Consider the following 57,671-nt stretch of genomic DNA (forward strand, 5'->3'; position numbering starts at 1 on the left):
GATGACGCGGGTCGCGAGTCCCCTCGCTCGGAACACCTCCGCTCGCGCGGAGAGGACTTCGAACCGGTACCTGTACGACGCCTAGAAGACTACTGAGAGTCTCAGAGGGAGAGCTGTCAGGTGCTGACTCGCGCTGCGCTGTGCTGGGCATTCTCACGAGGCGTTCGTTCTAATCACGGCATGCGGCCGGCCCCGACTACGATGACTGGCCGGGCGGAGTGAGGGCGCGAGCTGTGCTCTGGCCTCCCACTGTCCGGTGATCTTCATGTCGAAACCCGACGCCCCAGCTCCGGAGGTTTCCCGGTGACGTCAGCTCCGCGGCCGTCCGCGCCCCGTCCCGGCCCACCGACGCGGCGTGAGCGCTGGTTCCAGCCGCGCAAGTCCAGCTACGAGTGGGAGCAGGAAGGGCTGGACCATGTGCGGCGGCTGCTGCCGGACGCCGAGCCGTACCGAGCGTGGGCGACTTTTCAGTTCACCGCTGCCTCCGGACGGGTCAACGAATGCGACCTGCTCATCGCGGCGCCGGGCGGCGTCTACCTGGTGGAGCTGAAGGGGCATCCGGGGCGGATCGTCAATCACGGGGACACCTGGCAGTTTCACGCGGACCGGGTGCGGACCCTGAAGAACCCCCTGCATCTGACCGACATGAAGGCCAAGGAACTCAAGGGGCAGCTGGAACGTGCCGCTCGGGCACGGAAGATCGACCCTCGGCGTATTCCCTTCATCAGACCGGCCGTCTTCCTCCACGATGCCAATCTCGTCAGCGAACTGGACGAAGTGCAGCGCACCGGCGTCTACGGCCGCAACGATGGCGCAAGTGGTCTGCCAAAGGTCTGGGACGACCTCCTCGGGCTGCCGCCGGAGCGGGAAAGCTGGCGCGTTACCCCGAACACGGCTCAGTTGTTCGAAGAGCTGATGAAGCACATCGGCATCAGCCACTCGACCGCACATCTGCGGTTCGGCGACGGCTGGAAGCTCGAACCGCGTCTTCTGGACGCGGGCCCCGGCTGGGAGGACCGGCTGGCGGTACGAGTCGATGGGCTGGTGCAGGAGAACGGCCGGGTCCGTATCTACCTGGCTGGGCAAGCCGCCTCGGAGCAGCAGCGCGAGAAGGTGGACCGTGCGGCCCGCCGCGAGTACCAGGTGCTGCAGGGCATCAATCACCGGGGCATTGTGCAGGCGACGCAGATCCGGGAGCACCAGGGCGGGCCGGCCATCCTCTTCCGGCACCGGGAGACGGACCTGCGGCTCGACGCGTACCTGGACGCGTACGGGGGGCGTCTGACTCCCGTGGTCAGGTTGGACCTCGTGCGTCAGCTGGCAGAGGCCGTGCGATACGCCCACAACCGTTCTCTCTACCACCGGGCATTGTCTGCCCGCTCCGTGTACGTGTCGGCACGTGAGGACGGCACCGATCCCGTCTTGCACATTGCGGATTGGCAGACCGCCGCCCGCGACTTCGAGACCACGATGCACCGGTCACTCGGTGATACCCCGTTGGACTCGGGTCTGATCGCGGACGTTGCCCAGGTGTACCTGGCTCCCGAGACCGATCAGGAATTCGCCGATCCGGTCGATCTTGACGTCTTCGGCGTAGGCAGTCTGGCCTATCTTCTGCTGACCGGACGCCCTCCTGCCGATCGCCGTAGTGCGCTGGTGGACCGGCTGACGACTGACGGCGGTCTCCATCCGTACGCCGTGGCCGACGGCCTCTCCACCGCACTGGACTCGATGGTGTTCCGGGCGACCGCCGCCGACGTGCAGCACCGGTTGGCGTCCGTGGACGTTTTCCTGAGCCTGCTCGACGCCGCGGAGGCCGAGGCCACCCCGCTGGACCGTCCGGGGACCGTTGTCACCGATCCGCTCTCGGTACAGCCGGGCCAGCCGCTGGACGACACCTGGACCGTGACACGTGTCCTCGGCACCGGAGCCACCGCCCGTGCAGTGTTGGTCCGCCGTACGGTGACCGCCGAGGCCCCTGCGGGTGATCAGGACTCCCCCCGGGTTTTCAAGATCGCTCTGGATCAGGAGAAGGACGCACGCCTGTACGCCGAGGCCAAGGCGCTCCAGGAGGTGGGTGGCGGGCGCATCGTGAAGTTGCTCGCCCCGCCGCGGGAGATCGGCCCGCGGACCGTGCTGGAGATCGAGTTCGCGGGCGGGTTCCGCGCCGCTGCGGACCGGGAAGCGGTGAGTCTGGGGTCACGGCTGCGGGGCGAGGGGCGGCTGAGTTACTACCAGTTGGAGCGGTTCGGCAACGACCTCTTCGACGCCCTCGACAGTCTGGCCGCGCGCGGGGTCCGTCATCGCGATATCAAACCGGACAACCTCGGTCTATTCAAGCGCAACGACGGCTCGTGGCAGTTGATGCTGTTCGACTTCTCGCTGGCCGACGCCCCCGATCAGGATTTGCACGCCGGTACCCGCGGCTACCTCGATCCGTTCCTCGGTGGCGGCAGCCGGGCCAGGTACGACGATCACGCCGAGTGGTACGCCGCTGCCGTAACCCTGCACGAGATGGCCTCGGGAGTGCGTCCGACCTGGGGGGACGGGCAGAGCTCTCCGCTGACCGTGCCCACCGCCGATCTCTACGTCGCCCGTGAGCTGTTCGAACCAGCCCTCAGCGAGGGCCTCACCCGGTTCTTCGAACGGGCTCTGCACCGTGATGTGGAGCAGCGGTTCGACAGCCTGCGCGATGTGCAGGAGGGCTGGCGTCAGGTCTTCCGCCAGGCGGACTCGACGCCGCCTGCGACCACGCCCGCCACCCTTGGCGCCCAGGGCGAGGATGTCGAGGACATCCGCGAACAGGCCGCGGCTGCGGCCACCTTGAAGACCCCCCTGGACGCGGCGGGTCTCTCGCCACGCGCGGTGTCCGTGGCAGCCTCACTCGGTGCCGCCACCGTGGGCTCTCTGCTCGATATCGCGCCGCACACCATTTCCCGTGCGCGTGGGGCGGGCAATGTGATCCGCAAGGAACTCAACCGACGCCACCGGCAGTGGACCCAGGACTTGCGGAGGCGACCGACGACCACGGCACCCGTGCCGTTGCCCCCGGACTCCCCAGAGGAGACCCTGGAGTCCGTTGACACTCTGGCGTCCCGTCTGACCCCTCAGGAAACCGGCCGTCGGGCGAAGAAACCCCGCCCCGACGTCGTGTCGGCCACCCTCCAGTTGCCCGGGTCCGTGCAACTGGAGATCTGGCCCGCGCAGTCCGCCGTCGCCAAGGCCCTGGGGATCAGCCAGCCGACCGTTTCCCAGCACCTGGTCGCCGCGACCGACCAGTGGGCCGCCCAGCCGTGGGTGCGCCGAGTCCGCAACGAACTGGTGGCCCTCCTTCAGGAGCAGGGGCGGGTAGCGACTGCCGCTGAGCTCGCGGCCGAGCTGCGCGTCCGGCACGGTGCGGGTGCGGGTGCGAATCCCGCCGAGACGTTGGGCAAGGCTCTCGCCGTCGTACGCGCGGCGGCCGACACCGAGGCCCGGAAGCGCCCGGAGGCCACGCGCGACGCCGACAGCGACACGGAGCCCGCTGTCCGGCTCGCCGTTCTGCGGCGCGGTGGTCACGTCGTGCTCGCGCTGGAGGACCAGCCCGGAGCCGATGACCCCACCCCCGCCGAACTCGCGGATTACGCCGCCCGGCTCGGCGAGTTGGCGACCGATATCGCCGCACGGGACCCGCTGCCCGGCCGGGCCACGGTGCTGCGCGAGCTGCGATCCGTGCCGGCGCCCGAGGGCATGGTGCCGGTCGCTGATACCCGGCTCGTGGAGCTGGCCGCATCCATGGCGGTCCGGGTCGGGTCTTCTCCGCGCCTTGAGCTCTTCCCGCTGGACCTCGGTCTGTCGCGTGCTCTGTTGATCTCCCAGGCCCCGGCCGGGGTGCGGCCTGATGCGGGCATAAGCACCGACGAGTTGCTCGTCCGGGTACGGGCCCGTTTCCCCGGGCTAACCGCGCTCAACGGCATCACGTATATCGAGGTGTCCGAGGCCCTCGCCGAGGCCGACTTCCCACTTGAGTACGACCAAAACCGCAAGCGGTTCCTGCCGCGGGTACCCGAAGCGGGCAGTACGGGGCTCGCGCTCAGTGCCTCCGCGCTGACCAGCACGGGCAGTCTGATCGCCGCCGCCCAGCGCGATCTCGCCCAGGGCCTAGATCCGCGCGAGGTGCTCGCCGCCCGCCTGACGGCGGCGCGGCGCCGGGGCGGATTCGTCGCCCTCACGCTCAAGGGGTCCGAGTTGCCCGGCCTCGCCGCGAGTTTGGCCGGCCGCTTCGGCGTTATCCAGGTTTCGCTCGGCGACCTTTTCCTGGCCACGCTCCGCGACCTGGCCGAGGAACAGGGGGTGCAGTGGCAGGCACTGCTCAAGGCTGACGCGAAGTTCTCCGTTTCGGGCTCGCTCGGTGCTGGGCTCGCTTCCTATACCCGGCTCGCCGCAGAGCGTGTCACCGCGCAGGTCGTCGCCCTGGCCGAACAGGCGGGACCGCGCACGGTAGTCCTGGCACACGAGGGCGCGTTGATCGCCCGCTACTGGGAGGCCGGCGGACGGGAACTCCTGGTCACGTTGCAGGAGGCCGCGCGTCGTCCCGCCGACGTTCCGCACGGGCTGTGGCTCCTGGTTCCCATGGAGGACCCTCGGGCGACACCGGCGTTGGAGGGCCGGACGGTGGATGTGGTGGACCGGGTCAGTGAGTGGGTGGTCCTGGAAGGACTGTTCCTGAAAAAGCTGCAGACGGCGGGTCGGTGACGGAGTGCGGACGGGGGCAGGACTGCTGGGTTGTCCTGCCCTACGCTCCCTGGCCGACAAGCGCCTCCTATGATCCGCAGTGTGCCCGAGATGACGACCGAGGATCACTACGCCAGCGCCGCACGACGTCATTACGACGACGCCCGGTATCTCTGCAAACGCGAGCGCTGGCCGAACGCCGACCACCATCTCGGCTTCGCGGCGGAATGCGCTTTGAAGAGCCTGTTGCTGCGCTTCACCGAAGCGAGCATGGGGCCGAAACCGCCCAAGGGGAAGCAGTCGAACAAACCCTGGATACCCAAGTCGACGGGTGGAGTACAGGAGTACGGGCACCTCCCGTGGTCCGAGACAGAGTTAGCGGTTCTCGCCACCGGACCCCTGGGGCAGCACCTGCTGACCGCTCTCGGCGATCAGCTGTCCGCCTTCGCCGACTGGACGGAGCAGGACCGCTACCACCATTGCGACCACATCACCCTGGAGACCGTCACCGCGCTGCACGACGCCACCCAGTTCATCCTCGCCCTGCACGAGTCCGCCCGGATCACCGGAACTCTGGAAGTCTTCCATGACCGCCCCTGACGCCCCCGGCCGCGCCCCGGTCCGCTTCGACGAAGCTCGCCCCCGCGCCCTCGCATTGGCCCGCTCCACGGCCGACGAGGGATTCGATGTCCTGCTTGTCCGGGATGTCCTTGGCCGGTTCACCTTGATCGTCGACGACCGCCGACGGCCGGTGGACGACGAGACGCACGAGCGCTGGCACGCCGAGCTGACCGGCCGGCTGGGCGCATACGTCACCTCCCAGCCGCTCACCCTGGCCTCCACGATGTTCGCCGCCGACACCTTGCTGGCTTCGCCGCGTGCCGTTCCCGACGCGCTGCGTCCGCCTGGCGGCGAGGGGAGGGTCCGGCTCCTGGACAACACCGTGGTGGGCGAGGACTGGGCGAAGGTGTCCGCCCCGGACGGCGAGCCTTCCGGTTCCCGTCCCTATCGCACAGCCATGTATGGGTTTAAGGGCGGCGTGGGGCGTACCACGGCGACCGCGATGCTGGCCCGTCACCTGGCCGACCACGGTCTCGTGGTCCTCGTGGTGGACCTCGACCTGGAATCCCCGGGTGTGGGCCCCCTGCTTCTGGCCGACGACCAACTTCCGGTGTACGGGCTCGTGGATCACCTGGTGGAGTCGGCCGTCTCCGACCCGGGCGGCCTCGATCTGGTGGCCAACAGCAACTACAAGGCGCGGGACAATCTCGGTGAGCTGTGGGTGGCCCCGGCCCGTGGCCGGGGAACCGACGATGTCCCGTACAGCTATGTCGACAAACTGAATCGTGTGTACGCCGACATCCCGGGCGCGTCCTTCGCTGATCGGCTGCGACGTTCCGTGGAAGCCTGTGAAGAGGCGGTGGCCCGCGGTGATAGCGAGCGGCACCCGGATGTCGTCCTGCTCGACAGCCGGGCCGGCATCCACGACGTGGCCGCCGTCACCATCTCGCGGCTGTGCGATCTGGCGCTGCTCTTCGGCGCGGACAACTCCCAGACGTGGACGGGCTACCGGGATCTGTTCACTGCCTGGCAGTCCTCGGGACAGGCGGAGCGAATCCGCGAGCGGCTGAAGATGGTCGCCTCGATGGTGCCGGACTCCGCACACCACTCCATGGACGTCTACCTCCAGTCGTTCCGCGGTCACGCCTTCGAGCACTTCAGCGCGACGCTGTACGACGAGCGTCCTGCGGACGACACCGTCTCCTCCGATGTCTTCGCACCGTCGGAGAAGAACAAAACGGCTCCGCACTACGCAATCCCCATCCTCTTCGAACCTGGCCTGGTCAGCATGGACGCGCTCAAATCCCCCTCGTGGCAGGATCGCGCCTTCGTACAGGCCGCCTACCGCGACTTTCTGAGGGCCGCGACGCCCCTGGTCACGGACGGCCTCGTCGGCACCGCCGACTCCGAGGACGAGGGGGCCGCACCGTGACCGATGCGATCCGGGCGGGGGAGTACCGCGAACTGCTGTCCGAAGCGCTGGACGAGGCTGCGGACGCCGACACTCGCCTACCGAACTCGCACACCCTGTTCATGCCGGACTCGCACCGCACGGCTCTCTACGTCGACAACACCGTTGTGCTTGGTGGCCGTGGTGTGGGAAAGACCTTCTGGTACCGCTCGCTCCTCGACGACGGGCTGCGCGCGTACGCCGCCGAGGAATACCGGATCAACCGTCTGAACCGCCTGACCGTCTCACCAGGGCACGGTACGGACATGGATGTGGCCCGCTATCCCAGCCGGATGCTCCTGAGCCGACTGATCGACGACGGCACCGACCCGTACACGCTTTGGTACGCGGTCCTGCTCACCACTCTCGGCCAGCCGGAGGTGTGCGCACTGGCCGAATGGCGCGACCGGGCCGCCTGGGTGCACAGCCATCCCGGTCCCGCGCAACTCGCAGTGGAACAGGCCGACCGGGAGGCGCACGGGGAGAACACCGTCCGGCTGCTGCTGTTCGACGCCCTGGAACATCTGCATCAACTGCCCGCCGAACGGGACCGAATGGTCGGCGCGCTGCTGCGACTCGCCTTGGAAATGCGGCTCGGCACTCGGAGCATCCGGTTCAAGGTATTCCTACGGCTCGACATGTTCCGCAACGCGGCGGTGCATTTCCCCGACGCCTCAAAGCTGACCGGGACCGCCACCGACCTGCCCTGGACTCCGGTCAATTTGTACGGGCTTCTCTTCCACACCCTCGGCAACCAGGACACCGAGATCGCGCACCGCTTCCGCCGCCTCACCGGCGGCTGGCAGTCCGCCGCCGACGGCGTCCGGTACGCTCCACCGTCCGGCCTCAGGGGCGACAAGAAGGTACAGGCCGAGCACTTCACCCAGATCGCCGGGCCGTACATGGGCAGCAATTTCCGCAAGGGCACCACTTACAGCTGGCTGCCCAACCACCTCATGGACGGCAACGAGGTGATCAGCCCCCGCAGTTTCCTCAAGACCCTCGCTACCGCGGCCACCGTGACCCGCGACGAGTACGCCACTCACTCCTGGGCACTGCACCACGAGGCGATCCGACAGGGGGTCCAAAAGGCGTCGGAAGTGCGTGTGCGAGAGGCCGCCGAGGACATCCCCTGGGCCGGGAGGGCGGTGACCTTCCTCGAAGGACGGCAGGTGCCCATCGAGCGGGAACAGGTCCGCTACCACTGGAAGAGGGCTGGACTACCGGACCTGCTGCGCGAGGACATGGCCCGCTTCACCACCGCCGGTGACCAGCAAAAGCCGCGCACTGGCCCGCGCGATCCCGACGACCTCGACGGGCTCATCGACGACCTGGTCACCCTCGGCGTGATGACCAAGCGCAGCGACGATCGCCTCGACATCCCCGATATCTTCCGCATCCATCTGCGCATCGGCCGCCTGGGCGGGGTACGCAAAGCGTCTTGAGACGGCTCGGGCCGATGTCCGGTTCGCCTGCTGGCAGGATGGGGGAAGCCGACGCCGTGAGAGCGACACGGCAGACGTCTCCCGAACCGAAGGAACGAGGTCCCGCAGGTGTCGTCCGAGGATGTCCGCACGTCAGACACATCGCTGGATCACGAAGCGCTTCTCAAGGACCTACAGAAGCAGATCTCCCTCCTTCAGGACGACCTGCGCGAGCGCGCGTCAGCTGAGGCGGAGTTCGCAACGGCGTTGCGGGCCGAGTACGACGAAGCGGTCGAGTCCGAGCGGACGACGGGCGCCATGTACGAGACATGGCTGGAGGACCGGGTGGTCCAGGTCGCCGCGGCCTGGATTCTTTCCTGCGTCTTCGTCCGGTTTAGTGAGGACAACGGGCTGATCCCCGACGCCCTGCTCTCCGGCCCCGGAGACCGCCTCGCCGAGGCCCAGGACCACCACGACGCGTACTTCCGGACCAATCCCCAGCACAACGACCGCGACTGGTTGCTGCACGCCTTCACCACGCTCGCCGACGCCCACCCCACTGCGGCCGGTCTCTTTGCCCGGGCACACAATCCGCTGTGGGAGATCACCCCGTCCTACGGGGCCGCCACCCGCCTGCTCGCCTTCTGGCGCGAGCGCGGCGCCGACGGCACGATCCGCTACGACTTCAGCAGCGGCGATCTCGACACCCGGTTCCTCGGCGACCTGTACCAGCACCTGTCGGAGCACGCCCGCAAGACGTACGCGCTGCTGCAAACCCCCGAATTCGTCGAGGAGTTCATCCTCGACCTCACTCTGGAACCGGCTGTCGAAGAGTTCGGACTCGCCCCGGCGTGGAAGCACCGGCCGACTGGCTGGACCGGGGAACTGCACGGAGACGGCGCGGACGCAGAGGTACGGGGCCTGCGCTGCATCGACCCGGCCTGCGGGTCCGGACACTTCCTGCTCGGCCTCTTCCACCGGCTCCTCGCCAAGTGGCGGGACGAGGAGCCCGGCACCGAAGACATGCTGCTCATCCGGCGCTCCCTGGAGTCCGTCCACGGCGCGGACAAGAACCCGTTCGCCGCTTCCATCGCCCGCTTCCGGCTGCTCGCCGCCGCATTGCAGGAGTGCGGGGTACGGGGCCTGCGCGGGGCGCCGAAGCTGCCGATCCGGGTGGCGGTCGGCGACTCGCTGCTGCACGGGCGGGACGCCGGACAAGAGGCGGACGCGACGCTGGACGACGCGGAGCGGGGCGAGGTCTTCACCTACCGGACCGAGGACATCAAGGAGTACCAGGCCGAGGTCGATCTGCTCGGCCGGGGCTCGTACCACGTGGTCGTGGCGAATCCGCCGTACATCACGGTCAAGGACAAGCAGGAAAACCAGAACTATCGGAACGTGTACTGGGCCTGTTCCGGAAAGTACGCACTGTCCGTCCCGTTCGCGCAACGCATCTTCGAGCTGGCGCAGCGGGCCAGCGGCAGCGGGCGGGACGGCGGATTCACCGGACAGATCACGGCGAACTCCTTCATGAAGCGGGAATTCGGAAAGGTCTTGATCGAATCGTACTTCCATGGGGGTACGTACAAGGACCCGAAGACCAAGCACAAGCGGGACTTCCCGGGGGTCGAGCTCTCCCACATCATCGACACGTCCGGCGCGTACATCCCGGGACACGGGACGCCGACGGTCATCCTGGCCGGCCGGAACCAGTTCGCGCGGCAGGGAAAGTCGATTCGAGCGGTCCTCGGGGTGCGAGGGGAAGCGAGTATTCCGGAGGATGGGGCGCTGGGGCCGGTCTGGGTTTCCATTACGGAGCAGGTGGGGAAGCCGGGGAGCGAGTCGGAGTGGGTGAGTGTTGAGGATGCAAGGCGAGGGCGTTTCGCTCCGTTTCCCTGGTCGCTGAGCGGTGGTGGTGCGGGCGGCTTGCTGAAGCGCATCGAAGATGCAGCAACATCGAAACTCGACGATGAAGCAGAATCTCTTGGCATTACCTGTTTCACTCTTGAAGACGACCTCTTCCTACTGCCCGCAAGAGCGACGCGAACTGCGCATCTTCCCGCTGAACAAATCCGCCCGATGGTCACTGGTGACTTTTTGCGCGACTGGGCTGGGAACGGGTATGGCCACGCCGTTTTCCCATACAACTCTTCATTCGAACCAATTGACGTGGAAAACGTCATGCCACTACACAAATATATGTGGCCGAGCCGCACCTCAATCTCGAACAATATTCTCTTCGGCAGGAAGACCAAAGTTGAAGGTGGGCTCAAATGGTCAGAATATGGCCGCCTCACAAGGGGCAAGTTCAAGACTCCTCTGTCGATCACCTTCTCCTTCGTCGCCACCCACAACCACTTCGTCCTGGACCGAGGCGGGAAGGTATTCAATCGTTCCGCCCCCGTGATCAAGCTGCCCGAGGGGGCGAGTGAGGACCGGCATCTGGAATTGCTGGGGGTGCTGAATTCTTCGGCGGCTTGTTTCTGGCTGAAGCAGGTGAGCCATGACAAGGGAATCCGCGGCGAAGGCGGCGGATTCACCAGTGACGATTGGGAACGGTTCTACGAATTCACCGGCACCAAGCTCCAGGAATTCCCCCTCCCCGCCACCCTCCCCCTCGCCCACCCCCGCACCCTCGACACCCTCGCCCAACTGTTCGCCACCCACGAGCCCTCAGCCCTCGCCGCCATCAGCGGCACGCCCCCGACCCGCGCCGCCCTCGACGCCGCCAGTGCCGCCCAGGACGCCATCCGTGCCCGCATGATCTTGCTCCAGGAGGAGCTGGACTGGTTCGTGTACGGGTCCTACGGGTTGCTCTCGCCAGCCGAGGTTGCCCGCACCACGCTTCCCGGAGACCTGGCGGCCGAGTCGGCGAAGTTCGCCGATCTGACCGCCGCGCTTACCGACGCTCCCTGCGACCTCGCCCTTGGCCAGCGCGCCTTCGAGATCGCGCTCGCCCGCCGTGTCCGCGACGAGGGTGCCGAGACGGCGTGGTTCGATCGGCACGAGTCAGAGCCGGCGTACGAGGTCCCTGACGTCTGGCCGGAGACGTACAAGAAGATCGTCCAGGCGCGCCTCGATCTGATCGAGGCGAACAAGGACATCCGGCTCCTGGAGCGTCCGGAGTACAAGCGGCGCTGGTCCCTGGAGCAGTGGGCGAAGCGGGAGGCCACCGCCGTACGCTCCTGGCTGCTCGATGCCGCAGAGCGCGAGGAGCTGTGGTTCGAGGAGCGGAACGGATACGACGCGCCGCGTGCCCTCACTGTGAACCGACTCGCGGACGCCCTCCGTGGCGACGAGGACGTCCAGGCGGTCGCCGCGCTGTACGCCGCCGACCACCTCGGCGACCGCGATGCCTCGCTGGCCGCCGTCCTGAAGGCCGCCGTGGAGGCCGAGCACGTGCCCTACCTGGCCGCTCTGCGCTACAAGGATCCCGGTCTACGCAAGCGCGAACAGTGGGAACAGGTGTGGCGGCTCCAGCGGGAGGAGGACCGGACCGGGGAACACAAGGGCATCACGCCACCGCCGAAGTACAGTGGCGCGGACTTCCTCAAGCACTCTTACTGGTCGAACCGCGGCAAGCTCGACGTGCCCAAGGAGCGATTCGTCTCCTACCCAGGGGCGTCCACTGACACCGATCCCTCGCTGCTGCTCGGCTGGGCGGGCTGGAACCACCGCGAGCAGGCCGAGGCCCTGGTCAACCTGGTCCAGGACCGTGACAGCCAGGATGGCTGGCCGGTCGGGGACCCCCGCTATGTGCCGCTCCTGGCTGGCCTGCGGGAGCTCATGCCGTGGGTGGAACAGTGGTACGACGCGCACGACGAGGAGTGGGACGGCAATCCGGCCGAGGAATTCCGAACCGCCCTGGAGACCGGCCGCGCTAACCGCCACCTCTCAGATGCGGACCTGGCCGCGTGGAGGCCGGAGAAGAAGCGCAGGGCCCGTGGCGGGGCTACCGACAGCTGATCTCGTCACCCGCCCACACCCATCTCGCTGAGCTGGCAGGATAGAAGGGTTGTGACCGGCCCGGACGGCTGGTGGTGCACAGCGGGCGAAGGAGCGGGAGCGGCTGATGGCCAGGGGCAGTGAGACGCTGAGGGACGTCCTCGACATCAAGGAGGACGTCCTCGCCGGCGACTTCAAGGTCGAACTGTCGATGGGTTTCAGAGGTTCCGCCGCGGGTTCGGTCGAGGAGTACGTCGTCACCGAGCAGCTGCGGAAAGAGTTCGACACCGCGCTGCGCCTGGTCCGCAGCGCGGTGAAGAAGAACAAGTCGCACGCTGCCTATCTGCACGGATCGTTCGGCGCCGGTAAGAGCCACTTCCTCACCGTGCTGCACGCGGTGCTCAACGGGGAGCCCGCGGTGCGCGCCAAGCCGCGGCTGCGCGAGGCGGTCGCCGAGCATGATGACTGGCTGCCGGGCAAAAAGTTCCTCATGGTGCCGTACCACTTGGTCGGTGCCGTGAATTTGGACTCCGCGCTGCTCCACGGCTATGTGAAGATGGTGCAGGCCCTGCATCCCGATGCCCCGGTCCCGCCCGTGTACAAGGCGGACTTCCTGCTCGCCGACGCCCGCACCATACGGCAGATCCTCGGCGACGATGCCTTCGTACGCCTGCTGCCGTCCGCGGTCCCTGCCACCACGCCCCCCGTCGCCACGAACGACGAGGGGGAGGGCCTCTCGCCGATCGGTTTCGTCCCGGCCTCCGCCTGGACGGGCGAGCTGCTGGACGCCGCCTTCGCCGCGCCCCCCGGCGACAAACGCCGTGACACCCTGGTGGCGGCGCTGGTCAACGGGCCGCTGAAGTCGTACACGAGCAACGCGCAGGGCGTCGCCGCCTCCTTCGTATCGCTGGACGACGGGCTGAGCGCGATCAGCAAGCACGCGCGGGATCTCGGCTACGACGGTGTGGTGCTCTTCCTGGACGAGCTGATCCTGTGGCTCCAGGCGCGGATGCGGGAGCGGACCTTCGTCAACGACGAGATCCAAAAGCTGGTCAAACTGATCGAGTCCGCCAATCCCGACCGGCCGGTGCCGATCATCTCGTTCATTTCGCGTCAGCGCGATCTCTCGCAGCTGGTCGGCTCCGACATCCTCGGCTCTGACGTGAAGAACATGGAGCAGGCACTTGAGTACCTGAAGGAGCGCGTCAGCGTCGTCAACCTGGAGGACCGCAACCTCCCCGACATCATCAGGGAGCGGGTCCTCAAGCCCCGTTCGGGGCAGGAAGCCGTCCTGGACCGGGCATTTGCCGGTATCGACAAGTCCGGTCAGCTCGTCAAGGACGTCCTGCTGGACGGGAGCGGTGCCACCCAGGCGACCTGGGAAGACTTCCGGTCCGTCTACCCGCTCTCGCCCGCCCTCCTCAATGTCCTGGTCGCGCTGTCCGGCGCGCTACAGCGAGAACGCACCGGTTTGAAGCTGGTCCAGCAGCTCCTGGAGAAGAATGCTGGTGCCGCCGTCGGACAGCTGATTCCGCTCGGTGACCTGTGGGACGTCCTGGTGGACGGCACCGGGGCAGCCTTCACCGACAAGCTGAAGCACGAGGCGGAATCCGCCCGGCTCTTCCACGGCCGGGCACGCCACCACCTCCTGGAGAAGTACGGGTCGGCCGATCACCCGGACTTCCTGGCCGATGACCGGTTCGTCAAGACACTGCTGCTCGCCGCGCTCGCGCCCGACGTGCCCGCGCTGCGCCGGCTGACCGGGGGCCGTCTCGCCGCGCTGAACCACGGGTCGGTGCGTTCGCGGACCGTACCCGTCAAGGACAAGGTCATCGACCGGATGCGGGCGCTCCAGGCAGAGTTCCCCACCGAGTTGCGCTCCGAGGGCGAAGGCGATCCCGTTTTCTCCCTGCACCTGTCCGATCTGGATGTGGAACCACTACTCGAAGCGGCCGCCGGCGAGGACAAGGCCGGGGTGCGCCGGGTGTGGCTGCGCGACCGGCTCTGGGAAGTGCTCGGCGTCAAGGACGGCCGAATTCTCGCCGAGAAGGAGATCATCTGGCGAGGGACCAGGCGGACCGCTGAGTTTGTCTTCGGCAATGTCCGAGATCCCCGCGACGTGCCGGACGAGCAGTTCGCCCCGGCCACCGAGGGCAACATCCGGTTTGTCATCGACTACCCCTTCGACGAGGACACCTTCTTCCCCAGCTATGACTACCAGCGGGTGAAGGACCTCATCAAGGCCGGCCACGAGGCGCCGACCCTGGTGTGGCTGCCGGACTTCTTCTCCGAACAGCGCAAGGCCCAACTGGGCCGGCTGATGCGGATCTTGTTCCTCCTCGAACGCGACCGGCTGGCCGAGTACACCCGTAACTACCCGCCGGACGACCGGGCCAAGGCCCGCCGCCAGCTGGAGGTCGGCCGGGAAACCCTCACCCGTACGCTGACCGGCGCGCTCGCCGAGGTGTATGGCATCGCGACCGTCAAGGAGGGCACCCGCGGCGCTGAGGTCCCCGACGGGGAACATGTGCTGTCCCTTGAACCGAAGTTCCGGCACCCTCAACCCGAGGGTGGAAAGACCTTCGCTGACAATGTGCGGCATCTCGCCGACGGTTTGTTCGCCGCTCTCCACCCCCAGCACCCCGACTTCGGTAACGACCCACGGACGGGGCAGCCGAAAGCCGTCACCCCCGGCGAGATCAAGACCACGCTGGAGTGGATCACCAGGGCCATGGACGACGGCGGCCGGGTCGAGGTCGACGACCACCAGCTCAGGACCGTCAAGCGGATCGCCGAGCCGCTGGAGCTGGGCAGTGTCCACGACGGGCCGTTGGTCCTGCGCGCAGACTGGCGCACCCGTGTCAACCAGGCCGCCGGGCGCGACGAGGAGACCCGGGACACCTCGGTTCTCCCGGTAGAGGACATCCGCCGGTGGATCGTGAAGGATCTGGGCTACAGCGGCCTGGAGAAGCAGACCACCAACTTGATCATCGCCACGTACGCCCTGCTCGACGACCGGGCCTGGGAGTACCACTCTGGTCCCGCACAGGCAGCACCGGCGCTGGCCGAGATCGGACCCGGCTGGGCGCTGCGCTCGCAGCCGTTGCCGAGCGACGACGATTACGCGCAGGCCCGGGACCGTGCTGGGCGTTTGTTCGGAATTTCGTCCAAGCCTGCGAAGTACGCCCGCACCGTGAACAAGCTCGCCGAAGAGGTCAGGGAGAAGGCCGAGGTTTACGAGAAGGCCGTGGGCGGGGTGCGTGCCTCGCTCGACCGCCATGCCGACCTGCTGGGGCTGGGTGACGCACAGCCGCACCCGCGCACCGGCCTGCTGCGCGAGGCCAACAGCCTGCTGGCTAGGATCGGCCTGCACGGCAAGGACGCGACCGGTTTGGTGCGGGAACTCGCCGCCGCCTCGTACGACAGCACGGACCGGGATCTGTCCACCACGATGAACACCGCCGTCGATGTGCTTGCCGCACTGGACGGCACTGACTGGCGGCTGCTCGGCAGTGTCCGCGACCTGTCCGGCCGGGACGATTCGGTGGGTGACCGTGCCCGGCGACTCCTGGTCCAGATCGAGGAGGCGGCCCGCGCTTCGGAGTTCGAGCGCTCGCTGGTACCCGCTCTCTCCTCGGTCAGGGAGACCGCGCTGGCTATCGTGGATGCGGCCCTCAAGGTGGAGCGGGCCCCCGCTCCGGCCAACCCGACACCGCCCTCTTCCACCGCCGGGCAGATCTCCTTGGGAGAAGGCGGCAGCCCTCCGGTGCCGTCCACACACCCTGTGCGGCTGTCCGACGCGGACGCCTCACCCGCCTCCGGCGGCGGCGACCACGACGGGATGCAGGTGGACTCGGTCCGGATGCAGGCCGCCAGGAGACTCCTCTCTCCCGGACCGACTGCCCTGGAAGCCGCCCTTGGCAGTGAACTGGCCGCCGTGCGGCGGGAGATCGAGGCGTTCCGCAGCGCGCACCCCGAGGTGCCGGTTGAGATCGTTTGGCGTGCGGTGCACGATGGCGAAGAAGCGTTGAAGGATTCCGACTGATGGCGGCCCGGCCGGCCGTCGGGCGGCGTGCCATCGAGGTCCTCCTTGAGTCGGAGCTCCCGGCCGCCGATGGAAGGCGCCTGGTCCTGGTCGACGCCGTGTTCGAGGGAGGCGAGCAGGACAGCGAGTTCACGCTCCGCGTCGCCGGCGCGAACAGGCGCATCCGGGTCACCGGCCAGGACTCCCCTTTGGGAATTGCCGACGCCTGGCAGCGCCATCTCGCTAGCGGGAGCGGAGCAGACCTGGGCGACGGCGAAGACTCGGCCCGGGACGGCGACAGCGTGCTGGTCGTTACCAGCGGAGTTCCAGCCGACCAGCTCGGCTGGGATGTCCGTGCCCATGCCGTGCGCCGTCGGCCTCTCACTGTCAACCGGGCGGACATCGTCAAGCAGCTCTTCGGGGCCACCGACCTCGACACCCGTATGGTCGGCGAGGCCTGGCTGCTCGATGCCCTCCTTGAGGCTGAACCGGTCGACGGCTGGCCGCACAGCGGTGCCGTACTGACGCGGGACCGGGCGATCCAGGCGCTGATCGCCGCCCGGCTTAAGCTGGGCGACATCCAGGCCAACACCCTTGATCTCGACGCGGACACCTTGTTCGCATGGACCCGCGGACCGGCCGGACCGGCGCTGTTCGCGGCTCTCCCCCCCACCGAACGAGCGGGGCTCGGAACCTGGCTCGGGAAGACCGTGGGCTCTGCGGCTCCCACTTTGCTCGCGCTGGCCGGTGATGGCCGTGGACGCGACGCGCTTCCCCTGGGAGTCCTCGCGTCGGCCGCGCTCACCTCCAGTTCCGCGGAGGCCGCGGGTTTCGCACTCGGCACCTTGTTCGGCAGTGCGCTGTCCTCGTTCGCCGCGCTCAGGCCGTTCGCCGACGCGGCGACCGGCGTTGTCACCCGTTGGATCGCGCAGGCCGAGGGCACCGGAACGCACCGTCGCGAGGCCCGCGACCGTGTTCTGGCCGTCCTCGAACGCGCCGACCATCTTGCCGCGGATTCCCGCCTGGTCGAGCTGATCGGCGCGGATCGCTTTCTGCCCTCCGGATACCGCGCCCGGCTACAGTCCCTCACCACCGCTCTGCACGGGCGCGCGCCAGACGCCGAGGCCGCCCTCCGTGATTTGACCGACCACTATCTCGCCGCTCTGAACGCCGAATCCACCGACCGTGCGCGCACCGCGGTCCGGTTGGTTCGCTGGCTGAACGGGCCGAAGCCACAGGTGACTTCGGTCTCCCAAGCGGCACGGGAGCACCTGGCGTCGACCGCCTGGGTCGACCTGGCGGTCGGCGTGCTCGCCGAGGGCGACACCTCGCGCGACGCGGCCCTCTCCGACTCCTACCACCGGCTCATCAAGGCCGTACGCAAGCGCCGGGACGCCCTGGACGCAGAGTTCGCCCGCGCGCTCGCCCTGTGGACCGAGACGGCCTCGCAGCAGGCCCCCGGTGGCGCCCTGCTCATCGAGGACGTCCTGGGCGAAGCCGCAGCCCCGCTCGCCCGCGACGGCGGCCGACCGCTGATCCTCGTCCTAGACGGGATGAGCGCGGATGTTGCCGTCCACCTGGCAGCCGAGCTGGACCGCCGCGTATGGACCGAAGTGGTACCGAAATCCGGCGCCGGCCGTGAGGCCACCCGCCAGGCAGCAGTGTCCATGATCCCGTCCGTCACCAGGATCAGCAGGACTTCCCTGCTGTGTGGGAAGGCCACCGAGGGCGGGCAGAGCGTTGAGCGCACCGGCTTCGAGACCTTCTGGAAGAAGCGGCGGCGTGCGGCCCAACTGTTTCACAAGGGCGGGTTCGAAGGGCTTCCCGGGCACCGTCTCAGCCCCGAGCTGGTGCGGGCCCTAGCCTCCGACGATGTGGTCGGCGTCGTGCTCAACACCATCGACGACGCCCTGGACGACGGCCGGGAGGCGGCACGTGGCCGGTGGCGGATCGACGACATCGCCAAGCTGCCCGATCTGCTGAACGCGGCACGCGACTACGGTCGCCCTGTCCTTCTCGTCTCAGACCACGGTCACGTTCTGGACCGCTCACCTCGCGATCATCGGCAGCCGGAGGCCGGCGGGGTAGGCGGGGCCCGCTGGCGTACGGGAGCGGCGCGAGCCGGCGAGGTGGAGTTGGTCGGCCCGCGCGTGCTTACCTCGGGAGGCCGGGTCACCGCGCCCTGGCGCGAGGACCTGCGCTACACCGCCCGGAAGGCCGGATACCACGGCGGGGTCTCGCTCGCCGAGGTTGTCATCCCGGTGATCGCTCTGGTGCCCGCCGAAGGGCCAGTCCCGTCCGGCTGGACCCTGCTGCCGACCGAGCGCACCCAGCCCGACTGGTGGCTGGGTAGCGTGCCGGGTGCTGCTCGGCACACCAGCCCCGACGAGCCGGTGCCTGCTCCTTCCGAGCAGCCGGCCCCGGGGATGTTCCTGCTTCCCGGCCAGGGCACGCTAGGCGAGCGAACCGTGCAGAGTGACGCCTACGAAGCACAGCGTGAGTTCGTTCGCCTCGCGCCGCCCGAGCGGGCCGTCGCCGCCGTCATCGACGCGCTGGTCGGCGCGGGCGGGAAGCTGTCGCCCGGCGCGGTGGCCACCGCGGCCCAAGCCGCCACCGGCAAGTCACAGCGCAACCCCGAACGTTTTGCGACCGTCCTGGAACGCCTTCTCAACGTGGACGGCTACGCCGTGCTCCGGCTGGTGGAGTCGGGCCGCACCGTCCAGCTCGACAAGGCACTGCTCCAGCAGCAGTTCCTGGGAGACACATCATGAGCACCCCCGACGTCAGCGCCGCGCGGCGCAAGGACGTCATCAACGCCCTGCGACGCGGCACCGTGCCGCACGCGGGCCTCGGCCTGTTCGCCGTCGGCCTGCAACGCTTCGAGGCCAGCCTTGACGGCGACCTGGACACCGTCACGCGAGGCGGGGCCGCCTTCCACGCACTGCGTGGTGAGTACGGCTCGGGCAAGACGTTCTTCGCCCGCTGGCTCGCGGAGCGCGCCAAGCGGCGAGGGCTCGCGATCAGCGAGGTGCAGATCTCCGAGACCGAGACGCCGCTGCACCGTCTCGAAACGGTCTACCGGCGGCTCGTTGAGCGCCTCACCACCGCTACACATGAGCCTTCCGCGCTCCGTGCCATCGTCGATTCCTGGTTTTACGCGTTGGAGGAAGAGGTTCTCGGCACCGGCGAGGTCGGCGACGACGACGAGAACGCTCTGGCCGGGGCTGTCGACGAGCTTCTGGAACGCAGACTCGCCGACGTCGCCCGCACTACCCCCGCGTTTTCCGCCGCCTTGCGCGGCTACCGTCAAGCCGTCGCGGACGGCAACGGTGCCCACGCCGAAGCACTCATTGCCTGGCTGGCGGGACAGCGTTCGGTCGCCGCTTCCGCGAAGCGGGCCGCCGGCATCCGTGGCGACCTCGACCACTTCGCCGCCCTCGGATTCCTGCAGGGGCTGCTGACCGTCCTGCGTGACTGCGGCCATCCGGGGCTGCTGCTCGTTCTCGACGAAGTGGAAACTCTGCAACGAGTACGCGGCGACGTCCGCGAGAAGTCCCTCAACGCGCTCCGCCAGCTTCTCGACGAGATCGACGCCGGGCGATTTCCGGGCCTCTTCCTTGTCATCACCGGCACCCCTGCCTTCTATGACGGGCAGCAGGGCGTGCAACGTCTCGCCCCGCTCGCCCAGCGCCTGGCGACCGACTTCACCACCGATCCCCGCTTTGACTCCCCACGCGCCGTGCAACTGCGCCTGCCCGGTTTCGACTTGGCCTCACTCGGCGACCTCGGCCGCAAGGTACGCGACCTGTACGTGGGCGGTGCCCAGCACCCCGACATTGTCGCCGCCCGGGTTGATGACGCCTACCTCGACGAACTCGCCGCCGCGCTCACCGGCTCCCTCGGTGGCAAAGTTGGCATTGCACCCCGTCTTTACCTGCGCAAACTCGTTGCCGATGTACTGGACCGCGTCGATGAATTCGAGGACTTCGATCCCCGTCTGCACTACTCCCTCACGCTGAACAGCGCCGAACTCAGCGAGACCGAACGCAGCGCGGCCACCGGCGCCGGAGACATCGCGCTGGAACTGCCGTGACCACCCCGGCAGCCGCATTCGATCTCCTCGATCCGGTCTTGGGGCACCACATCGTCAACTCCCTCGGTTGGCGCTCTCTGCACCCCTTGCAGGAACAGGCCATCGACCCCCTCCTGAGCGGTCAGGACGCGGTGCTCCTAGCCCCCACCGCCGGCGGGAAGACGGAGGCCGCCGCGTTCCCTCTGCTGACACGTATGAACCAGCGGGGCTGGAAGGGCACCAGCGTGCTGTACGTATGTCCACTCAAGGCGCTCCTGAACAATCTCCATCCGCGTCTGCAGACTTACGCCGGCTGGCTGGGCCGAACCGTCGGGCTATGGCACGGTGACATCGCGAGCACAAAACGGCGCCGCATCCTGACCCAGCGGCCCGACATCCTGCTCACCACTCCGGAATCGCTGGAATCCATGCTGGTGAGTACCCATGTCGACCACCACGCCTTCTTCAGTGGCCTGCACAGCATCGTCATCGACGAAGTCCATGCCTTCGCCGGTGACGACCGAGGCTGGCATCTGTTGGCCGTACTGGAACGACTCGCGCGCGTCGCCGGGCGCCCGCTCCAGCGGATCGGACTGTCCGCTACCGTCGGAAACCCCGACGACCTGCTGACCTGGCTCCAGGGGTCCGGACACGGAACCCGCCCGGGCCAGGTCATCGCTCCCCATCTGGCGGACGGGGAGCGCGAGTCCCTCCGCCGCGTGGCGGAGGGGACGGCCTCCGCGTCTCCTCCTGGGGATATCGAACTCGATTACGTGGGCTCCGTCTCCAACGCCGCCACCGTCATCGCCGCACTGCACCGCGGCGAGAAACGACTCGTCTTCTGCGAGAGCCGCCGCACCGTCGAGGAACTCGGCGAACAGCTCCGTCTGAGAGGGATCATCACCTTCCTCTCCCACGCCTCCCTCTCCGTCGACGAACGACGCCGTGCCGAAACGGCCTTCGCCGAGGCTCGGGACTGTGTCATCGTCTCCACCAGCACGCTCGAACTCGGCATTGACGTAGGCGACTTGGACCGAGTGATCCAACTGGATGCCCCCGCGACCGTCGCTTCGTTCCTTCAGCGCATCGGACGGACCGGCCGCAGGCCGGGCACCCTCCGCAACTGCCTGTTCCTCGCGGTGAGTGAGGAGGCCCTGCTCTCCTCGGCCGCCCTGCTCCTGCAGTGGTCCCGTGGCTGGGTCGAATCCGTCCTCGCTCCGCCGGAGCCGCGTCATCTGATCGCCCAGCAGCTTCTCGCACTGTGCCTCCAGGAGCACCGAGTCGGCGAACATCTCTGGCAGCAGTGGTGGAACGGACTCACCCCGTTTCGTGCGGGAGCCGAACCTGTCGTCAATCACCTCATCCAAGAGGGCTATCTCGACCGTGACGACGGTCTACTCTTCATCGGTCCCGAGGCCGAGCGACGCTACGGGCACCGACACTGCATGACTCTCACCGCCGTTTTCACCGCGCCCCCTGAGTTCACCGTGTTCAACGGCCGCACCGAGATTGGTCGCACCGACCCCGACCTGCTCACCGAAGAAATCGAAGGCCCCCGCCGACTCCTACTCGCGGGCCGTAACTGGCAGGTGACTTACATCGACTGGCACCGCAAGCGCTGCTTCGTGGAACCGGCCGACGAAGGCGGGCGCGCCCGTTGGAACGGGTTCGGAGCCGAACGCGTCCGCTCATTCACCCTCACTCGTGCGGCCAGGGACGTTCTGCTGGGAGAAGACCCTCCGGTACGTCTCACCAAACGGGCCTCCCTGCGCCTCGCCGAAGCACGCGAAGCGCTCCTGGACACGGTCCACCCCGGTGGAACATTGATTGTTCGGCGTGACGGCGGGGACGTCCGGTGGTGGACCTGGGCCGGGCACCGCGCGAACGCCACGCTTTCCGCCACGCTCCCCTCCGTCATCGTTCCGCACCGCCGAACGAACGGCGACTGGATTCGACTTCGTGCGGACCTCACGTCTTCGCGCTGGCAGGCAGCCCTGCGCGACGCCCAGGCGAACCTCGCCCTCCCTGAAGTCGCTGACTACGCCATCCGCGGTCTCAAGTTCAGCGAGGCGCTCCCTCCTCGTCTGGCCGAAGCGACACTGGCCGCACGTCTCATGGACGCGGCGGGCGCGCAAACCGTCCTCGCCGAATCCATTCGACTCTCCACACTTACCGAGAGGTAAGTACTTGATCGCCCCATGACCCCTCGTGGGGAAACTCCACCGGAATTTGCTCCTGCCAGCACAGTGTCAGTTCGTCACCTCACTCCGGTGCGTACTGCTGGCAGCTGGGCGAATGGGGTTCATCGCCGTGCTGGAGGGGACGTGCCAGCATGACACGGGGGCCTCCATAGCGGCCCTTCCGCTATTCGACACGCTGCGACTTCACCCAACGACCTACCTCACTGCGCCGATAACGCACCTTGGTAGTACGACCACAGCCAAACGCGTACCGAGGGAGACCGAGCTGCGTCCCGTATTGGTAGAGCCGGGAAGGCGATGCATCCAAATAGAGCGCCAGCTCCTTCATCCTCATGAAGTGCGATGCCGCCGCCTACTCCGCACGACTTGTCACCTGCGTCACCGCTCCTCCTGAACTGTCTCGCCCGTCGATGGGCGAAAAAATGGACCACCGAGGTCTGACCTCAGCCTTGATCCCTCACGTTTGCTTCCGCCGGCGGTCACATCACCACGCTCTCGGTCGCGTCACCGGAATTCTTCGGCCGGGCAGCTAATTGCGCATCTCCCTCGGCGAGGTGCCGTAGCGATTGAGCTGTGGGTACCGCGGTCATGTGTGCAGCCGAGGACGGCACCCTGTTCTTCGACCACCGAGTTCCGGTGCCGCCACGGCGTCCACAGCAGCTCCACCGCCGAGCGCAGCTGCCGCTCACTCCTCAATGGTCGCGACGATCGCCGGTTTGGCCAACCGGTGATCGTAAGCGAACGCCAGTAGGCAGTCATCCGTGATCCGGTTGAGATTCCGCGAAGCGAGACGCTCGGAAGTCCAGTTTGCCTGTGCTGCTTGCCGTGTTGTGGCGCCGGGATATACCGCAATATTCGCGGGGACGGCCCGGACGCTGCTATGGCCACGTTGCAGGAGATCCTCGCCGAACAGGCCGGCCGCGCAGGCGCCGACGCAAATCTCGGTGGAGACGGCAAGATAGGCAGCCGCCGTTTGGTCGAATCGGACATTTAGCCCGCCAAGGAGCGAAGAGTGCGGGTGAGGTGAAACGGACGGATCGGATAGCCGACTCGGACAGACACGCCTCCCAAGTAGGGCCACGCGAGCAGGTGCAACTCATACAGCGCGTCATTCCGAGCATTCTCGAAATCGTGACCGCAACCGAGCACCAGCACTGTTTGGCTTGGTGTTTTACGGTTCGTTGTACGTTGGCATGGCCCCGGCGCATCTATCTAGTCTTTCGGAGCTATTCCCTGCCCGTCGTGGGCGAATGCCTTGTCTGCGGCAATGGGCGGGGCGGTCCAGTGGCTGGCCGTGCCCGATTCGCTAACCGTGACCGCCCGTTCCCGGGGCGCTGCCCCACAAGGATGACCGCCGAAGGCACCTTCCGGGTACCCGCGCGTTTCATGTGGTTGCTAGGACACCGGCCCGAGCGTTGCATCCCTGGCAATCAGCGAAGTCGAGACGCCTTGTCGCACCAGCACGGCCGCGCAAGACCCGGTGCTCGTCACCCGCGACCGCCGTTCCCGGCCCTTCGGCGATGTACCAACAGGCTAGGCGGGCTCGCGTAACACCGAGTGGCAGAGGGTAGTTGTATGGCCAGCGAGATCGCGATCGTGCAGACCACCCGTGACAACGAGGAGCGGGCGACGGGGCTGGCACGGCGGAGCCCCGTGGTGACTGGAGGGAGGACCGAAGGAGCTTCAGCGGTTGCCCCGTAGGTGTATGCCCTGAGTCCAGGCGTTGGAACGCCCGGAAGGGGTCGTCTTGCACGCGATGGCGTAGCAGCGCCAGAACCAGTTGCCGTTTTTTCGTCGCCGGATCTCGATCTCCGTGCCCTGGCACCGGCCGCACTTCGGCGGGTGGGCGAAGGTCTCCGCGTGCTCGTGCGCGAGCAGCTTGCGGGCGAAGTACGCGCCGCGCATCGAAACCATCACCTCTCGCGTCCAGTTCTGGGACAGCGCATTCAGGCTGCCGAGCAGCACAGTTTGCTCGTCGAAGACTGCGATCTTCTGGTGCATGACGTTCATCGGGATCACTGTGTGGGCCACGGCGCGCAGATCCGTGATCAGCGCCTGGTTCGCAGACTTGCGCTGCAACTGGTCTGTGTCGTCGCGGATGAAGACGGTAATTCGTACGCCACGGTCGGCGGCGGCTGATAGGGCGGGCAACAGGGAGCGGAGCCGTTTTGCGACCCACGGTGCCCAGAGCCACAGAGAGCGCTTTGCTCGGTTGATTTCCTCCGCGAAGGTGTCGTAGAAGGTCGTCTCGTCGTGGACGTCGGTCACCTCCACGTGCCGACCTAGCACTTCGGCCAGAGCCGTGCCGAACTCGCCGCGAAGTGGGACCGGGGCCGTCGGCGGAGCGATGAGGTGCTTGGCCTTCAGGACCCGAACACCCGGGGACCCGATCAGTGCGGCGAGCCGGGACAGAGCCGTTCCGGGCTTGGCGTTCCTGACGCGGGCTCCGCCAGCGACGACGTACAGTCGGGTCTTCGTCCGGGTCACTGCCACATTGAACAGGCGGATGCCGTTGCGGTGCCAGGCGTCGGCCCCCGGCTGCCGGTGAGCGAGGGCCATCCATAGCTCGCGGCTGTCGCCGCTGCCTTCCACCGTGTCGAAGACGACGACGTCGAACTCCCTGCCCTGGAACCGGTGGGCCGTACCGACCTCCGCGAGCGGGCGCCCCGCGTCTTCGACGTCGCGCAGTGCCTCCAGGGTCGCCTCGGCCTGGACGCCGTACGGCGTGACGATGCCGGCCTCCTCGCCCTGCTCGCGATGGAGTTCCACCAGAGCCCGAGTGATGAGCGACCCGGCGGGCCACCATCCTTTGCGGCTGCCGGTCAGGTGGGCGCGAGCCAGCCCGTCCAGGCCGTCGGTGTCGATGAGGACGATTTCGGGGTCGTTTTCCGGTCTCTCCCGCAGCACCTGGGGGCCGCCCGTAAGGACACCGCCGTACGCGAGATCGTTTGCCAGACGCATGACGGCAGGACCGAAACGGTGCTGTTCGGTGAGAGTGACGCACGACGGGTGCGCCTCGGCGTCCGACGGTTCGTGAATGCCGCAGTGCTGGAAGACGTCTGGGTGCAACCATCGCACGATGTCGGGACGGTCGCTGTTGCCGAGGGCCGGTGGGATCACCGGTCCGAGCTGCATGAAGTCCCCGAGCAGGACGGCCGCCCGGTCTGCTTTGCCAGTGGCAAGCAGGACCTCGGGGAGGGTTGCGGCACCCGCCTCGTCGATGAGGACCACGTCGTACGGCCCCTCGAAGACTGTTCGGTTGGTGCGAAACCGGGCCAGGGTCGTGGCGACCAGCTTGGCGGACTTGATGATCTCGCCCTGGGCGTTGCGGGCGAGTCGCTCGTATCCTTCCTGAGCCAGCTGGTATTGCTTCTCCAGCTCCGGGCGGCGGGTGCGGTCGGCGGCCACAGCGGGACGTAGCCGTTCGGCCCGATCATGCTGGGCCGGCCAACCTCGTTCGGCGGCCTGTTCGGCCAAGTCATGGGCCTTACGGGCGCGGCCGGCGGTTTCGGAGGCCCGGATCGCCTCTTGCTCGATGGCGAGCGCTTGCTGCTCAGCCTGCTTGCACTCGGCCATGAGCGACATGTTGTCGGCTTCGAGCCGACCGATCTGGTCCAGGGTTAGCGGGATCGTCTCGACCAGTGCGTTGACTCGGGCACCGAGACGGGCGATGTGCGCGGTCGCGGTGGCGCGGGCCCCTTGTGCTGCTATACGGGCGTCGGTGGCCGCCCGTCGGGCGCTCGCCAGTTCGCCCTGAATGCCCGTGATCGTGTCGCGCTGTCGCCACCTGCCGACGGCGCCCTTCGCCTCAAGTTCCTTAAGCCTCCGCTCCAGGGAACGGCGGTGGTCGTCCGCGAGCAGGGCGTCGGCCTCACTGTTCCCCGCCGCTTCCCGCACGCGGGTGATCTCCTCCGAGAGGTCGTCGACTTCGCGCCAGCGGTCCTTCGCTGCCTCAGCGGCCCTCTGACGTGCCTGTGCTGTCCCGGTGGCCTCCCCGAGGTGGTCCAGGCGTTGGACCGCTTGGCTGAGCTGCTCTTCCACCTCGATTACCCAGGCTTGCGTCGCCGCCACGTCCTGTCCGGGCGTCCGCACAAACTTCAGCGCCGCGAAGTACGACGGGGCGTCGAATCCCGCAAGGTTGCTTTCCAGCGCTGTCAACTGTTGGGCCCGGTCCCTGATGCCGACGAGTTCGGCCTCGAGTTCCGCACGCCGTGCCGCTGCCTCCGTCAGCCGGGACCGGACCATCAGAGGCAGGGACACGGAAGGGTCCTCGGCCACCTCGCGCAGGTGTGGCGGCCCCACTCGAACGATGTCACCAAACTCGTGGCGCTTCTCCCGCACCACACCCAGGAGGGCGTTGTCCACGGCGATGTTCGTCGCCGACACCAGCAGCACACGCCGACCCTGGGCGATCAGATCGCCGATGGCCCGCTTGAGGACGGTGGTCTTCCCTGTGCCAGGTGGCCCCCACACCAGGTGGACGCCTTCGCCGAGGCACGCCCGGTAGGCGTCCGCCTGGGCAAGATGGAAGCCTGGCGGGTCGACGGCGTGGGCCGAGGGGCCGCCGATCATCGCGGTCGCGAGAGCGGTAGCGAGGGGATGTTCACCCAGCCCCGCGATACCGTCACGCAGGGCCTCGATCAGGAAGGTGGGCGGCTGCTTGAGCATCCACAGGTGAGGGTCGGCGTTCTCAACGAACTGCGGTACTAGCAGTGTGAGCAGGGAGCCGTTCTGTACGGCTTCGGAGACAACGAAGCCCTTGGTCTCGATACCGTCATCGTCTGGTCCGGCCAGCCTCAGGGAGTCCAGCTGTTCTGGTCCGATGTCGGAGCCCCGGAGATCGACCACATACTGGCCCGGATCACCGCGCCGGGCCGCCCGCCCGACGAGCTGCCAGCGTGGCTGCCTTCCCGCACCTCCTTCGACGGCGATCCACTCGCTGAGAGCCGAGGCGATCTCCTCGCGCCATCCCACCTACCGTCCCCCGATCCGGTCGCCTGCCCGCTGCTGCGCCGCACCCTATCCACCTGGTGGTTGTCACATATAGTGAATGGCCGATGGTCGGCAGGCTCAACGTGGTCGTCAGCCGACCGTCCGGCGAGATCCGGCCAGCTTCAGCGGCACGCAGCGTGATCTGAGTAAGCTCCTCGACCCGCCGCCATAACCTACCCAGCCAGCCCGGTCGGTGAGCCTTCCCGGGTGGTGCTCGGTGGAACAGAGCATCCGTCCATCTCCAGTGGAGTTTCGCTGCGCCGTCGCGTAGCGCATTGGGGCTGATCCCGTGCTGCACACGGCGTGGGGCGCGGTGCAATCGCGCGCCATCGACGCCAGTCGGACGTGCTGTACGGGCGTATGAGGCGGTACGGAAGTGACAGCAGTGGTGTTGGCGCGCGCCGCCTCCAAGGAGAGGCATCGGCCCTGGTTGAGAGCGATTCCCGGCCCGGTGCGGCGGCTACGCACTGTGTGGAAGGGCCAGCTGGCTGGGATGGAGACGCGCACGCGGCGCTCCCTCTTCGGCTGCGTCGCACTACGTGTCGTTCCGGGTGATGCCGCCGACCAGGTCCACTGCAATCCGGCTCGCCCTGGCGTGCGTTCCGTGGCCCGTCCGGCCGGCGATCGTCACTGTCCATGTCGTGGACGAGGAAGCGCGCCGGTCTAGTGCTTAGCACTGCAACGGTGTCTGTGGTGAAGGGAAGCCAGTTGTCATGGGCTATGTCCGCGTCGTTTGTAGTGGCTGTTGCGGGCTTGGTGTTGTCGTCTGCGGCGCCATGCGACCAGTGGAGGATGTGGTCGGCCGGGGTGGGACGACGGTCGGTGAGGCGGGCGATCAGGCGTCTGATCTCGCCGAGGCTGAAGTGGATGAGCGGGGAGGGTCCGTTTCTGCTTTATCCGTATCCAGCTGGCGGGCGCGCAGGATGGTCAGGCAGGCGTGGGCGGTCACGGCCAAGGTCATGTGGCGGTGCCAGCCGGGGTAGCGGCGGACCTGGTAGTCGTCCAGTGTGCACTCCTGCTTCGCGCTCTGGAAGCCGGGGGTCGGTCAGGATGCGGCGGCCGATGCAAGGTCGAGTCGGTCAACCGGTTCTCCCAGTGGATCGGCTTCGGCAACCGCGGCGTCATCGCCGACAACGACCTCATCGAGCAGGAGAAGGCGATGAAGTGCAACACGCCGCTCACGAACGCGGTGATCTTCCACAGTGCCCTGGACATCGCGGAGATCGTTCGGCAGCTGCGCGGAGGGCTGGGAGATACACCCGGAGGATCTGGCGCACATCTCGCCGTACTTGACCGAGCACATCAACCGGTTCGGCGAGTACAGCACCCACGAACTCGGCATCCGGCCCGACGCGTACGACCCAGAACCCGATGCTGACCTCACCCCGCTGCGTGAGCAGGACCTGACCGCCGCCGCCCTCGGCCAGGCCGCTTGACCGACTGCGACGACCTTCGTCTCGAAGGTGCCGGACTACTGGCGCGGACGCGTGTCGGTGCCGTCGATGGAGCCGCGACCAAGCGGCGAGCAGGCAACGAAGCCCGTGTTGAGCTGCTTCACTCACTCTCTCGTTCGAGAAGGGCGCGGAAGGTGCCCGCGGGTCGTCCGGTGAGGCGCTGGACGGTGTCGGTGGTGCGGTTCTCCGCCCCCTCGGCGATGGCACGGTCCATGCCGGCCAGCATCGAGGCGAACTCCAGCGGCAGTTGCGCCGCGAGGCGGTCACGCATCTGTTCGTAGGGCAAACGGTGGTGGCGCACGGGCCGGCCGGTGACCTGGGTGATGGTGGTGGCGATGTCGTCGTAGCTGAGCGTTTCCGGCCCGGTGAGGACGAGGTCGGTGTTGGGGGCATGTGCGTCGGTCAGAGCGTGGACGGCGACGGCCGCGATGTCCTCAACATCGACGAAGCCGACCCGGCCGCCCCCGGCCGCGGTCCAAAGGGCGCCTTCTTCACGGATGCTCACGGCGTGCGCGTGCGTGCCGGTGAAGTTCTGCATGAACCACGAGGGCCGCAGCACCGCCCACTGTTGGAACTGATCGGGCAGGGCCTGGTGCACTATGCCCACCGTCGGGCTGCCCTCGGGGATGGCCGAGGAACTGAGGAGCACCGCACGGTGCACTCCGGCAGTGCGGGCCTGCCGGAGAAACGGCAGCATGATCGCCGCCGGGTCGGCGTCGCCCACGGGTGGGATCAGGTAGACGCGGTCGGCTTCGTCGAGGGCGGCGGCGTGGGTGGCGGGGTCGTACCAGTCGAAGGCGACCGGCTCGGCGCCGGGGACCGGAGTGGCGCGGCGGCTGGCGGCCTTGACTCGGTGGCCGGCGGCTGCCAGCTGCGCGGCGGTGCGGCTGCCGGTGGTGCCGGTGGCGCCGATGACCAAAGTGGTGCCGGTGGTTGTCATCGGTTGCTCCCGGTGAAGTCGGTGTCGAGAACCGCGAGGGGGTTCCAGTAGTCGCGGTACGACGTGAAGCGCCCGTCCTGAACCGTGACGACGGCGATGTAGGTCATGTCGAAGGGGCGGTCGCCCTGCACGAGACGGCCGACGCCGCGCATCTCGACCACGATGGTCTCCGGGGCGGTGGTCTGGTGGATCAACAGCTCGGGGAAATCATGCAGATCGATGTGGTCCGGGTAGTGGCGCATGTACGCGGCGATGGCTTCCCTGTTCTCCAGACGCTTCGGCGAACCGTCAGGCGCGAAAGGGAACTCCATGGAGCCGTCCTCGGCCCACAGGCCGACCCACGCGGGAATGTCCTTATCCAGCAGCAGCCGCAGGCTGTGGCGGTAGAGGTCGGTCGGAGAAGTCGGTGCGGACATGGGTATCCTCCATCCAAAGAATGCGGACCCTCGGTCCGCTTAACGATACGGACCCGTGGTCCGCTTCGCAAATGGAGGAGAGCATGCCCGAGCGCAAGCCCCGCAAGGATGCTGCCCGCAACCGGCAGGCCCTCCTCGCAGCCGCCGACGCCCTCTTTGCCCGCTGCGACAGCCCGGACGGCGTCACCCTGGCCGCCATCGCAGCGGAGGCCGGTGTCGGCAAAGGCACGCTTTTCCGGGCCTTCGGCGACCGCCCGGGTCTGCTCCGCGCGCTGTACGCAGCGCGGCTCGAACCGGTCAAGGAGGCCGTCGAAGCCGGGCCGCCGCCCCTGGGCCCCACCACCCCGCCCCAACAGCGCGTGCCTGCCCTGCTTGACGCCCTCCTGTGCTTCAAACTCGACAACCGCCGCCTCGCGCTGGCCCTGGAGGAAACCGGGAACGGCAGCCCGTACCGAGCGGAGCATTACGAGCATTGGCACAACCTGCTCGACACCATGCTGGCGCGAATTCCGGGCCTGACCGACAGCGACTTCACCGCCCACGCCCTGCTCGCCGCCGTCAGGGCCGATCTTGTCGAGCACCTAGCTGGCAACGAGCGTGTGCCACGCGAAAGGCTGCGAGCCAAATTGGCGGCCTTCACCGCCCGAGTTCTGGACTCCGGCCCCATGCGGGAACTGGCCGGCGACGACTAACTAGCGGTCCAGCCAAGGTAAGACCAGAAGCCGCCACGCCATGAACGCGGCAGCGCGCAACTCTCATGAGCCTGCGGGCTACCGCGTGGCCGCTGATGCGTGATGACCACTGTCCAGGCTGGGACGGCAACCGCCGAACGGGCGAAGGCCGAGTCGCGGCCGTAGCGCACCGGGGCAACCGGCGCGGGGCGTGCGCGTAATCGCACACCTTTTTTGGGGAGAGGTGGTTCACCGTGAACCATGGGGGGCTGCACCTGTAGCCGGCCCCGGCGGGCACCTTGCCGTACGGCGGACTCCGGGCCGACGGGCGTACATATCAGTGCCACCTCGCATGATGGGGATGCGGCAAGCTGCCTGTCGGGGCTTCGTACGGGACCAGCCGGTGGGACACCCCGCCGGTGTCGATGCTGTCCGCGTGCAAGTGGACCGGGACGCCATCGCGCCAGGTGCGGACTTGGTGGGGGTACGAAGCTCGCCGGCGTGCTCGTGGCGGGTGAGGATGACCGCCCTGTCGTGGGAGGGCAGTTCGCGTGCCCTTCGGACACGTTTCTGAGGTACGGGGGCCGGGGCGATGCCCGGGCCGCAGGCGGGGGTTCTGTCGCCAACGGGGTACCGACCGGGTGCGTGCATGTCTACGGGTCGTCCCACCGGGGGCGTTCTTCGCCGCGGCGGTCAGGGGCTGTCGCGGCGGGCGGGGGTCCGGGAGAAGGTGCGGGTGCTGGGGACGAGGGCGGCGGTGGCTGGTGCCGCGAAGCAGACGACCGCGCAGCCCGCGAGGACCGCAGTGGTGCCGAAGGTGTCGATGGCGGGGGCGATGACGGCGAGGCCGACCGGGGCGAGGCCGTAGGAGAGCAGGAAGTCCAGGGAGGAGACCCGGGCCAGTTTGTCTGGGGCGACCTCGCGTTGGGCGGCAGTGAACCACGGCACGTTGAACAGTTCGATGCCGATGCCCGCGAGGGCGTAAGCGGCCATCACGACGGCTGGGTGCACGGGGAACACCAGGCTGAGAGGGGCGAATCCGTAGCCGGCCAGGCCGGCCAGGGCGGCCCAGCCGGGGGAGCGGGGGCGCCAGCGGGCGATGAGCAGCGCACCGCCCAGCGCTCCGGCGGTGTAGGCGGTCATCACGCCCGCCAGGACGACCTCGGTTCCGTATTCGTCGCGGCTGACCATGGGGAGGGCGACGCCGGTCGCGGAGTAGCCGGTGGCTATGACGGCGGTCAGTGCGCCCAGGCCGGCGAGAAACCAGGGGTGCCTGCGTGCCTCGCGTACGCCCTCTGTGAATTCGGCCAGGAAGGACACCATGCCCGTCCCGGCCGAGGGCTCTGACGCGTCGTTCGCAACCCCCGGCCGTGCGCCCCGTCCGGGCACGCAGGCCGCGGCCAGCCAGAGCAGCCCGATGCCCACCAGTAGTGCCCAGGTGTCCCAGAAGACGGCGAGCAGCGCCGCCAGAAAGGGGCCCACGAGCGTGGTGACCCGCACCGCCAGGGTCATGGCGGCGTTGGCCTGCTGCCTGCGACCGGCATCGACCACCTCGGCGGTCAGGGCCTGGAAGGCAGGTCGGCAGGCGCCCTGGCCCGCTCCCGCCACCGCGGCGGCTGCCGCCATCAGCAGCACCGAGCGGTCCAGGCCGACGGCGATCACCGGCGCTGCGGCTCCGGCGGCGAGCCCCGCCCACAGCACGACGCCCCGGCGGGAGTGCCGGTCGGCCAGCACCCCGGCCACGGGCACTGCGGCGAGGAACCCAACGGTGCGCGCCGCGAGCAGCAGGCCGAGGTCGGTGGCCGTCAGGGTCCGGTCCAAGACGGCGAGGCCGAGGACGAAGGGCAGGGCCCAGGTAGCCAAGCCCGATGCGGTGGCGCCCGTCCACAGGCGCAGGAAGGCCAGGTCGAGCAGGATCGAGCGCTGCTTGGGGGGCGGAGACTCGGCGGAGGTGGGAGGGGCGGAGGGGGTGGGCACGGGGGGCGCACTCCTGTCGGGGCGACGGATCGGACGCGAACCGGCTGCAACGTCCCTGACCGACAGTGGGGTTGTGCGATGGGACCGGCCGTGGCACACGGCGGGCAGCGCTGTGCCGGCAACACTACCGCAGTGATAATCATTTCCATTAACATCCCGCAGGTCGCCGCCTCGCGTTGAGCCCCTCGGTCCCGCGTCGCCTGTCGATCCGGCCGCCTGGCGAGGTGGCTGCCTGTTGATCTGGCCGTCTGCCGAGGTGGGCGCATGCTAGGTTCCCTCATGAACATGATTGTCATTAGCGAAAGAAAGTGCAGGTAGCTCACGTGCCTCCGTCCTCGACCTCCGTGTCCTCGGCTGCCGGGGGCGCGGCCGAACCGGCGGAGGCGTCAACGCCTCGGCCCGCAGCGGCTGTGCGGGGCCGGCTCGCGTCTCGGAAGGCGCTGCTGCTCACCTGCTTGGTGATGGCCGCCGTTCTGCTCGTGTCCGTTGTCGTCGCCATCGGGCTCGGTCCCACGGTCGTCACCCCGGGGGAGACCGCCCGCCATTTGTGGGCGGCTCTTACCGGCGGCCGTGTCGGTGCGGACGAGGCGACGACGTACCAGATCATTTGGCAGATCCGTACGCCGCGAGTGCTGCTGGCAGCACTCGTGGGGGCTGGGCTGAGCGCGATCGGAGTGGCGATTCAGGCCATGGTGCGCAACGCGCTGGCCGACCCCTTCGTCCTCGGCGTCTCCTCGGGTGCCTCCGTAGGTGCCGTCTGGGTCACCGTCACCGGAGGGCTCGCGGCACTCGGCATCTACGCTGTCTCCGTCGGTGCCTTCATCGGTGCGCTCGTCGCCTCGCTCCTGGTATACGCGGCCTCCTCCAGCCGGGGCGCGCTGTCGCCGCTGCGCCTCGTGTTGACGGGCGTGGCCATGTCGCTGGGCTTCCAGGCCGTCATGAGCCTGATCATCTACTTCGCGCCGGACAGCGAGGCGACGAGCATGGTCCTGTACTGGACCATGGGCAGTTTCGGCGCCGCGACCTGGGGCGCGCTGCCCGTCGTGTCCGTCGTGGTGATCGCCGGACTCGCGGTCCTCTACCGGTACGGGCGAGTGCTGGACGTCCTCTCTCTCGGTGACGAGACCGCCGCGAGCCTCGGCTTCGATCCCGACCGGCACCGCAAGGTGCTGCTGGTCCTTGTCTCGCTCGTCACGGGCGTCATGGTCGCCGTCAGCGGTGCCATCGCCTTTGTCGGACTCGTCATGCCGCACGTGGTGCGGATGGTCGTCGGTGCTACGCACGCCCGCGTCCTCGCCGTGGCCCCACTGGTCGGAGCGATCTTCATGGTGTGGGTCGATCTGGCAGCACGAACGCTGGTCGCCCCGCGCGAGCTGCCGCTGGGGATCATCACCGCGCTCGTGGGGGTGCCCATCTTCATCGCCCTACTGCGCCGCAGGGGCTACACGTTCGGAGGGCGCTGAAATGGACCTGAAACTCGATGAACTCTCCGTGGTGACGGACGGCAAGAGTCTCGTGCGCGGGCTGTCCCTGGACGTGCCGGACGGTCAGGTCGTGGGGCTCGTGGGGCCCAATGGAAGCGGCAAGTCCACCGCGCTGCGATGCGTGTACCGGGCGCTGCGTCCCAGCTCCGGAACCGTCTGGGTGGGCGAGCAGGACGTGACCCGACTCCCCATGCGCCACAGCGCCCAGACCGTCGCGGCCATGACTCAGGACGGTGGCGTCGAATTCGACTTCACGGTCGAGGAAGTCGTCGCGCTCGGACGCGCACCCCATCTGCGCGGCAACCAGGCACTCAGTGGCCGAGAACGCGGCCTGTGCGAACGGGCGATGGAGCAGCTCGACATCGGACACCTCGCCCACCGGGGCGTTTTGACGCTGTCGGGCGGCGAGCGCCAACGCGTCCTGCTGGCCCGTGCGCTCGTGCAAGAAGCGAAGATCCTCGTCCTGGACGAGCCCACCAACCACCTGGACGTCCGTCACCAGATCGACCTGCTCTCGCTCCTGCGCGGGTCGGGGCTCACCGTCCTCGTCGTCCTGCATGACCTCAACCTCGCGGCGGCAGCCTGCGACCGGCTCGGCGTGCTCTCCCAGGGCCGGCTGGTCGCGTCAGGCACGCCCGCGGAAGTGCTCACGACACAGCTCATCCTTGACACCTTCGGCGTCAGGGCCAGCGTCGTCCCACACCCGCTGACCGGCGGTCCCCAGCTCCTGTATGCGCTCAACTCCACCCGCTGAAAGGCTGCTCACGCATGCGTACAACCCGAATCCCCACCACGGCCCGCCGGCCTGCCGCTCTCGGCGCCGCCCTGGCGGCGGCCCTGGTGCTCAGCGGATGTGGCGCCGAGGTCGAATCGGACGCCAAGAAGTCCGGCAAGGTCACCGTCAAGCGCTGCGGTGAACCGGTGGAGTACACGGTGCCGGAGCGGGCCGTCGCCTACGAAGGCGGCAGCGCGGACAAGCTCTTCGCTCTCGGTCTCACTGAGCACGTGCACGGTTATGTGATGCCTCCCGCGAACCCGCCGGTGAGCAAGTCCCCGTGGGCGTCCGAGTACGCGAAGGTGAAGATGCTCAGCGACGACCTCCTCAACAAGGAGGTCGTGGTTGAGGCCAAGTCCGACTTCGTCGTGGCCGGCTGGAACTCCGGCTTCAAGGACGAGCGGGGCATCACGCCCGAAATCCTGGACAAGCTCGGCATTCAGAGCTTCATGCACACCGAGAGCTGCTTCAACTACCCCGGTCATCCGGAGAAGATGAGCCCCTTCCAGGCGCTCTACACCGACCTTGAACGGCTCGGCAAGATCTTCCGGGTAGACGAAAAGGCCACGGAAGTCGTTGACGGGTTGAAGGAGCGCGTGAAGGAGGTCAAAGCCAAGGCGCCGGTGGGCGATCCGGTGCCCGTCTTCCTCTACGACTCCGGCACCGACCAGCCGTTCACCGCGGGTAACCAGGTACCTCCCAACGACATCATCAAGACGGCAGGCGGCCGGAACGTGTTCGACGGTCTCGATGAGCGCTGGACCCAGGTCAACTGGGAATCCGTCGCCGAGGCCGAGCCCGAAGTCATCGTCATCTTCGACTACGGCGACCTGCCCGCCAAAAAGAAGATCGACTTCCTGAAGAAGTACCCTCACACCAGGGAACTCCCGGCCGTGAAGAAGAACAACTTCTTCATCCTCGACTACAACGAGGGCATCAGCGGTCCCCGCAACATCGACGGCCTGGAGAAGTTCGCCACCTACCTGCGCAAAGTCAAGGGTTGAGCCACCGCCGTCACGGCCTGTTCGGCAGGCTGAACGCCTGCCGAACAGGCCGCACTTCCGACGTAGGCAAGGTCTCGCCGGTGTTCCAGCGGGGGCGGTAGCTTTTGGCCGACGACATTCGACAGGCGCAGTCATTCAGCTACCTCACCGTCCCCAGACTTGGCAGCGCACCCTGCGAAGAACTCGGTCGCCCCGGAGCAGCCGGACCTCGGTGTGCGCAAGCACGGGGATCGGAGGCGGCTTGATGTCCGTCACGAGCAGGTGGTGTCGTTCTTCGGGACCGTCCCGTCGAGCAGGTACTCGTCGACGATTTCGGTCAGGCAGTCGTTGACGCCGTAGGTGCCGTGTCCTTCATCGTCCACGGTGAGGTGGACACCGACGCCCTTGCCCAGCTCGTTCGCCATCTTCTTGGCTCCCTCGTAAGGAGTGGCGGGGTCGCCGGTGTTGCCGATGACGAGGATGGGGTCCGCGCCGTGGGCGGTGACATCGACGGTGGGTGCGTGGCCGGCCACGGGCCAGCCGGTGCACTGGAGCAGTTGCCAGGCCATCCAGTCGCCGAATACAGCAGATGCTTTGCGGAATTCGGGCAGGTGCTGCCGCACGTCGTCGGTTGTGAAGCGACCCGAGTAATCGGCGCAATTCACCGCTGCGAAGGCGGAATTGATATTGGAGTATCCGTCGTCGGAGCGACCGTTGAGGCCTTCGGACAGGTACAGCAGTACGCTGCCGTCCCCCTCAGCGGCCATGGACAACCCGTCCCTCAGTACCATCCAGCCCATCTCCTTGTCGTAGAGGGCGGCTGCGATGCCGTTGAGTGCGAGGCTTTGCGTGAGGGGGCGCCCAGAATCCGTAGGCAAGGGTTTCGCGTCCAGGCTCTCGATGAGCGCGGTGATTTCCCTCTCGCCCGTGGCCGGGTCCTTGCCCGCGAAGGAGCACGCCTTTTGCTTCACGCAGTCCTTGGTGAAGTTCCGCAATGCACCCTGGAATCCCTTCGCCTGTCCGAGCCCGCTCGCCAGCACGTTGTGGGTGGGATCGACCACGCCGTCGAAGACGGTTCGTCCGACATGCTCCGGGAAAAGGTGGGCGTAGACGCCGCCGAGTTGTGTTCCATAGGAGATACCGAAGTAGTTCAGTTTCTCGTCCCCCAGGACGTGACGCATCAGGTCGAGATCTCGGGCGGCGTCCTGTGTGCCGACGTGGTCCAGCACGGCGCCCGAGTTGCTGTCACAGGCCCGGACAAACGCGCGTGCGCCGCGGGCGATGCCCTCTTCCTCCGCGGTGTCGTCCGGTGTCGCGTCCGCGGCCAGCCAGGCGTCCATCGCCTTCGTGTCCAGACACTTCACACCGGCACTTTCCCCGACCCCGCGCGGGTCGAAGCTGACCAGGTCGTAGCGCTTGTGCAGTGCCTTGTAGTCGTCGTTGGCGAAGGAGGGAAGCGTTGACACCCCGGAATCACCGGGGCCACCGAAGTTGAAGACGAGAGAACCGAGCCGTCCCTGGCCAACATCCCGCGAAGCCTTCACCCGGATGAGGGCGAGGTTGATGGTCTTGCCGTCGGGGTTCGCGTAGTCCAGGGGTGCCTTCATGGTGCTGCACTGCCATGTCGTCCCGTCCGAGAGATTCTCGGGCTTGTCACCGCCTCCCTGAGCCTTGGACGGGGCGGAACACGCGGTCCAGTTCAGTTTCTGGTCGCTGAGGGCGGTGGGGACCGAGGGTGTCGCGGCGGACCTGGTGGGGCCGGCGCCAGGATCGCAGGCCGTGCCGGTGGCGGCTGCCAGTACGGCGAGTGACGTCAGGACGACGACCCGGGACGAGCGGTGGTTGGGCATGCTTCTCCCTGTCCGAGGTCGTTGCTGGTGAAAAGCGCGAATGCTCATGCGTCGATTTCCTGGTCGTGATGCCGGCGGTCGGCGCGTGTGCCCCGGAAGGACGTGAAGCCCTGGACGGCCCGCAAGCCGAGTGTGGCGAACACGAGGCCCACGCTGATCGTGAAGACATACGAGGCCCATGTGCTGCTGGTACCCGCGGCAGATTCCAATGCCGAGAGCAATATTTTGCCCAAGGGGTAGGAGACTGCGGCCAGGACGACGGTGAGCCAGAACGGCTCGCTCTTCAGCGGCTTGGCCGCGACGACCATGGCCAGAACGGCGATCAGGACGATGATGACGTCGGTTCGATCCATGTGTTGATCGTCTCGCCCCCAGACCGCTGCGGCGTCTACCACCAGGAGGAACGCGGTCTAGGCCGACAGACCTAGAAAGCCGGCGCGACATTCGGACCGGCCAGGCGTGAACTGCTCACAGGCCGTGGGCGCGGGCGCGGGGCAAAGGTCACGGGGCGGCCGTCACCGCGCTTCCCGGCAGCTCGCCGGGACCGGTCACACAGTGGAATCGGCCCAGGTCCCCCCGCGCCCCCGCAGAAGGCTCCACAAACCGGGCCGGGCCGGACCGCACGAGGCCCACCGGCGCGGAGCCTTGCACCCTGCGCACGGCTCTACACTCGTACCAATAATGAGAAAGACTCGGGGCCTGCTCCTGCCAGGCGTCTTCGCGCTGACACAGCTGCTCTTGTGGTTTATCGCCGTCCCGACGCTGAGTGAGCCCCCGAGCCCCACGATGTGGATCACCGCTTTCATCGCCACGGCCGTCACCGCGCATGCGCTCGAACGGCGAAACCGGACACCGCTCCCCGCTCTTGGCGAGATTGTCGCGTCATCCGTGCTGGTGCAGGTTCTAGCACCGCCCGACACCCTGAACCTGGTGGCGAGTGTGGCGGTCCTGATGGCGCTTTTCTCCGTCACCGTTCGAAGTGACTGGATCATCGGCCTGGGCGCGACCGCCGCTGCCGCCGTCGTGCAACTCCTGCTGGGTGCGGCTCAGTACGGATTCGGCAGTGCTCTCGTCTTCGACTGGCTCGTCACTGTCTGCCTGTACCTGCCGGCCTGCGCTCTCGGTGCGGGTCGTCGGCACTGGCTGCGAGAGCGGCAGGTGACGAAACAGCGGCTGACCAGTGCTGAGCTGGAGCTGGGGCAGGCCGTCGACACCGAGCGCAACCGACTGGCGAACGAGTTGCACGACATCAGTGCGCACCACCTCACCTCTGTCGTGGTGTCCGTCGAAGCCGCCCGCAGGCTCGGTGCCAGCAGACCCGAACTGGCCACGGAGGCTCTCACGTTCGCAAGCCGCACCGCGCGGGAGACCCAGGTGGCGCTGCGACGACTTGTGACAGTCATGGGAGTGGACGAGGTACCGGCTCCCCAGTCGATGACTGCTTCGATCGAAGCCCTGATCGCGGGCTTCGGCAGACTGGGCCGTCCCGTATCCGTTCGCCTCCCCGCCGACCTCGTCGGTCCGGCGGCGGAGGCGGCCCACGGCATCGTCCGGGAGGCCCTGACCAATGCCCTGCGCTACGCGCCGGGTGCCTCGGTCGCCATTCGGGCGGAGCGAGCCGGGGAGGCGCTGCACCTGACCATCGACAACAGCAGGCCGCCCGGCGGCGTCGGCGGCGACAAGCTGGGCATCGGCTCCGGCCGCGGTCTGGACGGGATGTGCCGGCGAGCCGCAGCCATCGGCGGGCACCTGTCCGCTGGGCCCCGCCCTGACGGGGGTTGGCGCGTGGCTGCCGTACTGCCCGATGCCCGGTCCGCGCGGCAGCCGGCCACGGGACGACGGCGCAACTTCACACGGGAGCAGCGGATCGCGGATGGGGCAGTCTTCGGCTCCGTCGCCGTGGCGTCGTCCGGCTATGCCCTACAGAAGGTGGCGGATGCCGGACACGGGGTCTCGGTCTGGCTGTTGCTCACGCTGTTGCTGACCGTTCACGCGCTGCCGTTGCTGTGGCGCCGACGAGCCCCTTGGCTGGCCCTCGCCGTGGTCGGGGCCACCGTCCTTGTATGGCCGGGGCTGCTGCAAAGCGGTGTGCTGCCGCCGTCCATCGCGAACGGTCTCCTGGGTGGCGGGTTGGCCGAGCTGGCAGCTGTCTACGGGGTCGCGGCTTACGGACGCGTTCTGAAACGGGCGGCCACGCCTGCTCAACGGTATGGTCCGCCCTTGGCCCCACAGCTGACGTATCCGCCCGGCTACCGGCTGTCGTATCTGTCGGTTCCCGCTGCGGCCCTGTCCTTCGGCGTCCCGATGACGGTTGCCTTCGCCGCCGACGGGCTGTTGCTCGGGGAACCGACCCATCCTTTTCTGCTGTTGTTTCTCCTCGCCGAGGTGCTGTTGGGACTGGGCCTGGTGTTCACGGCGGCGTGGTGGGCGGGGTGGCTGATGCACATGCGTCGCAAGCGGGTGCTGGAGCGCGAGGATGCGGCGCTCACGGGCTTGCTGTCGAGCACGAGGGACATGGTCCACAGCGAGCGGCAGCGAGTCGCCGGCGGCCTACAGGAGAAGGTGCTCCAGCAGACCACTTTGGTGATCTCCTCGGCGGAGGCGGGCAGTCTGAGCGACGTCGCCGCTGCCACGAGAGCGACGCTCGCCGCCATGCGTCAGCTGCTCGGGAGCCTGGACGCAGGTAAGGCGCCGACTGCCCCGCGGAAGGCCCCCGCACAGACCGCACCTCGCGCGTAGGTGCGGCTGAGCACAGACCGCACCTCGCACGTAGGTGCGGCTGACGCGAGACTCGTCCGTGCGGGTGGATCGTGTGCCAGCAGCTGCCCGCGGGTGCGTGTGCTGCCTGGCATGCCCTGCTCATGATGGCCATGGGAGACTGCGAAGCCAGGCAATGGGCTCATCGTGGGCGAGCAGAGGAGATGTGCCATCAGTATCCGTGTGCTGGTCGTGGATGATCAGGCGATCGTTCGCGCGGGCTTCGTGGCGATCCTGACGGCTGAGGCCGATATGGCCGTGGTCGGCGAGGCCGCGGACGGGGACGCGGCAGTGGCGATGGCAGCCGAGCTCACGCCCGACCTCGTGCTGATGGACATCCGGATGCCCGGTATGGACGGGCTGACGGCTACCCGGCTGATCACGGGTCACAGCAGTCACACCAAGGTCCTTGTCCTCACCACATTCGACCTCGATGCCTACGTCTACGAAGCTTTGCGTGCCGGTTCCTGCGGTTTCCTGCTCAAGGATTCCGAGCCGGAGGCCCTTTTGACAGCGATAAGGGTGGCCGCCTCCGGGGACGGCGTCCTCGCCCCCGCGGTCACGGGACGTCTGATAGCGGCCTTCGCTCACGGAGCCCCGGTGGCTCCGGAGATCAGCGGAGCCCTGGACAGCCTCACCCCTCGCGAACGCGAGATCATGACTCTGGTGGCCACGGGCTTGAACAACACGGAGATCGGGGAGCGCCTGGGGCTGGCCATGGGCACGGTGAAAGCCCATGTGAGCGCAGTGCTCAACAAGTTGAGTCTTCGAGATCGCGTTCAGGCGACCATTCTGGCCTATGAAAGCGGACTGATCCGCCCGCTGGGAATGTCGGCTCCCTGAGTGGCTCGCCGGGCTCGGTCTTTGTCTGTACGGTCTCGGCGGCGACCGCAGCAGTGAGGAAGCCACTTCGCTTTGTTTCTTGTGAAGGAGCTGGCACCCGCGTCGGCGATGCCACCAGGTGTGCAAGAACTGCTCGGGCCATGTCGCGCCCCGCCACCGAGTGCACACAACAGGGTGCTGCCGAAGCCGATGAGAAGGGCAGAAGCAGTGCCCCGCGCCCCATGAACGCGCTGATCACACTGATCGCGTGAGGGTGGGCAGTGATACGGATGGGGGCACAGCGGTGGCCACGGACGCCGTTTTTACGCGGGCAGGGCCGTTGTCGTGGAGGTGGCACGCGCAACGCATGCGGGTCCACGGCCTTGGTCCTCAACGGCCAGCCGTTGAGGACCAAGACCCGTCGCGTCGGACCGTCTTGCGGGTAGGCGGGAACGGCTTGCGTGTTAGCCGCGTACCGCCGCCAGTACGCAACTGTGGCCGTACTGCCAAACGCTGCCCACGGCCGTGAAGCCGGCCTTACGCATCAGCTCCATGTGCCGCTGAGCGGTGAGGCCGTTGTCGCTGCCGCCGTCCAGCGAGCGTCTCCGTCGTTCGGCGAAGAGCGCCGCGAGGCGCGGGTCGGCCGCGGCGGCCGACCACCAGCTTGCCCAGTCCTCGTGCGGACGGTCCCCCCTGCGCGCCTCGCGGCCTCCCGCGACGGCTTCCGAGAGGCGCCTGATCGGCGTGTCCTGCTGGAAGAGGTGGTCGGCGTTGACGAGCACCCCGCCGGGGTGCAGGACGTCGTGGACCTGTTCGTAGAGCCCTTCGAGCACCGCTTGCGGCAGGTAGTGCAGGGCCGTGGTGGACACCACGGCGTGCAGCCGCCCGGGCAGCGGCGCGGTCCAGTCGTCGGCGCCGATCTGCGCGTCGATGAAGTGGACGCGTTCGCCGTGGTGGAGGCGGCCCAGCGCGAGGAGCAGCGGGTCGTGGTCTACACCGTGGACGCGTGCGTGCGGCAGGCGCGCGGCCACATGGGCGGCCAGCGAGCCGGGGCCGCACCCCAGATCGGCGATCAGCGGCTCGGCGTCGGCCCGCGCGGCGTGGGCGACCACGTCGGCGATGACGTCGAACCGCTCCGCGCGGGCGGTGGCGTAGAGCCGCTGCTGACTCTCCCAGCGGCGTACCCACGCCCCCGCCGCGTCCGCGGTCAACTGCTGTTCCATGGTGCTTCCTTGCTGTGGTGCGTTCAGTCGTGCCGTGGTGCGTTCAGTTGTGCTTCGCGCTGTGTGGTGAGGGGAGGGGGCCGGTGGGTGGGAGGGTTTTGGCGGCGGGTTCCAGGGTTGCGATGCCCGCCACGACGGCGGCGACGGCGGTGGCGGCGGCACAGGCGAGGAACCCCATGATGTGGCCGTCGTGGCGGTCCACGAGGGCCCCGGTGAGCGCGGAGCCCAAAGCCGCCATCGAGAGGTTGATGGTGGTGAGCCAGGTGTATGCCTCGTTCAACATGTGTTCGGGGACCGTCTTGGACACCAGTTCCGCCTCCACGGTCAGCGCGGGCGCGATCACGGCCCCGGAGACGAAGAGCAGGGCGCCCAGCGCGTACGAGTTCGGCATCAGTGCCCACGCCGCGTACCCGGCGGCGAGGAAGCCGAGCAGGATGAGGAAGCGGCGGCTGAGTGGTCCTTTGAAGGTGCGGCTGCCGTACCAGAGCCCGGCCGCCGCGCTGCCGATGCTCCACACCGCGATGAGCAGACCGGTCACGCTCTCGGCGGACGACCCGTCGTGCGACTTGGCGTAGGCGGCGATCGCGACGGGGGAGCCGCCGAAGGAGAAGGCGATGCCGGCGGCGCACAGCAGGAGCATACGCAGGGCCGGTTCCTTCAGCGGCCCGACGCCCCGGGCGGGGGCCGCGCCGCTCGCGGAGTCCAGTGCGCGCATGGCCTGGCCGCGGGCGACCACGAAGGTGCCGAGGCCGGTGCACAGCGACGCGAAGAGTAGCGCCGCCGCGGGGCCTGCGACGCCGGACCGAGAGTCGGCGGCCTCGCCCAGCGGGGTGCCCAGCAGGACGAACCCGGAGAAGATCAGCGGCCCGACGACGAAGACCAGCTCGAACAGGGTCGACTCGGCCGCCATCGCGGTCTGCCGGATGTCGGACCGCCCGCTGCCGGTGTTGGTGAGGGTCGTCCAGGCGGCGCGCAACGCCGGGCTGATGGCGGGGAACGCGGCTCCGGACAGCGCCGCCACGGTGCACAGGACGGCCACCGGAAGTTCGGCCAGGACCGCGCCGAGCAGCATCAGTTGCAGGGCCGCGTAGGCCCCGGCGTACAACGGCAGGACCCGGCCGGGCCCGTAGCGGTCGGCGAGCCTGCCGGCCACCGGGGCGGTTGCTGCGGTGGCCAGCGAGATGGACGCGGCCACCAAGCCGGCCTCACTGAAGCCGCCGGTCGTCTCCTTCACCAGCAGCAGCCAGGCCAGGATCGTGACGCCCTGGCCCAGCCGGGCGACGACACCGCCGACGAGCAGCAGCGGGGCGCCGGGCACTTGCCATAGGCGCCGGTACTGCGTCAGACCGCTCATCGCATCCCTCCACAGGTCTCCCCGGTGACCCGGAAATCGCGGGCCGTACTGCTGATCGCGCTCTCCACGTCCGCGCTGGACCGCCCGCGGAAGCGGAACCTGCCGCCGACGTGCTCGTAGTACGCGGCGGCGTCGGGCAGCACGTCGCCGACGCTCAGCAGGTCCTCGGCGTAGGGGCCCGGCTCCCTGCCGGTCATCGGCGTGATGTCCGTAATGGCGCAGGGACGGTCAGCTGGGGCGGGCGCCAAGAGCCAACCGCCGATCTCCGGGCCCGTCTCCACCGTGGGCGGGCAGGGCTGGGGCGGCAGGCCGATGGCGATGCGGAACGCGGCTTCCATGAGGTCGTAGCCGTGCACGTCCCGCCACAGCAGGGGGATCTCCGCCCCGCCCACCCGGGCGCCCACTTCGAGGAACGTGCAGGCGGGGGCATCTGCCCCCGCCGTGCGGACGAATACTTCGAGGTGGAAGGGCATGGGCAGCGAGGTCAGCGCCCGCAGCACATCGGCCGTGAAGCGGCCGATGGCCTGGTTGAGCGCGGGCCGGTCCTCCTCGACCGAGCCGAGGGTGCTTCCGCCGCGGAAGTCCAAACAGGTGTTGAGGTAGCGGGACGCCCGCAGGCACAGCACCTCCTGCCCGTCGAAGATCCCGTCCACGTGATAGACGGGCCAGGGGTTGTGGGCCTGGACGATCAGGGGGCGGTCAGCGGTGAACCGCAGGGCGGGGAGGCCCGCCTCGGAGTCGAGGCGGACCACCCCCTCACTGCTGCTGCCCACCCGCGGCTTGAGGACGACGGGCCAGCCGTGGCCCTCGGCGAACGCCCGCACCTCGGTGGGGCCCGCGGCCTCCCTGGTGGCTGGGACGGCAAGCCCGGCCCGGCGCACGGCGTTCGCCATCAGGTACTTGTCGCGAAAGGCGGCCAGTTCCCCTGGGCACCTTCCGGGGCAGCCCCACTCCTGGGCCAACTCGGCGGCGACGAGCAGGTCGTCCTCCTTGAGCGCGACGACGGACCGCGGGTGGCCGTGCCGGCTGGCGAGGCCGTCCACCTCCTTGCGCACCAGGGCCAGGTCCTCGGTGGTGGGCACGACGACGACCTCGGCGGCCTCGGTCGGCACGCCCTTGGTGCCGACGTCTGTGGTGACGTAGGTGACGGCGTGCTCCCGGTGGTCGATGTACCGCTCGTAGTGCGCGTACCGCGCCCGCCACCGGTGCAGGACGACGATGTGGGGCCGCGCGGTGGTCATGCCGCGTCCCCGGAGCGGAGCCGGTAGAAGCCCGCACCGTCGAGGTAGTGCACGGTGTTCAGGTCGCGCGCCAGAACGTGCTCCGACGCGTGGGCCAGGCCGACCATCATGGGCTCGGAGGTGTCGTCGATCGTCAGCGGCAGCTTGCCGCCCTCGCTCACGGTGATGTGCAGGTTGTGGAAGCTCTCCAGCGCCTGCACCTCGGGCAGCAGCGGATAACCGTCGAGGACGCCGGTCACCGGCGAGGTGAGGTACGCCATCGCCACGTGCCGCTCGACCCGCTGGACGTCATCGAGGGTCGCCAGGAAGCGCTCCGGGTGCAGATAGCAGTCCACCGTCCGCTCGATCTGCGACTCGCCGGCGGAGAGTTGGGCGAAGTAGGCCGCGTCCGCCCCGCACAGCCGGATTCCGGCCTCGACCAGCCGCGGCCCGTCGCAGGTGAGCATGATCTCCAGATGGGCCGGGCCGTGGCGCACCTCCAAGGCGTTCAGCACGCCGAAGCCGTACGCGGTCAAGCGCGCGTGCTCCGGGCTGTCGGGGTGGACGGACACGGCGGCGCTGATGCGGTCGGTGACCCCGTTCGCGGAGATCTTCATGTAGCGCCAGATGTCGGTGGCCCGGTGCCGGCCGTCACGGCTGACGGTGTTGACGGCGTACTCGGTGCCCACCAGGTGCTCTTGGACGACGACTCCCTCGTTGCGGAAGGAGAAGATGTTCGTCGCCTCGGCGTTTCGCTCGTAGGCGGCGGCCGTGTCCTCGGGAGTCGCGCAAAAGATGACGCCGTCATTGCCGGCGCTGCGCACCGGCTTGACCACGACGCGGCCCCCCAACTCGCGGTGCCAAGCGGCGGCGTCGTCGGCGGAGGAGGCGAGGTGTTGCCGCGTGCCGGGCAGTCCCGCCGCCTTGATGGTCTCGATCTGTGTGTGCTTGTGGCGGCGGGCGCCGCTGAGCCGGGTTCCGTTGGTGGCCAGACCCAGCGCCTGGCTGAGCTGGTCGGCGAGTTCGACGCCCAGCTCCCCGCCGGTGATCACGGCGACCGGCTCGTGTGCAGCGACGGCCTTGCAGGTCGCCTCCTGGTCACCGACGTGCACGATGTTGTCGGCGAACTCGTCGGTGGTGAAGCTGCCCTGGTAGACGGGCGGCACCCCGGGTGTGCTTTGGACCCGCACCACGGGGTGCCCCTCGGCGAGGAAGGCGCGGGCCAGACGCAGCGTGGGGGCGTAGACGTCGACCATGACGACCGTCCCCTTGTCGTACGGCATGTGCTTCCTCAGCTTTCGCGGTCGAGGCTGGCCAGGACGTCGAGCAGGTGGTCGATGTCCTGGGGCGTGTTGTAGACGTGCACGCTGGCGCGCACCGAGGAGTCGCGCTCGCCCGCCCGGGCCTGGCAGTGGCCATCGGCGCGCACCAACAGACCGTGGCTGGCGAGGATGAATCCCAGGTCGTTGGAGCTGATGGCGCTGTGGCGGAAGGTGACGATGCCCTGCCTGCGCTGCACGGTGGAGTCGGCGGACAGGCTGAGCGGGCAGCCGAGCACCTCGTACGAGGAGAGGCGGTCCAGGCCATCGGTCAGCTGTACGCCCAGGCCCACGGTCCAGCGCTCGATCCGCTCCAGGTCCGCCGCCTCCAGCCAGTCGAGCGCGGCGTGCAGGCTGACGATGCCGGAGGTGTTGGGGCTGCCGCTCCAGCCCCCGGCCCGGAAGGCGGGCCCGCGAGCGCCGCGAGCCCATATCGCCCCGATGCCGGGCAGCGCCAGGGACTTGTGCCCGGAGAAGACGGCGAAGTCCACGTCGAGGCGGCTCATGTCCGCGGGCTTGTGCCCGACGCTTTGCGCCGCGTCCAGGCAGATGACCGCGTCAGGCCCGACCGTGGTCCGGATGCGGTGCACGTTCATGTCCGCGCCGTAGACGTGGTGGACGTGGGTGGCGGCGACGAACTTGGTGCGCTCGCTGACCAGGTCGGCCAGGGCCTGCTGGTCGTAGTCGTGCGAGTCGGCCTCGTACGGCATCTCCTTGACGATGACGCGCGTGCCCTGCCGCCCCAGCAGCTCCACGGCCTCCAGCCAGGGCAGGGCGTTGGCCTGGTGGTCGGCGAAGGGCACGATGATCTCGTCGCCGTCGGTCAGCCAGTCAACGAGCCAGTCCCGGGCGACGGTGCGCAGGCCCTCGGTCGTCCCGCTGGTGAAGTGCACGTGCGAGCGGTCGGGTTCGGGGTCGCGAAGGAAGGTCTTGACCCGGGTGCGGGCCTCCTCGATCAGGGCGGTCGTCCGGTTGCCCCACGGGTAGGTACCGCGTCCGGCGTTGGCGTTGCAGGTCCTCAGGTAGTCCTGGACGGCGTCCAGGACTACCTGAGGCTTTTGCGCGGTGGCGGAGCTGTCCAGGTAGCGCACGTCCGGGTTCGCCATGACGATGGGGAACTGGGCCCGCAGCGCTTCCTGCCAGGACGCCAAATCGGCGGGCGGGGGCGCGGGCGTGGCGGGCGTGTCGAGGGATGTGGGAGCCATGTCAGTCCCTCACCAGCGCAGCGCCGGCGTCGCGCCAGGCGATGATGCCGCCGCTGAGGCTGCGGACGTCGGTGTGGCCCATGCGCCGCAGCAGCGCCGCGTACTTCACCGACTGCTCGCCTACCGGGCATGCCAGGAGCACGGGCTGGCTGCGGCCGAACGGCATACCGGCTTGGATCAGTTCGGCGAAGATCTCGTCAACGATGTTGATCGAGCCGGGGATGTGTAGCGCGTCGAAGGCGAAGGCGCCGCGCAGGTCCACCACCAGCGGCCGGGCCTCATCGATCCAGCGTCGCGCGGCGGCGGCGTCGATGGTGGGGGCCGCCTCGACCTCGGCGTCGGTGAGGGTGGCGACCGAGTTGCGCCGGGCCGGCTGCCGCAGCAGTTCGGGGCGCCGCTTGCGTACGTAGCTCATATAGCTCTCGACGCGGTCGCAGACGATGAACACGGCCGTCTTGCGGTCGGTGAGCTGCGCGTCGATGGCCTGGAGGTGCCGGACCGCGCCGAAGTAGGCGGCGCCGCCGGTCGGGCCGGCGAGCATGCCGCAGCGGCGTACGAGGGTCAGCATGCCGTCGATGGCCTCGTCGGCGGAGACGGATTCGATGGTGTCGTACGTCGCGGGGTCGAACAGGCCGACCTCGTTGACCTCGTCGATGTTGCGGATGCCGGGAATGAAGTCGGCCTTTTCCGCCACGAGGCCGATGACGCCCACGCTCGGGTCGTGGGCCCGCAGGGCGCGTGCCGAGCCGGTGGAGGAGCCCGCCGTGCCGACGGCGGCGATGAAGTAGTCAGGGGCCGCCCCGCCCAGGTCCTTGATGATCTCCGGGCCGGTGGCCGACTGGTGCGCCTCGATGTTGCGGGGGTTGTAGTACTGGTCCGTGTGGACGTACGCCGCCGTGTCCGCCGACAGCATCTGGTGGATCTTGGTGAGCGGGTCCTCGGTGTTCGTGGGGTCGAGGCACTCGGCCTGGCCGGGCAGTTCCTCGATCTCCGCGCCGAGCAGCAGGAGCAGGTCCTTGATCTCCGGGACCTTCATGCGGTTGGTGACGCTCTTGAACGGCAGGCCGTGCATGCCAGAGATGACGGCCAGGGCCTTGGCCGTGTTGCCGCTGGACAGTTCGACGACGGTGCGCTCGCCGGCGGCGTCATCGGCCAAGAGGGGCCGGACCATGTTCCAGGCCGCCCGGTCCTTCACGGAGCCGAACGGGTTGAGCATCTCCAACTTGGCGTACAGATCAACGTTCTGTAGGCCGTGGATCTCGGGCGATATCCGAACGAGCGGGGTGTCGCCTATGACCTCGGTGATCGAGTCGTACCTCAACTGTCTTCCCCCGTACATATATTGGGCCAGTAGTTCTCATCCAGGCACCAGCGCCACTCCGCGCCATCCCGATAGACCGCAACCTTGCGGGCGATGGGCTGGTGCAGAGCGTGGTCCGCGCTGAAGTCCATGAAGTACCCCGCGGTATTAACGAAGGCGAGCAGGTCGCCGACGCGTGGGCGCCGCGGGAAGTGCACCAAGCGGCGGGTGATGAAGTCCGCCTCTAGGCAGAGGTTTCCGATCAGGTACGCCCCGACAGGGCCGCTCGCGGCCTGGTCGTCGTCACCGGGGCGGGGCACGAGCACCGGGTCCATCAGGACGCCGTGCTCCTCCAAACTGACGTCGGAGGCGTTCATCTCAAGGCGTACGAAGCAGTCACCGCCCGACGTGTCGCGTACCTCAAGCACCCGCGCCAGCGCGATGCCGCACTGGTCAACCAGCGCCCGCCCCGGCTCGATGTGCAGGTCGTACAGGTTCTCCAGGAGTTGGGTGGCGAGCGGCCGGCCGAGCGAGGGCGCCTGGGAGGTCAGCAGTTCATCGAGATAGCGCGGGCCCGCGACCGGCCGGTGGGCCGGGTAGAGGCCGAGCGCTCCGCGCAGCGTCCCCTGCTCGCTGCGTAGTCCGTAGCCGTGGCCCCGCCAGGTCAGCGGAGGACGCTTGCCGAGTACGGCGTTGGTTAGTTCGCTGGTGTACTCGTCCCACTGGTTGCCATCGGCGAGGTAGTCCACGCCGAAGCCGCCGCCGATGTCGATGGCCCGCGGACGTAGTCCCCGGGCCGAGCAGTCGGCCATGACCTTGAGGCAGCCGTCTAGGGCGGTGGCCTTCTCGGCCAGCCCGATGGTGTCCAAATGGTAGGCGAGGCCGATGAGTTCGACGCAGTCGCGGTGTGTCTCCATCGCGTCGAGCAGCCGGGGCACCTCGGCCACGGGCGTGCCGAAGCGGCTGCGGCGGCTCATGACGGTGACGCCGCTGCTCTCGAAGTCGCAGAGCCGCAAAAGCACGCGCACTCGTGGGAGTTGGTGTTTGGTAACGATGGCGGCGAGTTGTTCGAGCTCGCCTGTGGAATCGGCGTTGACGATGACGCCGGTGCGCGCCGCGAGCCACAGGAACTCGCTGCTCTTCGGCCCGGTAGCCATGATCCGTTCCGGGGCGAAACCGCAGCCCAGGGCGTGCTGAAGCTCGCCGATGGACGCGATGTCGATATGTGCTGCGGTGTCGGCGAGGCGTCGTACCAGCGCGCTGGACCGGTTGGCCTTGTGGGCGAAGTAGACGGTGCCGCTCAGCCGGTGCCGGTCGTAAACGTCCTGGAAGCGCTGGACGTTCTCCGCGATCTGGTCGGGCAAGACGATATTCAGCGGCGAACCGAGTGCTCTGGTGAGCTGGTGCAGAAAGTCCGGGCGGTCGAGCAGTGACTCCAGCCGGGATTCCAGCCGCGGTGCAAGGTAGAGAGGAGTGCTCATTGAAGGATAAACCTCTTGATCTTCTCGTAGGTGGGTAAACCGCTCGGAGAAGCAACGTGAGACTAATACGCATCGATTATCGTTTTCAACTGTCTGGAGTGACAAGCTGCGAACTGCCGCTTTTCTGGGTGGGTTTGTCGCAATTCCGGTTCGCTGGTGACACACGAACCTCTCGTGGCCTCGTCCGATACGGGGAACAGTGGGCACCGCGGCCGAAAGGCGCAGCCGACACCGGGCGTGGCGTGTGGGTCACCGAGGAGCACGACGCGCTCCCTGCTCCTCTCCCGCGCGGGGTCGGTGGTGGGCGAGGCGTCCACGAGCGCCCGGGTGTAGGGATGTTGCGGGTTTTCCAGGACCGACCAAGCCGGGCCGTGCTCCACGACCTTGCCGAGGTAGAGCACCGCCACCTGGTCCGCGGAGCGCCGTACGAGCTGGATGTCGTGGGACACCAGCAGATAGGAAAGCCCCATCGTGGCGCGCAAGTTATCCAGTAGCCGCATCATCCCCACGCGCAAGGACGCGTCCAGTGCCGATACCGGCTCGTCCAGCAGCACCAGCCGTGGCTTGGTCGCCAACGCCCTCGCGATGGCGACGCGTTGGCGCTGTCCTCCGGACAGCAGGCCGGGGCGTAGCCGCTCGGTCCCGGGCGGCAGCTCCACCATGGTGAGCAACTCCTCGACCCGGGTTGCCCGGTGGGCCGCCGACGCCCGCTGGATGTCCAGCGGCTCCGCGATGATGTCGCCGACCCGCATTCGCGGGTCGAGCGAGGCGGCCGGGTCCTGGAAGACGACCTGCACCTGCCGGCGCAGCTCACGCCGGTCCCGCGGCGTCAGACGGCTCAGATCGTGCCCGAGGACGTCGATCCGGCCGCTTTGCGGGGCCGCGAGCCGAAGGATTTCATGCAACGTGGTGGTCTTTCCGCAGCCGGACTCGCCCAGCAGCGCGAGTGACTGGCCCGCAAGGACCGTGAAGCTCACCCCGTCCACCGCGCGCACGGGTGGCGCGGCCCGGCCCAGGCGCTGCCGGGCCCGGTAGTGACGCCGCAGCCCCGCCACCCGCAGGACCGGGGCCCCGGCTGCACTGGGAGCTGCTGGTGCGGCGCGCTCCTCGTCTCGGGTGGCCGCGAGCAACTCGCCGAGGTGCCCGGCCGGAACCGCCGCACCGAGCAACGGCAGCACGCCGCCCTCCTCGGTGATCCGCCCGTCTCGCATGACGGCGACGCGGTCGCACGAGCGCGCCACCACCCCCAGGTCGTGGGTGATCAGCAGCAGGGAGCAGCCCCGGTCCTTGCGTAGGGCCTCCAGCAGGTTCAGCACCCCGGCCTGCACGGTCGTGTCGAGGGCACTGGTCGGCTCGTCCGCGATCAACAGATCGGGATCGCCGGCGATCGCCACGGCGATGGCGACCCGCTGCCGCATGCCGCCGGAGAATTCGTACGGGAAGGCCCGGGCGCGACGCGCGGCATCTGGGATGCCGACCTGATCCAGGAGGTCCACCGCCCGGCGCAGGGCTGCGGCGCGCGACACCCGACGGTGCACGCGGACCGCTTCGGCGATCTGCCGGCCCACGCTCGTCACGGGCAGCAGCGCAGCCAGCGGGTCCTGAAACACCATCCCGATCCGGTCACCGCGGACCCGGGACATCTCCCGGTCGTCGAGGCCCAGCAGTTCCCGCCCCGCCAGCCGCACGGACCCCCGTACCTCGGCTCTGCCCGGCACCAGGCCGATCAGCGCCGACGCCGTCACCGACTTGCCGGACCCGGACTCGCCGACCATGGCAAGGCACTCCCCGCGGCGCAGCGTCAGGTTGACCTCCCGCACCGCCCGCAGGTCCGGCCGTCGCGTACGCCGGTCGCCGGTGAACGTCACCGAGAGCCCGGCGACCTCAAGCAACGCCGGCTCCTCCGCAGCATCCGAGCCCGCCGCGACTCCCCGCACCGCATCCGTTGTGACCGCGTCGGACTCTGCCGCGCCCGGCTGCTCTGTGCTCGGCTGCTGTGCGCTCGTCTGTTTCGCGCCCGGCTGCTCTGGGTCCGGCTGCTCTGCGTCAGACCGCATGTGCTTCTCCCTCGTCCAGCGCCCGTCTGAGTGCCTCGCCCAGCAGGCCCACGCCCGTGACGGTCACCACGAGGAAACCGACTGGCGCCAGGAACACCCATGGATAGGTGAGCGCCGAGCCGGAGCCGTCCGCGACCAGCGAGCCGAGCGAGACGTCGGGTGCCTGGATGCCGAAGCCGAAGTAGCTCAGCCCTGCCTCGCTCAAAATCGCGGCGCTGACGTGCAGCGTGCAGTCGATGACCAGCAGCGGCACCAAATGCGGAACCAGGTGCTTGCGGACGATCCACCCGGCCCCCGCCCCCATGTAACGGGCGGCCCCGACGAACTGCCGCCCGCGCAGGCTGAGCGTTCGCGCGCGGATGACCCGCGCGGTGAGCGTCCACTGGAACAACGCGATCACCAGCACCATGTAGAGCCAGGACCGGTCCCGCAGGGTGGGCGAGATGACCGCGACCACCAGGAACGAGGGCAGGATCAGCAGCATGTCCACGCCCCACATCAGCGCCCGGTCGGCCCGCTTGCCGAAGTAGCCCGCCGCGAGCCCGACCGCCGTCGCGAGCGCCGTGGAGATCACGGCCACCAGCACCCCGATGACCAGCGATTTCTGCAAGCCGCGTACGCACTGGGCGAGTACGTCCTCGCCGAGCCGCGCGGTGCCAAGCCAGTGCTTGGCCGACGGCTCGGCCAACATCGCCTCGGGACGCTGCGTCGTGTGGTCGTACGGCCACAGCCACGGCCCCAGCACGGCGAGTCCCACCAGCAGCGCCAGCAGCAGTGCCCCGACCACCGCCATCGGGTCGCGCAGCATCCGAAGGGCCAGGGAGTCGCGCCGCACGTCCCCGGCCCTGGCCGGGAGCGCCGCGCTCGGTTCCGCCGTCACCGTCGCTCCACCCCTCGCACCCGGGGGTCGAGCAGCACCTGCACGGCGTCGGCCAACAGGCCGGCGAGCACCACGAGCACCGCGATGAACAGCGTGACGGAGGCGACGATCGTCGCGTCCTGCGCCTGGATGCCGTGCAGCAGCCAGTCGCCCATCCCGCTCCACCCGAAGATGCGTTCGGTGAACACCCCGCCCGTCAGGTGCAGCCCAAAGGTGAACGCGAACAGCGCCACCATCGGCATCAGCGCCAGGCGCACGCCGTGCCGGAGCACCGCCTGCCCTCGGCGCAGCCCCTTCGCCCGTGCCGCCCTGAGGAAGTCGCTGCCGAGCACGTCCAGCATCGCGGCGCGCTGATAGCGGCTGTAGAACGCCGCCTGGGGGAGCGCTATGGCCAGCGTGGGCAGCGCCAGATGCCGCAGCCGGTCACCGGCCGCGGCCCAGCCGGTGTGGTCGGAGCCCGGGGTGGTCTCCCCCGAGAAGTACAGCAGTTGGGTGCCGAACGCCTCGTTGACCGGCAGCCACACCATCTTCAGCACGGTGCCGAGCACAAAGACCGGGACCGAGAGCAGCACCAACGAGCCGACCAGGAAGAACTGGTCGGATGCCCGGCCGCTGCGCAGCGCGTTCCACAGCCCGGCCGACACCCCGAGCACGATGGCGAGCAGGCTTCCAGCGAGAAACAGCCGCAGGCTGGTGCCGCACCGTCGCCACAGCTCGTCCGCCACGGGCCGGCCGCCGACCGTCTCACCGAAGTCGCCACGCGGCAGCCCGGCGAGCCACTCCACGAACCGCCGGGGCAGCGGCGTGTCGAGTCCCAACCGCCGTGCCTGGGCGTCGATGACGGCCTGCGGTGGCCGCGGCTGCTGGCCGCGCAGCTCCGCGAGCGGGTCGAAGCTGAGCGAGGCCAGCGCGTACGCCGTGAAGGCCGCGGCCAGGCACAGGCCGCCACGCCAGGCCAGCTGCCGCAGCAGCCAAGCCGCCACCCGCCGAACGGCGGGCCCATTCCACCGCTTCCCGGCCGCGGCGGCGCCTAAGGTGTCGGGGCTCACTTCGTGAATCCGGCGCGGTCGAAGCCGTAAACTCCCAGCCCGTGTGCGCCGTAGTTGGCCAGTTCCTTGCGTACCGCGTAGGCACCGGAGCCGGCGTACAGCGGCAGGTGGTGCGCGTGCTTCCAAGCCAGAACGTCGATCTCATTGGCAACGTGCCGGCGCTTGGCGGGCTCAAGTTCGGCCAGGCCCTGGTCGTAGAGTTGGTCTACGCGCGGGATGTGGATGCGGCCGAAGTTGCTCCCGAAGTCGTTGCCCCGCGGCTTTTGGAACACCGGCCGGTCGTGGGCGAAGGGCGATGCGGACTTCGTCCATTCGAAGGCGATCAGGTCGAAGTTCCCGGGCAGCAGATAGCCGTCGTAGAACCGCTCCAGCGGGACGGTGCGCACCAGCGCCTCAATGCCGGCCTTACGCAGCTGCTCCCTGAGCAGTCCGCAGACCGTTTTGCCAACGGGAGTCTCCTGGCCGATCAGCCGAAGCGACAGCCTCTGGCCGTCCTTGACCCGGTACTTTCCGTTGAGCTTCCAGCCCTGCGCGTCGAGTTGTTTGCCGGCTGCTTCCGAGTCGAAGGGCAGGGTGCCGGAGTTGTCGCGGTAGCCCGGATCGCCGGGCGGCAGGATGTGGTTGCCAACTGGCTTGGCGCCCGGGACGATCCGCCCGACGAGCGCGGCGGTGATGGCCTCGCGATCGACGGTTTGGGCTACCGCGCGGCGCAGCCGCTCGTCGGCCAGTGTGGCGCCCTTGCCGCCGTTGAAGGTGAGTTGCCCGGCGAGGCGCTCGGGAGCCGTGCGGATCTCCACCCCGGGCATGGTTCTGGCACGGGTGAAGAGATCGAGGTCGGCGCCAATGGGGTAGAGGTCGATGCCCCGGTTGGCGAGTTCGTCAGCCCGCGCGGCCGGGTCAAGAACGCGCAGGATCACACGGTTCAGCGGTGGCTTCCCGGCCCACCACGATGGGTTGCGCCGAAGGGTGATGGTCTTGCCCGTCCGGTCGATCCTGTCGATGGCGAACGGCCCCGCGGTGACGGCGGGCCTTTGCAACCAACCCTTGTTGAAGGCGCTCGCCGTGGCGGTGAGCTGCTTCGGCACTAGCGGACTGAACAGCCCCTGCCACTCGGCGAACGGCCTGCGGAGCTTGACCACCGCCTCCTTGTCCGACCTCCCCCGCTCGACGGAGGTGATCTCGGAGTAACCCACGGTGCTGTACGCCTCGTAGGCGGTGTCCTTCCCGCTCAGCGCTCGCCACTGGCCGCGCAGGTCCTCCCATGTGATCGGCCTGCCGTCGCTCCACACCGCGTCGTCCGCGATCCGGTAGGCAATGGTCTGCGGCGACGTTGAGGTGAGCGCGGCGGAGGTGAAGAACGCCTTGTTCACGACGCGTTCGCCGGTGGGCGCGTCCTTGAACGCGGTCGGGAGGATCGCCTCCGTGAGTTGCCAGGTCACCACGCGCGCACCGTTGACCTGGACGGGGTTGTAGTTGGTCGGCAGGGCGTCCACCGGCACTCGCAGATCACCGCCGTCCCGCAGCGCCGCCAGGGGCTGGGCGTTGATGTCCTGCTCACCGCGCGCCGCGGGCTTCCCACCCGGGCCGTTGCCGTCCTGGCCGCTGTCGGCGCTGCACGAACCCAGCAGTACAGCGGCACAGAGGGCGGCCGTACTGCGCGTCGCGACTCGTCTGGACGTTCGGAACATGCCTGAGGTCCCCTTCCCCGGCCGGCCAGGCGGCCGGTCACGGGCACACTATCCAAAATGAAAATCGTTTTCTATAGGGCGGGCTTTCTGTCGCCTCCCACCCCCGGCCGCCCCGGGCCGGGGGCGTGCACGCTCCCGACCGGCTGGAGATCAGCTGCCGATGAGCCTCAGCGAGACGCTGGTCCGAAAGCATCCGCGTGTCCCTGTGGACCTCGCGTCGCGTGCCCTTGCCGCACACCTGCCGAAGCTTGTGTGTGCCGTCCTGCTCACTCGGCACGATGACCCAAACCACCGGCAGAACAGCAGGACATCGAATGCCGGCTCACCGGAGCGGCGATCGAGCTCGATCCGCTGATGACGCATCTGGGCGCCCGGGGGACACACCCCACGCCGCCCATGTGGAACGGGCAGCACCTTTGGCGGTTCCACCAGCGAGAGCCCTGCCGCACTGTTCAGAGCGGAAGGCTGCACGAGACGGGCGGTGACCATCTGACGGAGCGTCAAAGTCGCGGCGGCTCAGGGCGATCTGGGAAGGCCATCTACCCGAGCTTCGTTGCTTATGTGACGGGCCCGAGCGGGCCCGGCTGCGGAGTCTCCCAGGAGCACATCGAGTGGGACGAGGCTTCGAGGCGTTTCGGCCTGACCAGCTGCCAGCTGCCAGGTAGGCCGTGACCAGCGAATTCACGTGGCCCAGGGCGGGGAAGCCGCCCTGGGCTCAGGCCTAGCGCTATTGATTCTTCTGATGTGCGCCTATAGCCTGTGGGGGTCTGTTTGGTGAATGCAATAAAATGCCGAGAGGCGGGTGGCATGAACAAATCGAGCGAAGAAAAGGCAGCAGAATTAGGTGACGAGACGCTGACCAGACTCGGTGACGCCGTTGGACAGCCTCCGGCCAGCATGGCGGAGAACGCCAAGGCCCTGTTCTCGTTCCTCTCCGCTGCTTCTGGCGCCTCCGACGATAATGCTGCTTCTGGTGCTTTCGAGCACAATGACGTGCGCACCGACGATTCGGTTCCCGTCGCGTCGGCGGCGTCCTCGGCGACTGCCGATCAGGCTCGTGGCTGAAGGCGCGCACACTGCGTTCCCGTGTTCCCATCGCACGCACAAAACACCTGTGATCCGGACCGGCAGTGGGCCGGCCCGGACCAAAAGGCGCCTTTGTCTACGCGTACCACGTCAGTGACGCTGCTCCAGGGCGTACGTCCGTAGGCCCGCGCGCGTGATGGTGTTGACCAGTTCCGCCGCTTGCTTTGAGCGTTCCGTCTCGCGTTGGAGGAGCTTTTCCAGATGCGCCAGGCAGCGTGACCGGATGGGGCCGATCGAGCCGCGCGGCATGCCCAGCGTGGCGCTGATCTCGTCGTAGGGCATCGGTGGGTCGGTCACC

35 protein-coding genes and 3 pseudogenes (2 of these 38 cut by a window edge) are annotated in these 57,671 nt (G+C 68.4%); 18 read left to right on the plus strand and 20 right to left on the minus strand.

The annotated features are described in order from the left end of the window. Window positions 1–16, minus strand: a pseudogene (locus FHS42_RS37375) (transposase) (its annotated part extends 244 nt beyond the left edge of the window); the annotation flags it as partial. Between the two features lie 287 nt (window positions 17–303). Between FHS42_RS37375 and pglW the strand changes: the two are divergent. The 9 genes from pglW to FHS42_RS22785 all read left to right on the plus strand — a co-directional run bounded on the left by pglW (window position 304) and on the right by FHS42_RS22785 (window position 22,372). Then, window positions 304–4,734, plus strand: a complete 4,431-nt coding sequence (pglW, locus tag FHS42_RS22745) for a BREX system serine/threonine kinase PglW (RefSeq protein ID WP_184574785.1) — start codon at window positions 304–306, stop codon at window positions 4,732–4,734. 90 nt (window positions 4,735–4,824) lie between these two features. Then, entirely contained in the window at window positions 4,825–5,313 is a 489-nt protein-coding gene (locus tag FHS42_RS22750; RefSeq protein WP_184574787.1) for a hypothetical protein, read from the plus strand. Further along, complete coding sequence (locus tag FHS42_RS22755; RefSeq protein WP_184574789.1) at window positions 5,300–6,706, plus strand: KGGVGR-motif variant AAA ATPase; 1,407 nt, start codon at window positions 5,300–5,302, stop codon at window positions 6,704–6,706. The genes FHS42_RS22750 and FHS42_RS22755 overlap by 14 nt, the downstream gene beginning before the upstream one ends. After that, entirely contained in the window at window positions 6,703–8,169 is a 1,467-nt protein-coding gene (locus tag FHS42_RS22760) for a hypothetical protein (protein ID WP_184574791.1), read from the plus strand. The genes FHS42_RS22755 and FHS42_RS22760 overlap by 4 nt, the downstream gene beginning before the upstream one ends. A 108-nt stretch (window positions 8,170–8,277) precedes the next feature. Then, on the plus strand, window positions 8,278–12,114 hold the full coding sequence (gene pglX / locus FHS42_RS22765; protein ID WP_184574793.1) for a BREX-2 system adenine-specific DNA-methyltransferase PglX: 3,837 nt from the start codon (window positions 8,278–8,280) through the stop codon (window positions 12,112–12,114). 106 nt (window positions 12,115–12,220) lie between these two features. Further along, window positions 12,221–16,138 (plus strand): DUF6079 family protein, encoded by a 3,918-nt coding sequence (locus FHS42_RS22770; RefSeq protein WP_184574795.1) that lies wholly within the window; start codon window positions 12,221–12,223, stop codon window positions 16,136–16,138. Then, on the plus strand, window positions 16,138–18,888 hold the full coding sequence (gene pglZ, locus FHS42_RS22775) for a BREX-2 system phosphatase PglZ (RefSeq protein WP_184574797.1): 2,751 nt from the start codon (window positions 16,138–16,140) through the stop codon (window positions 18,886–18,888). The genes FHS42_RS22770 and pglZ overlap by 1 nt, the downstream gene beginning before the upstream one ends. Beyond that, a complete protein-coding gene (brxD, locus tag FHS42_RS22780) occupies window positions 18,885–20,210 on the plus strand; it encodes a BREX system ATP-binding protein BrxD (RefSeq protein WP_184574799.1) in 1,326 nt (441 codons plus the stop codon). Before pglZ ends, brxD begins: the two co-directional genes overlap by 4 nt. Next, window positions 20,207–22,372 carry a DEAD/DEAH box helicase gene (locus FHS42_RS22785; RefSeq protein WP_184574801.1) on the plus strand — a complete coding sequence of 722 codons (2,166 nt, stop codon included), beginning with the start codon at window positions 20,207–20,209 and terminating at the stop codon, window positions 22,370–22,372. The genes brxD and FHS42_RS22785 overlap by 4 nt, the downstream gene beginning before the upstream one ends. 1,701 nt (window positions 22,373–24,073) lie before the next feature. On the opposite strand, the gene FHS42_RS22790 is transcribed toward FHS42_RS22785, so the two are convergent. After that, complete coding sequence (locus FHS42_RS22790; RefSeq protein ID WP_184574803.1) at window positions 24,074–27,364, minus strand: AAA domain-containing protein; 3,291 nt, start codon at window positions 27,362–27,364, stop codon at window positions 24,074–24,076. Between the two features lie 853 nt (window positions 27,365–28,217). Further along, a pseudogene (locus tag FHS42_RS22795) lies at window positions 28,218–28,415 on the minus strand (IS701 family transposase); the annotation flags it as partial. On the opposite strand from FHS42_RS22795, the pseudogene FHS42_RS39185 reads away from it, so the two are divergent. Then, window positions 28,350–28,644: pseudogene (locus FHS42_RS39185) on the plus strand (Tn3 family transposase); the annotation flags it as partial. The pseudogenes FHS42_RS22795 and FHS42_RS39185 overlap by 66 nt on opposite strands. 27 nt (window positions 28,645–28,671) lie before the next feature. Then, window positions 28,672–28,818 (plus strand): hypothetical protein, encoded by a 147-nt coding sequence (locus FHS42_RS37380; RefSeq protein WP_246495223.1) that lies wholly within the window; start codon window positions 28,672–28,674, stop codon window positions 28,816–28,818. Between the two features lie 118 nt (window positions 28,819–28,936). Here FHS42_RS37380 and FHS42_RS22805 read toward each other — a convergent pair whose 3' ends face one another. Together FHS42_RS22805 and FHS42_RS22810 are read right to left on the minus strand one after the other, a co-directional pair. Next, window positions 28,937–29,776, minus strand: a complete 840-nt coding sequence (locus tag FHS42_RS22805) for an NmrA family NAD(P)-binding protein (protein WP_184574807.1) — start codon at window positions 29,774–29,776, stop codon at window positions 28,937–28,939. After that, window positions 29,773–30,192, minus strand: coding sequence for a nuclear transport factor 2 family protein (locus tag FHS42_RS22810; protein WP_184574809.1), 420 nt, complete (start codon window positions 30,190–30,192; stop codon window positions 29,773–29,775). The genes FHS42_RS22805 and FHS42_RS22810 overlap by 4 nt, the downstream gene beginning before the upstream one ends. 83 nt (window positions 30,193–30,275) lie before the next feature. Between FHS42_RS22810 and FHS42_RS22815 the strand changes: the two genes are divergently transcribed. Then, window positions 30,276–30,884 (plus strand): TetR/AcrR family transcriptional regulator, encoded by a 609-nt coding sequence (locus tag FHS42_RS22815; protein ID WP_184574811.1) that lies wholly within the window; start codon window positions 30,276–30,278, stop codon window positions 30,882–30,884. Window positions 30,885–31,556: 672 nt separating this feature from the next. Here the strand turns inward: FHS42_RS22815 and FHS42_RS22820 are convergent. Then, entirely contained in the window at window positions 31,557–32,840 is a 1,284-nt protein-coding gene (locus tag FHS42_RS22820) for an MFS transporter (protein WP_184574813.1), read from the minus strand. A gap of 461 nt (window positions 32,841–33,301) precedes the next feature. Here FHS42_RS22820 and FHS42_RS22825 point away from each other — a divergent pair, with 461 nt between their 5' ends. From FHS42_RS22825 to FHS42_RS22835, 3 genes are read left to right on the plus strand one after another with little or no spacing between them, the layout of a single operon-like run. After that, window positions 33,302–34,303, plus strand: coding sequence for a FecCD family ABC transporter permease (locus tag FHS42_RS22825; RefSeq protein WP_184574900.1), 1,002 nt, complete (start codon window positions 33,302–33,304; stop codon window positions 34,301–34,303). A gap of 1 nt (window position 34,304) precedes the next feature. Continuing rightward, window positions 34,305–35,078, plus strand: a complete 774-nt coding sequence (locus FHS42_RS22830; protein ID WP_184574815.1) for an ABC transporter ATP-binding protein — start codon at window positions 34,305–34,307, stop codon at window positions 35,076–35,078. Between the two features lie 14 nt (window positions 35,079–35,092). Then, window positions 35,093–36,103, plus strand: coding sequence for an ABC transporter substrate-binding protein (locus FHS42_RS22835; protein ID WP_184574817.1), 1,011 nt, complete (start codon window positions 35,093–35,095; stop codon window positions 36,101–36,103). 251 nt (window positions 36,104–36,354) lie between these two features. Here FHS42_RS22835 and FHS42_RS22840 read toward each other — a convergent pair whose 3' ends face one another. Together FHS42_RS22840 and FHS42_RS22845 are read right to left on the minus strand one after the other, a co-directional pair. Further along, window positions 36,355–37,932 carry an alpha/beta hydrolase gene (locus FHS42_RS22840; RefSeq protein ID WP_184574819.1) on the minus strand — a complete coding sequence of 526 codons (1,578 nt, stop codon included), beginning with the start codon at window positions 37,930–37,932 and terminating at the stop codon, window positions 36,355–36,357. Between the two features lie 44 nt (window positions 37,933–37,976). Continuing rightward, window positions 37,977–38,285: a hypothetical protein gene (locus tag FHS42_RS22845; RefSeq protein ID WP_184574821.1), complete on the minus strand. Its 309-nt coding sequence runs from the start codon at window positions 38,283–38,285 to the stop codon at window positions 37,977–37,979. 328 nt (window positions 38,286–38,613) lie between these two features. On the opposite strand from FHS42_RS22845, the gene FHS42_RS22850 reads away from it, so the two are divergent. Both FHS42_RS22850 and FHS42_RS22855 read left to right on the plus strand, forming a co-directional pair. Further along, entirely contained in the window at window positions 38,614–40,671 is a 2,058-nt protein-coding gene (locus FHS42_RS22850) for a sensor histidine kinase (RefSeq protein ID WP_184574823.1), read from the plus strand. A 189-nt stretch (window positions 40,672–40,860) separates the two neighbouring features. After that, window positions 40,861–41,532 (plus strand): response regulator, encoded by a 672-nt coding sequence (locus FHS42_RS22855; RefSeq protein ID WP_184574902.1) that lies wholly within the window; start codon window positions 40,861–40,863, stop codon window positions 41,530–41,532. 443 nt (window positions 41,533–41,975) lie between these two features. Here FHS42_RS22855 and FHS42_RS22860 read toward each other — a convergent pair whose 3' ends face one another. From FHS42_RS22860 to FHS42_RS22910, 11 genes are all read right to left on the minus strand, one after another. Continuing rightward, complete coding sequence (locus tag FHS42_RS22860; RefSeq protein WP_184574825.1) at window positions 41,976–42,734, minus strand: class I SAM-dependent methyltransferase; 759 nt, start codon at window positions 42,732–42,734, stop codon at window positions 41,976–41,978. Between the two features lie 43 nt (window positions 42,735–42,777). After that, on the minus strand, window positions 42,778–44,088 hold the full coding sequence (locus FHS42_RS22865; protein WP_184574827.1) for an MFS transporter: 1,311 nt from the start codon (window positions 44,086–44,088) through the stop codon (window positions 42,778–42,780). Further along, complete coding sequence (locus tag FHS42_RS22870; protein WP_184574829.1) at window positions 44,085–45,329, minus strand: ATP-grasp domain-containing protein; 1,245 nt, start codon at window positions 45,327–45,329, stop codon at window positions 44,085–44,087. Before FHS42_RS22870 ends, FHS42_RS22865 begins: the two co-directional genes overlap by 4 nt. After that, window positions 45,326–46,591 carry an ATP-grasp domain-containing protein gene (locus FHS42_RS22875; protein WP_221476757.1) on the minus strand — a complete coding sequence of 422 codons (1,266 nt, stop codon included), beginning with the start codon at window positions 46,589–46,591 and terminating at the stop codon, window positions 45,326–45,328. The genes FHS42_RS22870 and FHS42_RS22875 overlap by 4 nt, the downstream gene beginning before the upstream one ends. Window positions 46,592–46,599: 8 nt before the next feature. Next, a complete protein-coding gene (locus FHS42_RS22880) occupies window positions 46,600–47,832 on the minus strand; it encodes an aminotransferase class V-fold PLP-dependent enzyme (RefSeq protein ID WP_184574831.1) in 1,233 nt (410 codons plus the stop codon). A gap of 1 nt (window position 47,833) precedes the next feature. Further along, the gene (locus tag FHS42_RS22885; protein WP_184574833.1) at window positions 47,834–49,153 is read right to left on the minus strand and encodes a pyridoxal-phosphate dependent enzyme; all 1,320 of its coding nucleotides are present in this window, start codon (window positions 49,151–49,153) and stop codon (window positions 47,834–47,836) included. Continuing rightward, window positions 49,150–50,613, minus strand: coding sequence for a Y4yA family PLP-dependent enzyme (locus tag FHS42_RS22890; protein WP_184574835.1), 1,464 nt, complete (start codon window positions 50,611–50,613; stop codon window positions 49,150–49,152). Before FHS42_RS22890 ends, FHS42_RS22885 begins: the two co-directional genes overlap by 4 nt. A 62-nt stretch (window positions 50,614–50,675) precedes the next feature. Then, window positions 50,676–52,670, minus strand: coding sequence for a dipeptide ABC transporter ATP-binding protein (locus FHS42_RS22895; RefSeq protein ID WP_184574837.1), 1,995 nt, complete (start codon window positions 52,668–52,670; stop codon window positions 50,676–50,678). After that, window positions 52,660–53,550, minus strand: a complete 891-nt coding sequence (locus tag FHS42_RS22900) for an ABC transporter permease (protein ID WP_312866993.1) — start codon at window positions 53,548–53,550, stop codon at window positions 52,660–52,662. Before FHS42_RS22900 ends, FHS42_RS22895 begins: the two co-directional genes overlap by 11 nt. Further along, on the minus strand, window positions 53,547–54,599 hold the full coding sequence (locus tag FHS42_RS22905; RefSeq protein ID WP_312866994.1) for an ABC transporter permease: 1,053 nt from the start codon (window positions 54,597–54,599) through the stop codon (window positions 53,547–53,549). The genes FHS42_RS22900 and FHS42_RS22905 overlap by 4 nt, the downstream gene beginning before the upstream one ends. Continuing rightward, a complete protein-coding gene (locus FHS42_RS22910; protein WP_184574839.1) occupies window positions 54,596–56,287 on the minus strand; it encodes an ABC transporter family substrate-binding protein in 1,692 nt (563 codons plus the stop codon). Before FHS42_RS22910 ends, FHS42_RS22905 begins: the two co-directional genes overlap by 4 nt. Before the next feature lie 807 nt (window positions 56,288–57,094). Between FHS42_RS22910 and FHS42_RS22915 the strand changes: the two genes are divergently transcribed. Beyond that, window positions 57,095–57,352: a hypothetical protein gene (locus FHS42_RS22915; protein WP_184574841.1), complete on the plus strand. Its 258-nt coding sequence runs from the start codon at window positions 57,095–57,097 to the stop codon at window positions 57,350–57,352. Between the two features lie 111 nt (window positions 57,353–57,463). Here the strand turns inward: FHS42_RS22915 and FHS42_RS22920 are convergent, their stop codons facing one another. Then, window positions 57,464–57,671, minus strand: the end of a protein-coding gene (locus FHS42_RS22920) for an RNA polymerase sigma factor (protein WP_281392837.1). Its footprint extends 425 nt past the window's final position; only the last 208 of its 633 coding nucleotides appear in the window; its start codon lies beyond the right edge, outside the window — the gene reads right to left on this strand; its stop codon occupies window positions 57,464–57,466.

The sequence above is a fragment of the Streptomyces zagrosensis genome, assembly GCF_014203645.1.
GTDB classification, from domain to species: Bacteria; Actinomycetota; Actinomycetes; order Streptomycetales; family Streptomycetaceae; genus Streptomyces; species Streptomyces zagrosensis.

Coding starts and splice junctions, on each gene's coding strand:
- FHS42_RS22750 (WP_184574787.1), top strand. CDS start 4,825: ATGACGACCGAGGATCACTACGCCAGCGCCGCACGACGTCATTACGAC.
- FHS42_RS22755 (WP_184574789.1), top strand. CDS start 5,300: ATGACCGCCCCTGACGCCCCCGGCCGCGCCCCGGTCCGCTTCGACGAA.
- FHS42_RS22770 (WP_184574795.1), top strand. CDS start 12,221: ATGGCCAGGGGCAGTGAGACGCTGAGGGACGTCCTCGACATCAAGGAG.
- pglZ (WP_184574797.1), top strand. CDS start 16,138: ATGGCGGCCCGGCCGGCCGTCGGGCGGCGTGCCATCGAGGTCCTCCTT.
- brxD (WP_184574799.1), top strand. CDS start 18,885: ATGAGCACCCCCGACGTCAGCGCCGCGCGGCGCAAGGACGTCATCAAC.
- FHS42_RS22805 (WP_184574807.1), bottom strand. CDS start 29,776: ATGACAACCACCGGCACCACTTTGGTCATCGGCGCCACCGGCACCACC.
- FHS42_RS22810 (WP_184574809.1), bottom strand. CDS start 30,192: ATGTCCGCACCGACTTCTCCGACCGACCTCTACCGCCACAGCCTGCGG.
- FHS42_RS22815 (WP_184574811.1), top strand. CDS start 30,276: ATGCCCGAGCGCAAGCCCCGCAAGGATGCTGCCCGCAACCGGCAGGCC.
- FHS42_RS22825 (WP_184574900.1), top strand. CDS start 33,302: ATGGCCGCCGTTCTGCTCGTGTCCGTTGTCGTCGCCATCGGGCTCGGT.
- FHS42_RS22830 (WP_184574815.1), top strand. CDS start 34,305: ATGGACCTGAAACTCGATGAACTCTCCGTGGTGACGGACGGCAAGAGT.
- FHS42_RS22835 (WP_184574817.1), top strand. CDS start 35,093: ATGCGTACAACCCGAATCCCCACCACGGCCCGCCGGCCTGCCGCTCTC.
- FHS42_RS22840 (WP_184574819.1), bottom strand. CDS start 37,932: ATGCCCAACCACCGCTCGTCCCGGGTCGTCGTCCTGACGTCACTCGCC.
- FHS42_RS22845 (WP_184574821.1), bottom strand. CDS start 38,285: ATGGATCGAACCGACGTCATCATCGTCCTGATCGCCGTTCTGGCCATG.
- FHS42_RS22850 (WP_184574823.1), top strand. CDS start 38,614: ATGAGAAAGACTCGGGGCCTGCTCCTGCCAGGCGTCTTCGCGCTGACA.
- FHS42_RS22860 (WP_184574825.1), bottom strand. CDS start 42,734: ATGGAACAGCAGTTGACCGCGGACGCGGCGGGGGCGTGGGTACGCCGC.
- FHS42_RS22865 (WP_184574827.1), bottom strand. CDS start 44,088: ATGAGCGGTCTGACGCAGTACCGGCGCCTATGGCAAGTGCCCGGCGCC.
- FHS42_RS22870 (WP_184574829.1), bottom strand. CDS start 45,329: ATGACCACCGCGCGGCCCCACATCGTCGTCCTGCACCGGTGGCGGGCG.
- FHS42_RS22875 (WP_221476757.1), bottom strand. CDS start 46,591: ATGCCGTACGACAAGGGGACGGTCGTCATGGTCGACGTCTACGCCCCC.
- FHS42_RS22880 (WP_184574831.1), bottom strand. CDS start 47,832: ATGGCTCCCACATCCCTCGACACGCCCGCCACGCCCGCGCCCCCGCCC.
- FHS42_RS22890 (WP_184574835.1), bottom strand. CDS start 50,613: ATGAGCACTCCTCTCTACCTTGCACCGCGGCTGGAATCCCGGCTGGAG.
- FHS42_RS22895 (WP_184574837.1), bottom strand. CDS start 52,670: ATGCGGTCTGACGCAGAGCAGCCGGACCCAGAGCAGCCGGGCGCGAAA.
- FHS42_RS22910 (WP_184574839.1), bottom strand. CDS start 56,287: ATGTTCCGAACGTCCAGACGAGTCGCGACGCGCAGTACGGCCGCCCTC.
- FHS42_RS22915 (WP_184574841.1), top strand. CDS start 57,095: ATGAACAAATCGAGCGAAGAAAAGGCAGCAGAATTAGGTGACGAGACG.